The sequence below is a fragment of the Paenibacillus sp. 01L418 genome (assembly GCF_056400045.1).
Genome location: NZ_JBFTSN010000021.1, coordinates 1 through 42,638, shown reverse-complemented (window position 1 = coordinate 42,638; position 42,638 = coordinate 1). Strand labels below are relative to the sequence as shown.

General features: G+C 45.5%; 49 protein-coding genes and 1 riboswitch. Of the genes, 45 read left to right on the top strand and 4 right to left on the bottom strand.

From position 1 onward, the window contains the following. From AC1DSE_RS05155 to AC1DSE_RS05105, 11 genes are all read left to right on the top strand, one after another. Positions 1-166: hypothetical protein (locus tag AC1DSE_RS05155; RefSeq protein ID WP_477527460.1), on the top strand; the 166-nt coding region annotated here is incomplete at its 5' end. A gap of 77 nt (positions 167-243) precedes the next feature. Continuing rightward, on the top strand, positions 244-846 hold the full coding sequence (gene mobA / locus AC1DSE_RS05150; RefSeq protein ID WP_477512686.1) for a molybdenum cofactor guanylyltransferase: 603 nt from the start codon (positions 244-246) through the stop codon (positions 844-846). A gap of 152 nt (positions 847-998) precedes the next feature. Next, on the top strand, positions 999-1,505 hold the full coding sequence (locus AC1DSE_RS05145; protein ID WP_076266291.1) for a GNAT family N-acetyltransferase: 507 nt from the start codon (positions 999-1,001) through the stop codon (positions 1,503-1,505). Then, positions 1,502-2,215, top strand: a complete 714-nt coding sequence (locus tag AC1DSE_RS05140) for a metallophosphoesterase family protein (protein ID WP_477512685.1) — start codon at positions 1,502-1,504, stop codon at positions 2,213-2,215. Before AC1DSE_RS05145 ends, AC1DSE_RS05140 begins: the two co-directional genes overlap by 4 nt. A 3-nt stretch (positions 2,216-2,218) precedes the next feature. Then, positions 2,219-2,671 (top strand): VanZ family protein, encoded by a 453-nt coding sequence (locus AC1DSE_RS05135; RefSeq protein WP_430056814.1) that lies wholly within the window; start codon positions 2,219-2,221, stop codon positions 2,669-2,671. A 74-nt stretch (positions 2,672-2,745) separates the two neighbouring features. Beyond that, positions 2,746-3,807, top strand: coding sequence for a histidinol-phosphate transaminase (gene hisC, locus AC1DSE_RS05130; RefSeq protein WP_477512684.1), 1,062 nt, complete (start codon positions 2,746-2,748; stop codon positions 3,805-3,807). After that, positions 3,807-4,244: a hypothetical protein gene (locus AC1DSE_RS05125; RefSeq protein WP_430056819.1), complete on the top strand. Its 438-nt coding sequence runs from the start codon at positions 3,807-3,809 to the stop codon at positions 4,242-4,244. Before hisC ends, AC1DSE_RS05125 begins: the two co-directional genes overlap by 1 nt. 158 nt (positions 4,245-4,402) lie before the next feature. Further along, a complete protein-coding gene (locus tag AC1DSE_RS05120; protein ID WP_477512683.1) occupies positions 4,403-5,008 on the top strand; it encodes a TetR/AcrR family transcriptional regulator in 606 nt (201 codons plus the stop codon). Continuing rightward, positions 4,960-5,397 (top strand): DMT family transporter, encoded by a 438-nt coding sequence (locus tag AC1DSE_RS05115; RefSeq protein ID WP_477512682.1) that lies wholly within the window; start codon positions 4,960-4,962, stop codon positions 5,395-5,397. The genes AC1DSE_RS05120 and AC1DSE_RS05115 overlap by 49 nt, the downstream gene beginning before the upstream one ends. A gap of 1 nt (position 5,398) precedes the next feature. Continuing rightward, positions 5,399-5,722 carry a DMT family transporter gene (locus AC1DSE_RS05110; protein ID WP_076266284.1) on the top strand — a complete coding sequence of 108 codons (324 nt, stop codon included), beginning with the start codon at positions 5,399-5,401 and terminating at the stop codon, positions 5,720-5,722. 129 nt (positions 5,723-5,851) lie between these two features. Then, positions 5,852-6,529 (top strand): serine/threonine protein kinase, encoded by a 678-nt coding sequence (locus AC1DSE_RS05105; RefSeq protein ID WP_477512681.1) that lies wholly within the window; start codon positions 5,852-5,854, stop codon positions 6,527-6,529. Between the two features lie 66 nt (positions 6,530-6,595). On the opposite strand, the gene AC1DSE_RS05100 is transcribed toward AC1DSE_RS05105, so the two are convergent. Then, entirely contained in the window at positions 6,596-6,805 is a 210-nt protein-coding gene (locus AC1DSE_RS05100; RefSeq protein ID WP_441874673.1) for a hypothetical protein, read from the bottom strand. 303 nt (positions 6,806-7,108) lie between these two features. Between AC1DSE_RS05100 and AC1DSE_RS05095 the strand changes: the two genes are divergently transcribed. The 7 genes from AC1DSE_RS05095 to AC1DSE_RS05065 all read left to right on the top strand — a co-directional run bounded on the left by AC1DSE_RS05095 (position 7,109) and on the right by AC1DSE_RS05065 (position 13,539). Next, on the top strand, positions 7,109-7,528 hold the full coding sequence (locus AC1DSE_RS05095) for an RrF2 family transcriptional regulator (protein ID WP_076266281.1): 420 nt from the start codon (positions 7,109-7,111) through the stop codon (positions 7,526-7,528). 73 nt (positions 7,529-7,601) lie between these two features. Continuing rightward, complete coding sequence (trxA, locus tag AC1DSE_RS05090; protein ID WP_054025488.1) at positions 7,602-7,913, top strand: thioredoxin; 312 nt, start codon at positions 7,602-7,604, stop codon at positions 7,911-7,913. Between the two features lie 284 nt (positions 7,914-8,197). Further along, complete coding sequence (locus tag AC1DSE_RS05085; RefSeq protein ID WP_477512680.1) at positions 8,198-8,980, top strand: glycosyltransferase family 2 protein; 783 nt, start codon at positions 8,198-8,200, stop codon at positions 8,978-8,980. Positions 8,981-9,031: 51 nt separating this feature from the next. Next, positions 9,032-9,376: a DUF2304 domain-containing protein gene (locus AC1DSE_RS05080; RefSeq protein ID WP_054025487.1), complete on the top strand. Its 345-nt coding sequence runs from the start codon at positions 9,032-9,034 to the stop codon at positions 9,374-9,376. Further along, positions 9,376-9,720 (top strand): EamA family transporter, encoded by a 345-nt coding sequence (locus AC1DSE_RS05075; protein WP_339205425.1) that lies wholly within the window; start codon positions 9,376-9,378, stop codon positions 9,718-9,720. Before AC1DSE_RS05080 ends, AC1DSE_RS05075 begins: the two co-directional genes overlap by 1 nt. Before the next feature lie 32 nt (positions 9,721-9,752). After that, the gene (locus tag AC1DSE_RS05070; RefSeq protein ID WP_477512679.1) at positions 9,753-11,015 is read left to right on the top strand and encodes a phospholipid carrier-dependent glycosyltransferase; all 1,263 of its coding nucleotides are present in this window, start codon (positions 9,753-9,755) and stop codon (positions 11,013-11,015) included. Between the two features lie 139 nt (positions 11,016-11,154). After that, a complete protein-coding gene (locus AC1DSE_RS05065; RefSeq protein ID WP_477512678.1) occupies positions 11,155-13,539 on the top strand; it encodes an S-layer homology domain-containing protein in 2,385 nt (794 codons plus the stop codon). 93 nt (positions 13,540-13,632) lie between these two features. On the opposite strand, the gene AC1DSE_RS05060 is transcribed toward AC1DSE_RS05065, so the two are convergent. Next, positions 13,633-13,776 carry a hypothetical protein gene (locus AC1DSE_RS05060; RefSeq protein WP_179089742.1) on the bottom strand — a complete coding sequence of 48 codons (144 nt, stop codon included), beginning with the start codon at positions 13,774-13,776 and terminating at the stop codon, positions 13,633-13,635. A gap of 350 nt (positions 13,777-14,126) precedes the next feature. On the opposite strand from AC1DSE_RS05060, the gene ychF reads away from it, so the two are divergent. From ychF to prmC, 3 genes are all read left to right on the top strand, one after another. Then, positions 14,127-15,227: a redox-regulated ATPase YchF gene (ychF, locus tag AC1DSE_RS05055; protein WP_076266277.1), complete on the top strand. Its 1,101-nt coding sequence runs from the start codon at positions 14,127-14,129 to the stop codon at positions 15,225-15,227. A gap of 239 nt (positions 15,228-15,466) precedes the next feature. Next, positions 15,467-16,537 carry a peptide chain release factor 1 gene (gene prfA / locus AC1DSE_RS05050; protein WP_076266276.1) on the top strand — a complete coding sequence of 357 codons (1,071 nt, stop codon included), beginning with the start codon at positions 15,467-15,469 and terminating at the stop codon, positions 16,535-16,537. Between the two features lie 239 nt (positions 16,538-16,776). Then, positions 16,777-17,727 carry a peptide chain release factor N(5)-glutamine methyltransferase gene (gene prmC / locus AC1DSE_RS05045; RefSeq protein ID WP_477527459.1) on the top strand — a complete coding sequence of 317 codons (951 nt, stop codon included), beginning with the start codon at positions 16,777-16,779 and terminating at the stop codon, positions 17,725-17,727. A gap of 188 nt (positions 17,728-17,915) precedes the next feature. On the opposite strand, the gene AC1DSE_RS05040 is transcribed toward prmC, so the two are convergent. Both AC1DSE_RS05040 and AC1DSE_RS05035 read right to left on the bottom strand, forming a co-directional pair. Further along, positions 17,916-18,353, bottom strand: a complete 438-nt coding sequence (locus AC1DSE_RS05040) for a carboxymuconolactone decarboxylase family protein (RefSeq protein WP_339205421.1) — start codon at positions 18,351-18,353, stop codon at positions 17,916-17,918. A gap of 168 nt (positions 18,354-18,521) precedes the next feature. Further along, positions 18,522-19,394 carry an RNA polymerase sigma-70 factor gene (locus AC1DSE_RS05035; protein ID WP_477512676.1) on the bottom strand — a complete coding sequence of 291 codons (873 nt, stop codon included), beginning with the start codon at positions 19,392-19,394 and terminating at the stop codon, positions 18,522-18,524. A 184-nt stretch (positions 19,395-19,578) separates the two neighbouring features. Here AC1DSE_RS05035 and spoIIR point away from each other — a divergent pair, with 184 nt between their 5' ends. The 24 genes from spoIIR to atpD all read left to right on the top strand — a co-directional run. After that, positions 19,579-20,343, top strand: coding sequence for a stage II sporulation protein R (gene spoIIR, locus AC1DSE_RS05030; protein ID WP_477512675.1), 765 nt, complete (start codon positions 19,579-19,581; stop codon positions 20,341-20,343). A 124-nt stretch (positions 20,344-20,467) separates the two neighbouring features. Then, on the top strand, positions 20,468-21,529 hold the full coding sequence (locus AC1DSE_RS05025; RefSeq protein ID WP_477512674.1) for an L-threonylcarbamoyladenylate synthase: 1,062 nt from the start codon (positions 20,468-20,470) through the stop codon (positions 21,527-21,529). A gap of 123 nt (positions 21,530-21,652) precedes the next feature. Beyond that, complete coding sequence (locus AC1DSE_RS05020; RefSeq protein WP_076266270.1) at positions 21,653-22,213, top strand: manganese efflux pump MntP; 561 nt, start codon at positions 21,653-21,655, stop codon at positions 22,211-22,213. Between the two features lie 142 nt (positions 22,214-22,355). Beyond that, positions 22,356-22,934 carry a low molecular weight protein arginine phosphatase gene (locus AC1DSE_RS05015; RefSeq protein WP_076266269.1) on the top strand — a complete coding sequence of 193 codons (579 nt, stop codon included), beginning with the start codon at positions 22,356-22,358 and terminating at the stop codon, positions 22,932-22,934. An 83-nt stretch (positions 22,935-23,017) separates the two neighbouring features. After that, positions 23,018-23,098, top strand: a riboswitch (ZMP/ZTP riboswitch). Between the two features lie 98 nt (positions 23,099-23,196). Next, positions 23,197-23,655, top strand: coding sequence for a ribose 5-phosphate isomerase B (gene rpiB / locus AC1DSE_RS05010; RefSeq protein ID WP_076266268.1), 459 nt, complete (start codon positions 23,197-23,199; stop codon positions 23,653-23,655). Positions 23,656-23,671: 16 nt separating this feature from the next. Further along, entirely contained in the window at positions 23,672-24,277 is a 606-nt protein-coding gene (locus AC1DSE_RS05005; protein ID WP_477527458.1) for a TIGR01440 family protein, read from the top strand. A 98-nt stretch (positions 24,278-24,375) separates the two neighbouring features. Beyond that, on the top strand, positions 24,376-25,623 hold the full coding sequence (locus AC1DSE_RS05000) for a serine hydroxymethyltransferase (RefSeq protein ID WP_339205415.1): 1,248 nt from the start codon (positions 24,376-24,378) through the stop codon (positions 25,621-25,623). 721 nt (positions 25,624-26,344) lie between these two features. After that, the gene (locus AC1DSE_RS04995) at positions 26,345-28,027 is read left to right on the top strand and encodes a peptide ABC transporter substrate-binding protein (RefSeq protein WP_477527457.1); all 1,683 of its coding nucleotides are present in this window, start codon (positions 26,345-26,347) and stop codon (positions 28,025-28,027) included. Positions 28,028-28,161: 134 nt separating this feature from the next. Beyond that, complete coding sequence (locus AC1DSE_RS04990) at positions 28,162-29,097, top strand: ABC transporter permease (RefSeq protein ID WP_054025472.1); 936 nt, start codon at positions 28,162-28,164, stop codon at positions 29,095-29,097. Continuing rightward, positions 29,094-30,017, top strand: a complete 924-nt coding sequence (locus tag AC1DSE_RS04985; RefSeq protein ID WP_441910167.1) for an ABC transporter permease — start codon at positions 29,094-29,096, stop codon at positions 30,015-30,017. The genes AC1DSE_RS04990 and AC1DSE_RS04985 overlap by 4 nt, the downstream gene beginning before the upstream one ends. A gap of 13 nt (positions 30,018-30,030) precedes the next feature. Next, positions 30,031-31,029 (top strand): ABC transporter ATP-binding protein, encoded by a 999-nt coding sequence (locus AC1DSE_RS04980; protein ID WP_339209780.1) that lies wholly within the window; start codon positions 30,031-30,033, stop codon positions 31,027-31,029. Then, complete coding sequence (locus AC1DSE_RS04975) at positions 31,026-31,988, top strand: ABC transporter ATP-binding protein (protein ID WP_076266262.1); 963 nt, start codon at positions 31,026-31,028, stop codon at positions 31,986-31,988. Before AC1DSE_RS04980 ends, AC1DSE_RS04975 begins: the two co-directional genes overlap by 4 nt. Before the next feature lie 579 nt (positions 31,989-32,567). Beyond that, positions 32,568-33,665, top strand: coding sequence for a glycine-rich domain-containing protein (locus AC1DSE_RS04970; RefSeq protein WP_477527456.1), 1,098 nt, complete (start codon positions 32,568-32,570; stop codon positions 33,663-33,665). Between the two features lie 168 nt (positions 33,666-33,833). Continuing rightward, on the top strand, positions 33,834-34,463 hold the full coding sequence (gene upp / locus AC1DSE_RS04965; RefSeq protein ID WP_076266260.1) for a uracil phosphoribosyltransferase: 630 nt from the start codon (positions 33,834-33,836) through the stop codon (positions 34,461-34,463). Between the two features lie 38 nt (positions 34,464-34,501). Beyond that, positions 34,502-35,650, top strand: a complete 1,149-nt coding sequence (gene wecB / locus AC1DSE_RS04960) for a non-hydrolyzing UDP-N-acetylglucosamine 2-epimerase (RefSeq protein WP_054025466.1) — start codon at positions 34,502-34,504, stop codon at positions 35,648-35,650. A gap of 190 nt (positions 35,651-35,840) precedes the next feature. Then, positions 35,841-36,074, top strand: a complete 234-nt coding sequence (locus AC1DSE_RS04955) for an AtpZ/AtpI family protein (RefSeq protein ID WP_076266259.1) — start codon at positions 35,841-35,843, stop codon at positions 36,072-36,074. Next, complete coding sequence (locus tag AC1DSE_RS04950) at positions 36,067-36,435, top strand: ATP synthase subunit I (protein ID WP_076266258.1); 369 nt, start codon at positions 36,067-36,069, stop codon at positions 36,433-36,435. The genes AC1DSE_RS04955 and AC1DSE_RS04950 overlap by 8 nt, the downstream gene beginning before the upstream one ends. 22 nt (positions 36,436-36,457) lie before the next feature. Beyond that, on the top strand, positions 36,458-37,222 hold the full coding sequence (gene atpB / locus AC1DSE_RS04945; RefSeq protein ID WP_477511470.1) for a F0F1 ATP synthase subunit A: 765 nt from the start codon (positions 36,458-36,460) through the stop codon (positions 37,220-37,222). 76 nt (positions 37,223-37,298) lie between these two features. Further along, on the top strand, positions 37,299-37,514 hold the full coding sequence (atpE, locus tag AC1DSE_RS04940) for a F0F1 ATP synthase subunit C (protein ID WP_053373757.1): 216 nt from the start codon (positions 37,299-37,301) through the stop codon (positions 37,512-37,514). Positions 37,515-37,599: 85 nt separating this feature from the next. After that, a complete protein-coding gene (gene atpF, locus AC1DSE_RS04935) occupies positions 37,600-38,082 on the top strand; it encodes a F0F1 ATP synthase subunit B (protein ID WP_477511471.1) in 483 nt (160 codons plus the stop codon). Next, entirely contained in the window at positions 38,079-38,618 is a 540-nt protein-coding gene (locus AC1DSE_RS04930) for a F0F1 ATP synthase subunit delta (RefSeq protein WP_477511472.1), read from the top strand. The genes atpF and AC1DSE_RS04930 overlap by 4 nt, the downstream gene beginning before the upstream one ends. 25 nt (positions 38,619-38,643) lie before the next feature. Then, positions 38,644-40,158, top strand: coding sequence for a F0F1 ATP synthase subunit alpha (gene atpA / locus AC1DSE_RS04925; protein ID WP_076266254.1), 1,515 nt, complete (start codon positions 38,644-38,646; stop codon positions 40,156-40,158). A gap of 143 nt (positions 40,159-40,301) precedes the next feature. Next, positions 40,302-41,162 carry an ATP synthase F1 subunit gamma gene (atpG, locus tag AC1DSE_RS04920; protein WP_054025458.1) on the top strand — a complete coding sequence of 287 codons (861 nt, stop codon included), beginning with the start codon at positions 40,302-40,304 and terminating at the stop codon, positions 41,160-41,162. A gap of 78 nt (positions 41,163-41,240) precedes the next feature. Beyond that, the coding region (gene atpD / locus AC1DSE_RS04915; RefSeq protein ID WP_477527455.1) for a F0F1 ATP synthase subunit beta at positions 41,241-42,638 on the top strand (1,398 nt) is incomplete at its 3' end.

Sequence of the window (42,638 nt, the reverse complement as noted above, 5' to 3'; positions counted from 1 at the left end):
GACAGGCTTTGTTGAGCCTAATATGAAAGATGCTGTCGGCGGCGATAAATTCCAATTTTTCCGTCACGGCTACTTTAATGTAGATCCGAAGGATACAACAAGTGAGAAGCTTGCCTTCAACCGAATCGTTTCATTAAAGAGCTCGTTCGATCCGTCCAAGGCGTAAACCCGTCAAAAATAATACAAGCCTGCCTTGCCTGAGTGCTCGGCAGRCTTTCTTTCTGTTTAGAGGGGGATGAGAAGATGGCGAAGCATGATATTTATGGCTTAATACTAGCTGGAGGCTTAAGCACGAGAATGGGAGCCGACAAAGCGCTGCTGCTTATTGAAGGCAAACCGCTCCTATATCGTCTTGTACAACAGCTAACAGAGCTTGTGCAGCATGTGGTTGTCTCAGTAGGAACGCCTCAGCGTGAAGAGCTTTATCGTAAAAGCCTTGAAGAATTAGGAGAGACGGTAAGCTTCGTGACGGACCATTATTCAAAATGCGGCCCGTTATCGGGAATGCACGCGGGCTTGTCCATGATTGCAGAGGGTTATGTATTTGTTATGGCGTGTGATATGCCGCAGTTGTCCGAAGGATTGCTTGCTGATCTAATGACTCATGTGGAAAAAGGGGTAGACGTAATCCATGCGTCTGACCAGCCTTTTCATGCTCTCTATCATGCTAGCATTGCCATTCAAATAGAAGAAGCGCTAAAGGATCAAGACTATCGTCTCATGGGTCTATTGCGCCGGCTTCAAACCATCGAGGTTTCTCTGCTAGAGCAGCATGGTGTATCTGTTTTTACGAATCTCAACACGCCTGAAGATTATAACAAGTATAGGCAGGGACAAGGGGTCTGAAGAAGCTCGCCCTCTATAGGCGGAATTAGACGGAATCTACCATGCAGCATAGATGCTTAAACATTCAGCGATGTGATATAATTTGTCAAAGTTGTAATAGGCCTATTTAAAGCAGCATCCATCTAGAAGTAGAAGGGTAAGAGGTGGCAGGTATGACCAAAGAACTCAAATATGAAATTATCGATGCGCAGCTAAGTGATCTGGGGCGTATTGTTGATATTTATAATTCAACAATTGCAAGCAGAATGGTGACGGCTGATCTTGAGCCAGCTACTGTAGCTAGCAAAAAAGCGTGGTTTGATGACCATTCCCCTGATTTCAGGCCGCTATGGGTATTAACGATTGAAGGGGAAATCGCAGCTTGGTTTAGTTTCCAATCGTTTTATGGCAGGCCGGCTTACAATGCGACTGCCGAGATAAGCATTTATATAGCGGAAGAATACCGCAAGCTTGGTCTTGGAACGGTACTGATTCAGAAAGCGATTGAGGCAAGTCCGGGCTTGGGGATAAATACGCTGCTTGGTTTTGTATTTGGACATAATGAGCCGAGCCTCGCTCTGCTTCGCAAGTTTGGATTTGAGGTTTGGGGTCATTTGCCTAAGGTAGCGGTACTGGACGGTGTAGAAAGAGATCTGGTGATCTCGGGGAGGCGTATATGAAGCGAACGCTTGTGATTAGTGATATTCATGGATGTTATACACCTTTTAATGATTTGCTTGAACGTATGAATTATTGTCCCGGCGAGGATCAGCTTATGCTGCTGGGTGATTTCGTTGATCGGGGTCCGCAAAGCAGAGAAGTGGTGGAGCAGGTCATCGGCTTAGTCCAAAAGGATGGAGCAATTGCCATTCAAGGCAATCACGACGAGAGGCTCGTTGATGTTATGCTGGAGCGAAGCGAGCAGGCGCTGCTTAAGTTTACCGGCCATGGCGGCAGGCAAACCGCAGAGAGCTATGCTGGCATTAAGCAAGGTCCGATTGAGTATGTTATCGATCAAGCCAAAATAGCTGTTCAGGAGCGTTACGCGCATCATATGACTTTTCTGGACAACCTGCCCTATTATCATGAGGATGAACACTTTATATATGTACATGCGGGTCTTAATCCGAATTACTTGAATTGGAAACAGCAGCCTGCCAGAGATTTTCTTTACATAAAACAACCATTCCTTGAGAGGCCGACCAATGTAAACAAAACGGTTATTTTCGGCCATACAAAAACCATCGATATTCATGGAAAACCAGATGTTTGGTTTGGCGCAGGGAAGATTGGCGTTGACGGAGGATGTGCAACAGGACATCAGCTTAACGGACTAGCGATTACAGGAGCGGCAGAGTTTAACGTGTATTCTGTCCCTTGGAGATTGTAGGGAATGCGCGGGTATTCGAAAGCCATATTCAAAAGCTCTCTGCTGAATATGTTGATTACCGTAATTGCTTTGTTCTACACCTTGATCATGTGCTGGCTTTTATTTCATCGTGGCCGTTATTTTGGCGAGGGGTATAACTATAATCTGGTACCGCTTTATACGATAAAAAAATATATCATCCATTATGATCATTTCAATCCTGACATTTGGTTCAAAAACTTATTCGGAAACATTGTCTTATTCATACCGATTGGCATATTCCTGCCCTTATTAAATAAGAAGTACTTGAAAGTATTTAGACTGACAATGGTCACGATTATGTTGATTACAGCCGTTGAGCTTACTCAAATGTTGACGCGGGTGGGCAGCTTCGACATTGACGATATTATTCTTAATACGTTTGGYGCKCTGCTTGGACTGCTGATGACTAGGCTTGTCGTTCGTCGGACTCTGTAAGTAACAAATCCTTTAATGTTAAAATAATTGAAAAGAAGCGATAGAAATATCGATTACGAAAGGAAGAAACGTCATTGAGTAAATTTTGGAGTCCGCTCACTGCTTCACTGGTGCCGTATGTTCCAGGCGAGCAGCCTAAGGATAAGACGTATATTAAACTGAATACGAATGAGAATCCGTACCCGCCATCTCCGAAGGTAATTGATGCGATCAAAGGAGCAGCTAATGCTGATCTGCGGCTATATCCTGATCCTACTTGCGAGGGGCTCGTGAAAGCAGCTGCCTCCTATTACGGATTGCGAGCAGAGCAAGTGTTTGCGGGCAACGGTTCTGATGAAATTTTAGCTTTTGCTTTCGCAGCTTTTTTTGATCCGGCTAAGACGGTACTGTTCCCTGATATTACTTACAGCTTCTATAAGGTGTATGCGAAGTTATATGGCTTGCAAACAGAGCTTATCGCATTGGACGAGCAATTTAACGTTCAAGTCGAAGCTTTCCATTCGGACAATGGTGGTATCATCATACCAAACCCAAATGCACCAACGGCTCAATTGCTTCCGCTCGATGATATTCGTACATTGCTTGCAAGCAATCCCGATCAGGTTGTTATCATCGACGAGGCTTACATTGACTTCGGCGGACAATCAGCAGTGGAGCTTATTCACGACTATCCGAATTTGCTTGTTGTTCAAACACTCTCGAAATCCCGTTCGCTCGCTGGCCTTCGCGTTGGGATTGCTTTTGGCAGCGAGGAGTTGATTGATGGATTGAATCGAATCAAAAATTCATTTAATTCCTATACGATGGATCGGCTTGCTTTGGCAGGCGCCATTGCTGCTCTTGAGGATGACGCTTATTTCCGAGATACGACGGAGAAGGTCATTGCTACACGAGAACGTGTAACGGAGCAGGTGAAGGAGCTCGGCTTTGCTGCAACAGACTCGAAGGCAAACTTCATCTTCATTTCGCATAAAACGATAGCAGCTAAGGACATCTTTGTGCAGCTGCGCGATAAGGGCGTGCTGGTCCGGTATTTCGATCAACCTCGGATTAATGAATATTTGCGGGTGAGCATCGGAACGGATGAAGAAATGGATGCCTTTATTCGGGCACTCCAAGAAATCGTAGGCGAGTAATGGAAGAGGTTACGAAGGAGCAATTGTTGTTTCGGCGGTCGATGCGGTTGGTACTAGTTTTAAGTGCCATCTATGCTGCAGTGAGTAATGTGTTTCTATATACAGCTTATTATTATAGCGGGATTGTGGAGCAGAGCTACATCATTTGCATGATTATGATTATTGCGTTCGCTTTGCCGATCGTAAAGTTTTTTCGAAATCAGCATTGGTACTTTCCGATCTTCATATTTTTGTTCTGGATTCCGTTTAGCGTGCTTCTCGCATTTATACTAAGCCAAGTGCTTCCTCTTTCGGACAATACGGTCGATTTTGGACTGCTGCTTGTTTACTGCCTTATTTTGAACGTTATCGTTACGCTGCTTGGCATTACACTCGGCATGATCTTTAATGGAGGGTCTACCCTTTGGAAGAAATATAGCCAAGCCTCAAAGCAATAACAATAAAGCCATGTATGATCTCCAATGAAGGGGGAGCATGCATGGCTTTATTTGATGATAGTTATTTTCATCTTGACTAAATGATTATTTCATTTTAAAATTTGTGAAAAACTAACGTTCGTTAGGCAGGGGAACGAAAGCGGATCGGAGGGAATGACATGAGTGCTGAAATAACAACGTCGGAACGAATAAAGCTGGCGGCGCTGACGATGTTTGCAGAATCAGGCTATGAGGGGGCATCCTTGTCAGAAATTGCTAAGGCAGTGGGCATTAAGACGCCGTCCATATATGCACATTATAAATCGAAAGAACAACTGTTCTTGCAGCTCATTCAGGAAATGATTGTTGAAGAGCATAATCAGTTTATAGAGCTTCTTCAAGATATGGATCAGGCGCCGATTAAGGAGCAAGTACATCGACTGTTTACTTTTTTTACCGATCTCACTCATTTAACGACAGGTCAAGCTTTCTTGAAGAAAACGATGCTTGTACCGCCGCGCCATTTGCGCGATCAGCTCAATCAAGATTTATTGCGCTATGAGTATGAACTGAACAAGGGAATTATTAGCGTGCTGGAAAAGGGAGCGTCACAAGGGTTGTTTAACCTGGAAGAGACGGAACGGTTAATTGCTACCTTTTATGTATGTGTAGATGGCATCCTTGTTGAGAATCAAATATATGGAAAAGAGCTGCTTGAGAAAAGGAAGCAAATGGTGTGGCAATCATTATGGCAGATTTGGACGATGACAGCGAGAGAGGATTGAAAAAAATGCAATGGGTCTTTTTATTATTAGCGGGGTTTCTTGAGGTAGGCTGGACGTTTGGCCTCAAATATTCGGAGGGCTTTACAGTGCTTGTTCCAAGCATAATAACAGTGGTGCTGCTTGTCCTAAGCTTTATGCTGTTTGCCCGCGCAATGCGTACGATTGAGATTGGCGTTGCCTATGCTATGTTTACGGGAATTGGAACAGTAGGCACTGTTCTCGCAGGCATTATTATACTGAATGAGCCGGCTGATTTTTGGCGTTTGTTCTTTATCGCATTGCTTGTAGGGGGCATAGTTGGACTTAAGCTTGTGTCAAATGACAAGCCAGCTCCTGACAAAGCACCAAAGGCTGTAACCAACATAGAACAAGATAAGGTGGGTTCATAAAATGGCATGGGTATTTTTAATCATATCAGGCTTCGGTGAGGTCGCCGGCGTTACTTTCATGAAGCTCTCTGATGGCTTTAAACGCTGGAAGGGAACGGTAGGGGCGATTGGCGCTGGTTTCGTGAGCTTTTTCTTCTTATCTAAAGCGTTACAGACGATTCCAATTAGTACGGCATATGGGATATGGACCGGAATCGGCTCGATAGGCAGCGTAGTGCTGGGTATGGTCATTTTTGGAGAGTCGAGAAATTGGCGCAAGATGTTGTTTCTCTCTATGATTATCTCAGGCGTTATCGGACTGAAAGTAGTAAGTGGAGGCCATTAGGATCAAGTTTGAAGCGAGACCGTGCAAAAGGGCTGTAAAGCTTTTTGGTGCGGTCTTTATTTTTGCAGCTGCTGGTCTTACAATGAAAGGAAAGCATGTATGTAGATAGGGAGAAGAGGAGTACTTACTATGGAGGAGAAGCAGCTGAATACGTTTATTGCTCTTATGGAGCAGTCATTGCTCTCGGAGCTTGTGCTTGATAGCGTTGACCCCACAAATCCAATCCGGGTAGCGGAGACGCCGCGAGGTTGGAGACTGCTTGGGGCGGGCAATTACGCAGGCGTATTTACACATCAGGATTATTCGGATATAGCTGTGAAGGTTTATGCGCCAGGCCGCGACGGCTGGGAGAGTGAATGCGAGGTTTACCGGCGAATTGGCACGCATCCTGCCTTTTCAACTTGTTATCATGCCGGAGAACATAAAGGCCATTATTATTTGATTTTAAAGCGATTAAAGGGAAAGACCTTATATCAGTGCATCATTGATGGAGCAGCAATACCAAAAAAGGCGATAGAAGATATTGATCTAGCGCTGGAGTATGCAAGATCCCGTGGTTTGTTCCCGCATGATGTGCATGGAAAAAATGTAATGATTAAGGATGGAAGAGGCATCGTGCTTGATATTTCAGATTTTTTGAAGGAAGAGCCGTGCACGATGTGGGATGATTTGAAGAAAGCCTACAATCGTATTTACATGCCTTTTCTATCCAAAAAACCGATTCCGGTTCCCGAATGGGTGCTGAACGGCGTCCGTAAGGGCTATCGTTTTATGAGGAATTCATCCGTAGTGGGACGCTCGTCCTAGGGAAGCAGCACAAGCAGCGGCTGCCCTGCAAGGGTGCCGCTGCTTGGCAAAGCTTTGCCGCACATCTTAATGCTCCTCGTCAAACGCGTCCAGCAGCGTCTTGGCGAGATCGGCATCCTTTTTAAGCACATGAATCCGTTTCAAGGAATTGCCCTCAATGGTGATTTTGGTTTTCAAACCATTTGTTTTGAAATGAGCTTCCAATCGGTCTATGAGCTCCGATCTAGAACCCCCTTCCGTACGAATGACTATCCATCGATTCCAAAATAACGCCATTATGCGTCACCTCCTTAAAGTTTTACAATGTAAAACTAGTGTAGGAAGCCATGTGCCCATTGGATTTGAATGTCTTCTTATACGTTCAAATCAATTAAGGATGCACCTTTCATATTTATTCAGCAGAAGCCTTCAAACATGACAGAAAACCCAAAAAAACATTTGCCGTTAATCCAAAATCTGTTGGGGAATAACGTGATTGCTCCTGCCGTATCCTAAGAAAGCGAGATGGCGACCTGACCTATTGACAAACTTAACTGTAACGGATAAAATTACAGTATAAAGCAGGGAGGCCCTTAAACAGTGAACAGCGAATTTACGATTGCCGTACACAGTCTCGTTTACTTGGCTTATTTACCGGAAAGAATGGCTAGCAGTGATATGATCGCCGAGAATGTCGGCACACATTCTGCTCGTGTTCGCAAGGTAATGGGTGGTTTGCGCCGCAGTGGATATGTAGATACCCGTGAAGGCTCAGGAGGCGGCTATAGGCTGACGATTGACCCTAATGTGGTAACACTTGCCGATATCTATCGCGTGATGGCACAAGGCTCGCTAATTCCGAGCTGGTGCTCGGGCAACCCAGAGATGGATTGTGTTGTTGGGTCGAATATGAATCAAGTGATGTTCGGCATATTTTGTACAGCGGAGAAGCAGTTGGAAAGTCATTTTAGCGCGATTACGATTCAGGATGTGTTGAAGCAAATTCACGCATGCGGTTAGCAAATGATGTTTCATTTAACGGTGAGACGGGTATTCCCTTTATCATACACATTGTTTGGAGAGGATGATTGAAATGGCAGTAGCATTGACGAAAGAAAACTTTAACGAGTCCATTCAAAACGGCGTTTCTCTTGTAGATTTTTGGGCACCTTGGTGTGGACCTTGCAAAATGCAGCTACCAATCGTTGAGGAGCTTTCCGCTGAGCTGGAAGGCCAAGCAGTAATTGCTAAAATTAACGTTGATGAGCAGCCAGAACTTGCTTCACAATTCGGCGTTATGAGTATCCCAACATTGATTTTGTTCAAAGACGGTCAACCCGTTGACAAAATGGTTGGCGTACAATCCAAAGATGCTTTGAAAGCAAAAATTTCCGGCCAAATGTAAGCAACATTTTGTAATAAATAACCGTCTTAATATCGTCTGGTATCAGTGAGCAACTGGTGTCAGGCGATATTTTTTTTCTGGAAACTCTTATTTTCAGTAAGATAATATTGGTATAAAAGGTACTAAGTGTGAATGTAAAATTCGACCTAATTAAGCAAATGTTAAGGAAATAATAAGCGTTTATACCAACCTTATCTGTTGCTTTATACTAATTTAGTTAGTAGAATTAAAAATAATTGTACGCAGCAGCGTGCCCTAACTTTGATTTATGGAGTGGTGATGTAGTGAACGCAGTCAGTACGAAAAAGGACAAAACGGTTACCGGAGAGTCCCTGCGGCAAGGTATGACATCTTCAAAAATTTTGATCATTATTCCGGCTTATAATGAAGAGCACAGCATAAGCCATGTGATACATGATGTGAAGACACATTGCCCATCTGCTCATATTCTGGTCATTAATGATGGCTCCAAAGACCGTACACGTGAAGTAGCTGAAGCGAATGGTGCTTCTGTTATTACACTTCCGACCAATTTGGGCATCGGCGGAGCTATGCAGACGGGATATCGTTATGCCCACCGCTATGACTATGATGTTGCCGTTCAAGTGGATGGCGACGGTCAGCATAAGGCGGAGCAGCTTCATTTGATTTTGGACCCCGTGCTTAGCGGGAAAGCGGATTTGGCGATTGGTTCACGTTTTATTGAACAAACCGGCTTCTTGTCCTCTGCAACGCGCAGAGTCGGTATCAAGATTTTATCTACTATTGTTACTGCAATGACACGCAAGCGTGTGCTGGACGTTACCTCAGGGTTCCGCGCTGCAAATAAACGTGCGATTGCTGTATTCCAAAGCGATTATGCGACAGACTATCCAGAAGTGGATTCCATCGTGCTCATTCATCGCAGCGGATTGCGTACAAGCGAGGTAGCTGTCGTGATGGAAGCACGTACAGGCGGTACGTCATCAATAAATGCGATGCGTTCGGTTTATTATATGGTTAAGGTAACATTGTCGCTATTCATTCGCAGCTTGAAAGCAACGAAGCCAGTCAAGGTTCAATCTTAGAAAAATGTTTACGATGAGAGTTTGCTCTGCAAACTTTAAGGAGGATACACCATGCAAGCCTTGTGGATTATCACAAGTGTGGTTTTTTTGTTCGTGCTGATTATGTTGATTAACCGGAGATTGCTCCGTGAGCAGTATTCAATGCTCTGGCTGTTGTTTGGTGTAGTGATGCTGATATTGTCTGTACGCGTCCAGATTATTGATACGCTGGCCCACGCGATTGGTATCGCTTATGCGCCGGCATTGCTTTTTCTAGTCGGAATTTTATTTTGTATTATGCTTATTTTGCATCTTACAGTCATTGTATCCAAATTGTCGGAGAAGGTTATTCGTCTTACACAAGAGCTTGGAATTTTACATCACGAGCTGCATGAGCGCAAAAGGTCGGATTCATAATGGCATATATCATATTGTTTCTTAATATTTTGCTGCTTGTTTCTGGCCAGTTATTGTGGAAAACAGGAATGAACAAAATGGATACGGCGAAAGGCGACACATGGGTATCGTTATTGTGGTCGCCTCATATATGGTCAGGACTTGTTTTGTACGGAATTGCTACCGTTCTTTGGTTGTACGTACTCAAGAAGCTGCCGCTTAGCCTTGCCTATCCGCTGCAAAGCTTGGCTTATGTAATAGCGCTGGTTGCAGCTGTATTTATATTTAACGAATCGGTACCGCTGCAGCGCTGGATAGGCGCAGCTATTATTTTGGCGGGTGTAATTGTACTCGCTTGGAAATAAGCCGCTTTCAACATTGGGGAGGATCAATTTACGTGGTGGAATGGGTTAGGAAAAACAAAGCATGGACGATAGCGATCGTTCTTATTTTTATGCTTGCCTTGTGGCTGAGGGTTGATTTTCTTACATCGGTCAAACATAACATTTCACATGATTCGAAGTATTACGATGAGATGGTGCACCGGTTGCTTGATGAAGGCATTTACGCCTACAAGGAAGAGGTTCCAAATGCAAGGGTAACACCGGGTTATCCACTGTTCATGACGGGTATGTATCTGGTGGCTGATCAAATCGGCGTAGAGCCGTTCCCTCTTATTCGCTGGGTACAGGTGTTAATTAGCATGGCTACACTCATTATCATTTATATGATTGCGATGCAGGCAACAAGAAACAAATGGGTGGCAATTGTAGCGTTTTTTATTAGTGCAATTTATCATCCCTTCATTTGGGCAAATGGAGCAGTTCTCACAGAAACGCTCGCATTATTTCTCTTAATGGCCTATCTGTCTATGCAGTTATATGCCTTTCGTACCGAACGAAAGCGCGATGCTGCGTTAGCGGGTATCTTGTTAGGCCTGACAGTACTTGTTAGGGCTGAATTTTTACCGATTTTTGTTCCTTTGTACGGAGTGTTTTTGCTGCAGAAATGGTTCAAGAAAAAACCGGGTGTGCAGACCGAGGTTATATCCAAATGGGCTATTTTCAAAAAAGTTCTATTAATGGGTGTTATTACTGGACTATGCTTATCGGCTACGATGCTTCCTTGGTGGATAAGAAATGTCGTTTCATTAAATGAATTTGTATTGACTGCTTCTCAGTCCAATCCGTTCAAAGCGGGTACTTATCCGAATAAAGATTATACTGACAAGATCGTTGATCCAACGGGATTGACGCAGGATGAGGTTGCATGGGCGCGCATCAAGGCCGGCTTCACGCAGCAAACCTGGAAATATGTAAAATGGTATACGGTAGGAAAGCTTAAATATACTTATACGCATATGTTCTTCGGCTCAGGTCATTCTCCTATGTACCATGCCTATCCGAAGGTAGCATACTTACATGTACTGATTATATACAGCACGATTATTCCTCTGCTTGCGCTTATATGGAGATGGAGACATCCTGCAGCCATGCTGGCGGTGGTCATCTTCGTCATGACGATGATTAGACTAGTGTTCGTACCGGAATATCGATATAACTTTACCGTTATGCCCCTGTTTATTATATTGTTCTCTTGGCTCGGTATTTATATTTTGCAAAAAATATGGGCATATATTGAACGTAGAAAAACGGCGTAGCAGCTTTAACTGTATATTGTAAAAGACTGCCTAAAGGACAAGCGCCTTGGGCAGTCTTTTTTCGCTTATTGTGCAACTTCCGCAATGTATGGCGCGTCTAATTTATGAATAAATTGGAAAAGCATTGGAGGGTGAAGCAGTGAGGATCAATCATCGAAAGAGGCTTGCGGTAGTGCTATCAACAGCGATGCTTATGAGTATGTTGCCAGCAACGGCATTTGCTGAAAGCTCAAACAAGCCAGCAGTGACGAATGCAGCAGCAAATGCCGTGCCATCGTCGGAAGGAGACATCATGAAAGAAGGATTTGCAGCTCCAGTTGATGTAGCAATAACGAAAGAGAAAGCGGAAGCACTAGCGAGGCAGTATGTAAGCATTCCGAAGGAGTATGTCCTCCAAGGGGCTAGTCTTAATATGGAAGTGATGGCTAGCGGCAAACGCAATGCTTGGGGACTGGATTTCGTGAAAAAGGTGAACGGCAAGCACTTGGGAAGCATCTACGTTCGTATTCATGCGGATAAAGGTCAGCTTCTGGAGTTCAACTCTTATACCGATAACCCATCTGCCAAACCAACGTATCCGCTTAAGGTTGAACGTGATGCCGCTCAGCAGATTGCGCTCCAATTCATAGATAAAATCGCAGCTGATTATAAAGGACAAATTCAGTACAATCCTGATTATGGTGTTCAACTGCGTCCACCGCTAACGGGTGAGGTTGTGCATTCCATTCGTTATGATCGGTTGGTGAATGACATACCCTATGTAGATAACTACATAGAGCTTGAAGTGGATAGTGAGGGGCATGTCCGAAGATTTTCCTTGCAGTGGGATGATACAATTATTTTCCCGAAAGTAGATGCAAAGCTGTCTGCAGCAGAGGCAAATGAAAAGCTGCGAGCAGCAGCAGCTCCACTGTTAGCTTATATCGTGCCTTACAATATGCAGGGGAAAAGGAAACCTTTGCTTAGTTATGAGCTTCAGCCTATATCGATCGATGCGGTGACTGGCCAGCTAAAGGATCAGTCGAGAGACAGTTATTTTAGAGCGGGAACGATATCGGAAACACCTATATCCGAGAAACCTTTAGGCGAAAAGCCGAAGGCAGGGGCAGTTACCGAGAAGCAAGCGATAGATGCGGTAAAAGCTGCTTTTGCGCTGCCGGCAGGGGTGGAGCTGAATGGTTCCAACTACAGTGAAAATAGCGATGAGAGCACAGGTGAAACCGAAGCTTATTGGCAGCTGAATTGGACAGTGAAAAAGGATGGCAAGGAAGTGGGCTCAGCTTCAGCTTCCGTTAACGGTCGCACTGGAGAGGTTCGCCATTTCAATACGTATATGTATAACGAACAAAGTCAATCAGGCGGGACAAAGGTGACGCTAGAGCAAGCGACTACAGCAGCGGTAGAGGCAATTAAGAAACGTTTGCCATGGCTAACGGATGAGCTATATCTGGTCAAACCTGATCCGAAGCAATATGAGGGAATTGTCGCAGGGCAACCTAGTCAATACTATTTCAATTTTGTACACAAAATCTATGGCGCAGTGGTTGAATATGACAACATTAACTTGTCGATACATTCAAGCACTAGGGAAGTTGTAAATTACGATGCTAATTTGTCGAACTTTGAATATCCAGCTGAGGCTCCTGCCTTGATTAAGAAGGAGCAGGCAGTTGACAGCTGGCTGAATTATTACCGAACACAGCTTACGTATCGGCTTGTGCAAAGCTTCACATGGAACGGGCAGCCTATTCCAATTGAGAAATATAAACTGATGATTGCTTCAGGTGAAATAAGAGGCGACGAAGTGGATAGAAAGACAGAAGCAGAACTAGTTTACCAATTAGTGCCTAAGCTTATGGATGAGTCGGTGTTCCTCGATGCAGTGACGGGCGGCTGGCGAAATCGGGAAACAGGTGATGTCACACAGCTCGAGAAGCCAAAGGCTAAGGATATTGATGGACACTTTGCACAGCGTCAGCTTGAACTAATGGTTGCATACAAAGCGCTTGATGTGAAAGATGGTCTTGTGCGTCCTAATGAGGCGGTTACACGCGGAGAGCTGATTAAAATGCTGGTGCTAGCGCGCAGCAGCGGAGTATCGCCGCTCTCGATGTCCTTCAGTAATCAGCTTGGTGGTAAAGCCTCATTTAATGATGTAGCTGCTGATTCCAGTTATTTCGTTTATGTTGAAAGTGCATTGGAACAAAATTTGATAGATGTTGGGGATGGCTCCTTTAACCCTAGCGGTAAAGTATCCCGTGATGAGATGGCGGAGCTGATCGTGCGAGCACTTGGTTATAATGCGCTTGCGAATTACGATCATATTTTTAAAGTCTCGTTTAAAGACTCGGATCTGATCCAGAATAAGGGGCAGGCAGCCATTGTTGTAGGTCTCAAAATTATGAGCTTATCGGATGGCAAGTTTTTGCCTAAGAAACAAGTGACGCGAGGCGAAGCATCGGTAGCGTTTTTCCGTTATCTTCAATCGCGCGCAGAGCTGCAAGAAGCGCCGCTTCGGATGTAATGTATTCTTAATACAAGAAACCTGGATTCTACAAGTGGATGATACGCTTGCAGAACCCAGGTTTTTTATAGATAAGGGCTCGGAAGTTATCCTTTAATCCGTTTTCTTCTTTTTCGAGGTAAAATTTGTTACTGATTTCGTATCCTCAATGGTATCATTTACGAATGCCATATCTTGATTTTTGGCTTTCATATTCGTCGTTCCTTTGTAATTGCCCTTATGAGTCTGATTTTCCATAAGCTTGCCTCCTCAAATTTTAGATGCTTGTGTGCACAGCTTAAGCCAGCGCCAACATAGTATTTCCGCAGCGCGGCTTATCATTCTCAGAAGTGACTATCTTGCGGCGAGGCACAAATACAATATCGTTTAGGGGTATAAAACGGGTTAAAAACAAACGTCTGTTCAAATACAGGTTTTATAGGTTTTCACAACTTACAATGCTTTTATTGTTCAGAAAACCGTCTTCATTTGCCAAGGAAGCCATCAAATGCCGTTTAGGCTTGACGGATGGCACTTTCAAAGTAGGTGACGCTGGGGTATAATAGCTGGAGTTGTTTACTTTCGGGAAAATAGGGGTGTCTTATAGCATGGCATTGAAAGCAGGAATAGTAGGTTTGCCCAACGTCGGCAAATCAACATTGTTTAACGCAATAACGCAAGCAGGAGCAGAATCTGCCAATTATCCTTTTTGTACAATAGATCCTAACGTTGGTGTTGTTGAAGTACCGGATGAGCGTTTGGACAAGCTGGTTGAGCTCGTTGTTCCTAAGAGCATCGTGCCTACAGCGTTTGAGTTTGTCGATATTGCCGGCTTGGTTGCTGGTGCAAGCAAAGGCGAAGGATTGGGCAATAAATTTTTGGCGCATATCCGTGAGGTAGACGCCATTGTTCATGTGGTTCGCTGCTTCCAAGATGATAACATTACTCATGTATCTGGCAAGGTTGATCCAATTAGCGATATTCAAACGATTAATTTGGAGCTTATTTTGGCGGATATTGATTCGGTTGATAAAAAGATTGAACGCTCCCGTAAAAACCTTAAGGGCGGAGACAAAAAAGTTGCTCAAGAAATCGAAGTGCTTGAACGCATCAAGGAAGCGTTGTACAACGATAAGCCTGCTCGCAGCCTTGAGCTGAGCGATGATGAGAAGCTGCTTGTTCGTGATTTGCATTTGCTGACAATGAAGACGGTATTGTATGCCGCTAACGTGAGCGAAGACGAGGTTTCAAATTCAGACGGCAATGAGTACGTACAAAAAGTACGCGAATTCGCAGCTGCTGAAGGTGCTGAAGTTGTGCCAATCAGCGCGAAGGTTGAAGCTGAGATTGCTGAGCTTGAAGGCGAAGACAAAGAAATGTTCCTTGAGGAGCTTGGCATGTCGGAGTCGGGCTTGAACCGTTTGATCAGTGCAGCTTACAAGCTTCTTGGCCTATACACTTACTTTACAGCCGGTGTACAAGAGGTTCGCGCATGGACGATTCGCAGTGGAACAAAAGCGCCGCAGGCGGCTGGCGTTATTCATACCGATTTCGAACGTGGATTCATTCGTGCTGAGGTTGTTTCCTTTACAGATCTTGCAGCTGCGGGTTCGATGGTAGCGGCTCGTGAGAAGGGGCAAGTTCGTCTTGAGGGCAAAGAATATGTCGTTCGTGATGGCGATGTTATCCATTTCCGTTTTAACGTGTAAATATTAGGGGAATAATAGAGCCCTGTAAGTGCAGCTTTGCGCTTACAGGGTTTTGTTGCAATCAGGATTCATGCTGGATGCTCAGTAACCAATGGCGGTTGCCTGGCATATGAAGATTGAAGCGGTTCGTAAAAATGGGCATGATTAGCTGGCTGTAAATCGAAACCAGCAGTCGATAGAAACTCGATGATATGGTATAATGAACATTATCCTAATGGAATAAACAGAGGTGAATGATCGTGTTTGACCGTTTACAAGCACTCGCAGACCGGTATGAGAAGCTGAGTGAGCTATTGTGTGATCCAGATGTATCCAGTGATCCCAAGCGGCTTAGAGAGCTTTCCAAGGAGCAGTCGGATTTACAAGAGGCATATGATGCCTTTACGGAATATAAACAAGTTACCGAGCAGCTGGACGACGCTAAGCTGATGCAAGCTGAGAAACTCGATGACGAAATGCGTGAAATGGTTAAAATGGAAATCGACGAATTGAGCAAACGCCAAGCTGAGCTTGATGAGCAAATTCGTATCGTTCTATTGCCGAAGGACCCTAATGATGACAAGAACGTTATTGTCGAAATTCGTGGTGCGGCTGGCGGAGACGAAGCAGCATTGTTCGCATATGAGTTATATCGTATGTATACAAAGTTTGCTGATGCACAAGGCTGGCGTGTAGAGCTAATGGATTTCAGTGAGAACGACGTTGGCGGATTTAAAGAGGTAATCTTTATGATTACGGGCAAAGGCGCGTACAGCAAGATGAAATTCGAAAGCGGCGCTCATCGCGTACAACGGATTCCAGTAACGGAATCAGGCGGCCGTATTCATACATCAACATCTACGGTAGCTGTTATGCCTGAGGTTGAGGATGTGGAGATTGAAATTTTCGACAAGGATATTCGCGTGGATACGTTCTGTTCCAGTGGAGCGGGCGGTCAATCCGTTAATACGACGAAATCCGCGGTACGTGTATTGCACGTTCCAACCGGCATTATGGCGACTTGCCAAGATGGCAAATCACAGAATGAGAACAAAGCGAAGGCACTTGCCGTGCTTCGTGCACGTATCTCTGATGTTCGCCGTCAAGAGGAAGAAGCAAAGTATGCGGGCGAGCGTAAGAGCAAGGTTGGAACGGGAGATCGCAGCGAACGTATTCGCACATACAATTTCCCGCAAAGCCGTGTAACGGATCACCGTATCGGATTAACGCTTCATAAGCTGGATTCAGTGATGAACGGCGATTTGACAGAGGTTATTTCCTCCCTGACGATCGCAGAGCAAGCTGATCTTATGGAACGTGAAATGGCTTAACAAATTTGCGCTGGGTCGCTGGTTGCTTACAATAAGCAATCAGTGGTCTGGCGTTTTGTTCCGTTTGGGGAAGCGAAGGCAAGGCAAGTGGTCGTGTGGAGCACATAAATAGATCGGGCATGGCAGTGAATTATAGTCGAATGTGCTGTTAGCTGTGAGGCAGTAATAGCAAAAGAGTGGCTATAGTTGCTGCATGAAGGAGAAGGAAGTTACTTTAAAGTGGGAAGGGCGATGCAGGGATGAGCAAGCATTCGGAGGAGCAATGGTTTGTTGCGCCATTAACATTGCGGCAAGCTTGCATGCAAGCGACAGCGATTTTGCAATCGGAAGCGGTGGAAGAGCCGCGCAACAATGCAGAGCTTCTGCTCATGCATTTGCTGAATATGGATCGAGCGGCATTGCTGCGTGATGGCAGTGATTTATTTCCTGCAGAGCGGTTAGCAGAATGGGAAGGCCTCATACGTCGTAAGGCTGCTGGGGAGCCTGTTCAATATATTATAGGTGAGCAATGGTTTTATGGGCGGCCATTTACAGTCTCGCCTGCTGTGCTCATTCCGCGTCCGGAAACAGAGCTGCTCGTCGAGGCTGTGCTTGAAGCAGCTGATCTTATTTGGCCCCCTGCGCTGATTGCAGGGGATATGCAGCCGCCGACGATTGTCGACGTCGGCACAGGCAGCGGCGCCATCGCCGTGACGCTAGCTTCGCAGCGTCACGCATGGCGCGTATGCGCGTCCGATCTATCGCCGGACGCGCTGGCAGTCGCCCGCACGAACGCGATCCGCCATGAGGCGGCGGATCGGTTGACATTCGTGCAGGGCGACCTGCTCATGCCATTTGTACATGGGCATGAGCAGGGTGAACTGCAGCACGGCGAGCTTCGCATCGACGTGCTTGTATCCAATCCGCCGTATATACCGGCGGCGGATATGTTAGAGCTGCAGCGCGAAGTTCGCGACTATGAGCCGCATCTCGCGCTGGAAGGCGGGCCGGACGGGTTGATCCCGTACCGGCGCATGCTGGAGCAGCTTCCGCTGCTCGCGCAGATGCCTCGCATCGTCGCATTCGAGCTCGGCATGGGCCAGCCTCGCATCGTTGCCGACATGATGCGCGAAATGTCCCAATGGGACGACATTCGAATCATCAGTGACTACGCTGGAATCGAGCGCCATGTCATTGCAACGAGGAGTTAACTTCGCTTGCAGCAAAAGAGGCTTCCCCAAAAGTAGATTAATCTACTTCGGGAAAGCCTCTATTTCATTTAAAGCAGCCATTTTCAAGCAGCAGCCTGACTGGGCTCAGTAAAATAAATCTATTTTCTAGATTTTTTTCGCTGTAACCCATCACTTAGCGCTTTTTCTCCGATTTTATCCGCTCACACTTATTCCGGCATCATACCGGTGCTTATCGCAAGACGGTTCCACCCGTTGATCGTAATAATAGCCATAATAATCTCGCCGACTTGTTTGCTCTCGAAATATCGGGCAACTTCTTCATATACCGCATCGGGTACATGCTCCTTCGTAATGACTGTGACAGCCTCCGTCAAAGCGAGTACCGCTCGCTCCTCTTTCGTAAAGTAAGGCGTATCGCGCCAAGCGCTCAATGCATAAATACGCTGCTCAGTCTCGCCCAAGCTTCTAGCGTCTTTTGTGTGCATATTAATGCAGAAAGCACAGCCATTTATTTGCGATGCGCGAATTTTAATCAATTCTAGCAGCTGCTTGTCGATGCTCGTAGTGCCTAGGTATTTTTCCAATCCGCTCATTGCCTGATATGCAGCAGGTATTTCTTTTGCTATTTGGACTCTTTCTGTCATGTTCCTCATTCTCCTCTATGTTCTAATTATTTGCTTTCATCCTCTAAGACAAAACACAGTTATCGGTTGTGACAGAAGGCTGAAAATTTTTTTTATTTAGTCGTCTTTGTTTAGTCATGCTTTAGTCATCCTGTGTTAGCGATTGGCGGTTCGTAAATTTTCAAATGGTCATTCGATCCGAACATGCTTCAGCTTATCAGGGTTCAAGATGACATAAATCCGCTCAACCTTCTGCCCTTCCTCATCGAGCCGAAAGCTGATCACACTTCTTGGCATACCGGCTTGGTTAACGACGACACCAGCTTGTCCGTTCACGTCAGCGAATTGATGGCCATCTCCCAAGAAGGTCTTCGGAATAACACCCTTCAAAAAGGCGATGACTCTTTCTCTGCTAATAATAGCGAAAATAGCTGCACGTACCTTGCCTCCTCCATCGGAGACAAGAATCGCTTCTTCGGACAAAAGAGAAATCAATTTCTCGAAATTTCCAGAGGAAGCTGCTTCCATGAAGGCAACAGTGAGGGTCTCGGCTTTATCCGTGTTCATGGGTAGCATCGACCTATCTTCCTGAAGTTTCTCTTTGGCTCGGCTGTATATTTTACGACAGTTTGCTGTCGTTTTATGTAAGCATGAAGCAATATCCTCATAATCGTACTGAAGCGATTCTCTTAAAATAAACACAGCCCGCTCAACGGCTGTGAGCTGCTCAAGCATGACAAGCAGCGCGTAGGAAATCTCTTCATGCTCCGCATAAATTTCAGCAGGGTCTTGTTTTACGGTGCTGACGTCTGGTTCGGGCAGCCACTGTCCAACATATACTTCTTTTCTTTTGCGAGCGGATTGGCTGAGATTGATCGAGCGGTTAGTGAGCATTCGAACGAGATAGGCCTTCTCATTTTTAATTTCACTAGGGTCCAAAAGGCTGTAGTCTGCAAACACATCCTGGACCAAATCCTCGGCCTCGCTGAATGTGCCAAGCATCCGATAAGCAATGGAATGGAGCAGCGGTCGATACGCTGCATAAGTATTTTGGAAATCCATTCTTCATCCATCCTTCTCATTTATTGAAAATAGTATAACTTGCTAGAAGAGCGTCTGCGATAAGATAAATAATAGATAGATTGATAGGTTTATATATTAAGCATAACGGACATAATGACGGATAGATACGTTCCGGAACGCAAGCAGACGCACTGACGGGTGCGACGAGAGGAGCTTGTGTTATATGTCCAGCCATTATTCTATTCATTCCTATTCCAATATTTCTAAATCCGCTCATTCTAATTCGGGTAAGTCTAATAAATTTGTTTATCGCAAATCATATGGTTTTATTATTTTTGCACTTATCATTTTAATTATGAGCTGGGAAGCTCAGCAAATGGATGCTGCGGTTGCAGGCGGAGAAATTCCGCAGGAAGCCATTCGCCTTCGTATTTTAGCCAATTCCGATAATCCTGCTGATCAAGTCGTGAAACGTCTTGTCCGGGATGAAATCGTTAAAGCGATGAATAGCTGGGTGACGGGACCTCAGACGATTGAGGAAGCACGTCAGACGATTCTCGCCAATATGCCTGAAATTGAACGCATTACAGCAGAAGTGCTAAAGAGCCGCGGCTTTGAATATGGCTCATCCGCAGAGCTTGGAATGGTACCGTTCCCGACAAAAATGTACGGCAATCAAGTTTACCCTGCTGGCGACTATGAAGCCCTTCGTATTACACTTGGTGAAGGCGGCGGACAAAATTGGTGGTGTGTATTGTTCCCGCCGTTATGTTTTATCGATGCTGTAAGCGGTGAAGCATCAGCAGCAGCTGGAACAGAGACAGAGCAAGCATCAGTTGTGAAATCGAATAGTGCAGCGGCTAAGACAGCTTCCTTAGCAGCAGCTCCAGCAGATACTCCTTCCCAAGGCGAAGCGCCGGAAGCAAAATTTTTTATTTGGGAAATGATCGAATCTTTTATCAATTGGATTAAATCATTGTTTTCATAAGAAACGACAGCTGCACCTTTGAATGTAAAGGTGCAGTTGTCGTTTCTGCTTGTTTGCGGGTGCTTATGCTATAATAACGAATGAATGAACAATTTCAATTAAGAGCAAGGATTGAAGGATAGAGATGACTAAAACAAATGTATGGCGCGTAAAGCAGGCTCATGATTCTCAGCTGCGCGAACAATTATCGGAAGCTGCCAGCCAATTAAGAGAAGGCGGTATTATTGCTTTCCCTACGGAGACGGTTTATGGGCTTGGCGCGGATGCTCGCAGCTCGGCGGCGGTTGAGCGGATATTCACCGCAAAGGGACGTCCATCGGACAACCCTCTCATTGTGCATATTGCGGGTCGCAAGCAGTTAGATGAGCTGGTGCTGCCGTATTCGGAGCTGGCTTCATCGTTGATGGAACAGTTTTGGCCAGGGCCACTTACCATTGTACTGCCCGTTCGTGAGGATGCGTTATCGCCGCTCGTAACGGCTGGACTGTCTACCGTTGGTATTCGAATACCGGATCATAGAACAGCGCTTGCGCTGCTTGAGATCGCAGATTGTCCAATTGCTGCACCAAGCGCCAATCGTTCTGGAAGGCCAAGCCCAACACTTGCTGAGCATGTGCTGGAGGATCTGGATGGGCGGATCGATGGTCTTGTTGATGACGGTGCAACAGGCGTCGGCCTGGAATCTACTGTAATTGAGCTTGCTGGCGAGCATGGCATTCGTATTTTGCGGCCAGGCGGCATTACGCGCGAAGCGCTTCAAGAAGCGGCACCCCATGCGTTGATTGATAGTGCCTCGATAGAAGAACCGGAGTCGGCTCCGCGATCACCAGGCATGAAATATACTCATTATGCGCCACAAGGGGAGCTTGAGCTTGTGCAAGGACATTTTGAAGCTGTCGCAGCTTACATTCAAGATCAAGTAGAAGCTGCAAAGATGCGCGGCGAGGTAACTGGCGTACTTGCTTTCGAAGAGAGATTGAATCGCTACGATGCAGATCATGTTTTCTCATTAGGCAGCGAGGCGGAGCTTGGCACAGCAGCGCATCAGCTTTATGCCGCATTGCGTGATTTTGACGGGGCAGGCGCTCAGCGTATTTGGGCAGAGGGCTGCACGGAGCATGGGATCGGCGCAGCGCTTATGAATCGGTTGGCCAAAGCGGCTGGAAACCGAATTATTCGTGTATAGAAAGTGTTCTAAGGGGAACGATCATTTTTGAAACTGAATTAGCTTGAAACCGCACTAGTATGTTTGTCCTCATGTCCGCATATGTTTGGTAAAGACTACAAGCGGACATGGGGGAGATAGGCTGTGATTGAAGCACAATTACAAGCTGGACAGTTTTTGACGCTGCTTATTATTGCGGTGGCACTCAGTCTAGACGCATTTTCTCTTGGGCTCGGCATAGGGCTCAAAGGCATAAGGCTGCGAGATATTTTGAAGCTGGGCATTGTAACTGCGTTGTTTCATATGATCATGCCGCTGGCAGGTATTTTTACAGGTCAATACGTGGGCTCCTTGCTTGGAGATGTAGCCACGACTGCGGCAGGCATTTTGCTAGTGCTGCTCGGCGGACATATGATTTATAGCTCGCTGCGCGGCGAGGCGGTTCAATCTTTTGACCATAAATCTTTTTGGGGCTTGCTCGTGCTTTCGCTTAGCGTCAGTATCGACTCGTTCTCAGTAGGCATTACGCTTGGGATGTTCGCTGCAAACATGTTGATGACGGTTTTACTTATCGGTCTGCTCGGCGGGCTGATGTCGATATGTGGTTTAATGCTGGGGCGTAAAGTCAGCGGTCAGCTTGGCGAATATGGCGAGGCCATAGGCGGAGGAATTTTGTTCGTGTTCGGCATCTTGTTTATCTTTTAGAATATAAGTAAGAAAGCAGAACAATATTGCAGTCTTATTTTAAATTTCAAGTCAAAGCTGCTTTAGCATCTAAGGAACGCTGCAGGTGTTTTCGCTTAATCGTTGAACAGCTTGGAATAACGTGCAAAAAGGAGTTGGCAGTGTGAAACGTATTTTATTTGTATGTACAGGCAATACATGCCGCTCACCGATGGCAGAGGCTATGCTTCGCCGAATGGCTGCTCTGAGAGGGATCACCGTAGCCGTTCGCTCCGCAGGCATATCTACTATTGATGGACTGCCTGTGTCAGCTCATGCTGTGGAGACTCTTAGGCAGCGGGACATCGAGCATAAGAGCACGTCGCTGGCGCTGACGAGCGAGGCGGTTGGTTGGGCTGATATTATTTTGACAATGACGGTCAATCATAAGCGCGGTTTGCTGCAATGGCATCCCGAAGCGGTCGACAAAATCTATACGTTAAAGGAATATGCAAATCAAGACGCTCAAGTGCTCGCGGATATTGAGGAGCTGGAGCAGCTCTATACAGAGCTTCATATGAAGCAGGCGCTTGGCCAACAGCTGACGACTGGCGAGAGAAGACGATTGCTTGAGCTGGAGCGTCGCATACCGAGCTTTGACATCGTTGATCCTTTTGGAGGCTCGCTTGCTATATACAGCAGCAGTGCTAACGAAATAGAGGACGCGCTCGTCAAACTGCTGGACAAGCTTGCCAAAAGATAAGTATTCAGGGTTGCAGAAGTCATTTTTGCTCCCGTTCGATTGATTTTTGCAGCTGTATAAGATATAATAAAATGACAATATACGGTTTCCGATGTAACTGGCGACGGAAGTGGGTAACCACGGTGGAGCATCGGAATATACGGCCGGTCGCCTGGGCAAAGAGCAGCATGCTAATAAGCATGTCTTGCTCTTTTTTCGTCTTTTTGGGCAAAAATAGGTATACTAGCACTGTGATGTTTCATTTCTAAGGAGGTCTTTTGCGTTGAAAATTGCTATTGGTGCTGACCATGCAGGTTATCGTTTGAAGGATGAAGTTGTACCGTTTCTTCAATCGCTTGGTCATGAAATTGAAGATCTTGGTTGCAACTGTGACCAATCCGTCGATTATCCGGACTATGCATTGCCCGTATGCGACCTTGTTACGAGCGGCAAAGCAGAGCGCGGTATACTCATTTGTGGAACAGGTATCGGCATGTCGATTGCGGCTAATAAAGTACGCGGCATCCGCTGTGCGCTTGTGAATGATATGTTCTCAGCCAAAGCCACTCGGGAGCATAATGATACTAATGTTTTGGCGCTTGGGGAACGAGTGATCGGTCCTGGAGTGGCACTCGAAATTATTCGCATATGGCTTGAAACGCCGTTCTCAAATGGAGAACGTCATGTCGGTCGTGTTAGTAAAGTGAAACAAATTGAAGAACAGTACAGCAGCCAGTCCTAATTAGGGGGCATTCGCAATGAACGTAGACGAAAACGTACAGCTAGGAAGCATTGCAGAACAGGTTGAGCAAATTGTTCGGGAACTGGCAGCGGCAGGCAAGCTTGGTATGAGTCAGCTGCTAGTAATCGGTGTAAGTACTAGTGAGGTGCTTGGTCATCGCATCGGGACTTCGGGCACCATTGAAACGGCTGCACAAATTTACGCAGGCGTTGAAGCGGTTCGCAGCGAAGTTGGCTTTATTCCCGTTTATCAATGCTGCGAGCATCTGAATCGCGCGCTTGTCATTGATCATGCTTCCGCAGAACGATTGGGGCTTGATATTGTAGGTGCAGTGCCAGTGCCTAAAGCGGGCGGTTCCATGRCAGCCTATGCCTATCGTCAGCTGAAGGAACCTTGTTTGGTGGAAACGGTGCAGGCGCATGCGGGCATCGATATTGGTGATACGTTTATCGGTATGCATTTGAAGCGGGTGGCTGTTCCCGTTCGTCCGACGATTCGTGAAATTGGCGGAGCGCATGTCACGATGGCTATCACAAGGCCAAAGTTAATAGGCGGCTCCCGAGCAGTATACGAGCTTAGCGAGAATCTAACGGTAGAGCAATCTGCTGGAACTTGCGAATAGTTGATTTATAGCCATAATTTTTTGATTTTCAGCGTCTAAAGGACACCGAAGACGTTTTTGCTTGATAAAGGGTATCTAATTTGAGGAGGAATTTAATCATGGAAAATTTGCGCAAACAAGACCCAGAAGTATTGAAAGCTCTAGGACTAGAACTTACTCGTCAACGTGACAATATCGAGCTTATCGCATCCGAGAACATCGTTAGCGAAGCGGTATTGGAAGCTATGGGAAGCGTTTTGACGAACAAATATGCAGAAGGTTACCCAAGCAAACGTTTCTATGGCGGTTGTGAGCATGTTGACATCGTTGAGGATATTGCCCGCAACCGTGCGAAAGAGCTTTTTGGCGCTGAGCATGCGAACGTGCAACCACACTCCGGCGCACAAGCGAACATGGCTGTTTACCTTGCAGCTTTGCAGCCTGGCGACACTGTGCTTGGTATGAATCTAGCACATGGTGGACATTTGACACACGGCAGCCCTGTTAATGCATCTGGATTGCTTTATAACTTTGTTGCATATGGTGTACAAGAAGATTCCTTCACTATTGATTATGAAGAAGTTCGCAAGCTTGCTTTCAAGCACCGTCCTCGTTTGATCGTTGCAGGCGCTAGTGCGTATCCGCGCACAATCGATTTCGAGAAGCTTGGCAAAATTGCTAATGATGTAGGCGCATTGTTTATGGTTGATATGGCTCACATCGCTGGTTTGGTTGCTGCAGGCCTTCACCCGAGCCCAGTGCCTCATGCGCATTTTGTAACAACTACAACGCACAAAACCCTTCGCGGACCTCGCGGCGGTATGATCCTTTGTCGCCAACCTTGGGCTGCTGCGATTGATAAAGCAGTTTTCCCAGGCTCGCAAGGCGGTCCTTTGATGCATATTATCGCTGCTAAAGCAGTAGCTTTCGGCGAGGCGCTTCAACCTGAATTCAAGCAATACGCAACCCAAGTTGTTAAGAACGCTAAAGTTCTTTCGGAAGAGCTTGTTGCAAAAGGCTTTAATATCGTATCTGGCGGAACAGACAATCACTTGATGCTGCTCGACACACGCAATCTGAACATTACAGGAAAAGTAGCAGAACATGTGCTTGATGAAGTAGGCATTACGGTTAACAAAAATGCCATTCCGTTTGATCCAACAAGCCCGTTTGTAACATCCGGTATTCGTATTGGTACACCTGCAGCGACAGCTCGCGGCATGGAAGAGAACGCAATGAAGGTTATTGCTGAGGTTATTGCACTTGTGCTTAACAGCCCTCAAGATCAAGAGGTGCTCTCCAAAGCGCGCGGCATGGTTCGTGATCTTACGGCACAATACCCACTTTACCCTGGCATGACTTACTAATCATAAATATATTATTAATAAAAAAAGACCTATTTGTGCATATGCATGAATAGGTCTTTTTTTGATTATATGCCGTGCATAAATAATATATCTAAAAAAAATAATACAGTTTGAAGCTGCTTAGAATAAATAAGCAAACGTCAATGTTGAAATGAAAAAACGTTCATTTTGCACGACCGAAAAATAATAATTAAATATAATGGTCGTTATTATTTATGTTATAGTATAAATACCGAAAAAACACGTTATATATTCGTGGAATATATATGTAATTTAAATTAAAATGGAAATATAAAGGATTTTCAATTTAATCTGTATTTTTAAGTATTAGTGCTATTTTTGTAAATAAATGACTGTAAAAAAATTAAAGTGAAATATTATTAAAATAATTAACTGAATAAACGCTGTACAGCATTAACGCAACAGAATAATTAATTGAATAAACGCGTTAGTGTGTTAAAGAACAGTGTATAAAAGTAATTATAAACAAAAATTTACAGCTTACATATTCTTGATAAATAATTAACATGGTTGTATAGTGAAATTTATTATTATATTTAAACTCATTGTTTAAATGGGGAAAATGTTTAGCATTGCTCAAGAGGATACGTATATTTGCATTGGACAAGCTAGAAGAAGATGCAAACGTTTGTGTACAAAGCGAGTAAGTTGGACGATTTTGCCTTGTTGAACTGAGCAGAAAAAAAACGGGAGGATTACAATGAGAACAAGAAAGTCTGCTTTATCATTTATTGCTGCTTTACTCATTCTTGCTATTGTCGCTGTTGGTTGTACGCCTAAAGAAGAAACAGGCAACAACGGTGCTACGAACGGCGCAACAAACGGCGCTACAAATGGAGGAGCATCCGAAGCGAAAGTTTTCAGAATGAACATTCACTCTGAGCCTTCGACACTTGACCCGGCACTTATGGAAGACAACGTATCAGGTACACTTGCAACTGGTATCTACGAGGGACTTACTCGTAAAAACGAGAATGGTGAATCCATTCCTGCAACAGCTGAAAGCTGGGTAAAATCAGAAGACGGCAAAACCTACACATTTAAAATCCGCAAAGACGCAAAATGGAGTAACGGCGACCCTGTTACTGCAAATGACTACGAATTCTCTTGGAAGCGCGCGCTTGATCCAGCTGTAGGTTCAACTTACGCGTACCAATTCTACTACATCGTTGGCRCACAAGATTATAACGAAGGCAAAACGACAAACACAGACGCTGTGGGTATCAAAGCTCTTGATGCTCAAACGCTTGAAGTTAAACTCGTTTCACCTACACCATACTTCTTGAGCCTTACATCATTCTATGTTTACAACCCTGTTCATCCTTCTGTGAAGGACAACGAGGCTTGGGCTGCTGATGCTAAAACAATCATCGGTAACGGTCCTTTCAAAATGAGCGAATGGCAGCACAATACTTCCATTAAGCTTGTTCCTAACGAAAACTACTACGATAAAGCACAAGTGAAATTTGCAGGCGTTGACTTCACAATGATCGCTGAATCTGCAACTGAACTTGCTAACTACGAGACAGGCAAACTTGATTACACTGGTAAACCAACTGGTGAAATCCCAGCTGAGCAAATTCCGGTTCTAAAAGAATCTAAAAAAGACGAGATCGTTACTAAAGGTATCGCAAGCTCGTACTACTACCAATTCAACACAGAAGAAGTTCCTTTCAACAACGTAAAAGTACGTAAAGCACTTGCAATGGCGATTGATCGTCAAGCAATCGTTGAGAGCGTAACAATGGCCGGCGAAGTTCCTTCGTTTGGTTTTGTACCACCAGGCATCATCGGTTTGAAAGAAGATTACCGTAACGAAGTGAAGGATGATTTCTTTACTGAAAATGTTGACGAAGCAAAAACATTGCTTGCTGAAGGTCTAGCTGAGCTTAAGCTTGCTAAGTTCCCTAAAGTAACATTGACGTTCAACACAAGCGACGGCCACAAGAAAATTGCTGAAGCAATCGTTGAAATGTGGCGTCAAAACCTTGGTATCGAAGTTGGTATCGAGAACCAAGAGTTTGCTGTTCTATTGAAAAACCGTACTGCAATGAACTATCAAATCGCTCGCGCAGGTTGGGGAGCTGACTACAACGATCCAATGACTTACTTGGATATGTTCGTAACTGGCGGCGGTCAAAATAATACAGGTTTTGCTTCACCTGAATACGACGCTTTGATCAAAAAAGCGAATGCAAGTGGAGATCAAGCTGAACGTATTGCGGCTATGACTGAGGCAGAAAAAATTCTTATGGAATACATGCCGATCATGCCAATTTACTACTACAGCAACGTTTACATGCTTAAACCTGGATTCAAGAACATCTTCTTGGACTACAAAGGGGACATCGACTACACAAGAGGTTTCTACGAAGCGAAATAGTCGTCCTTCCAGCACCTGAAGCTAGGGATATATGCGGGGTGTCCGCATATATCCCTTTCTTGTTGACAGATTCAGGCTTTATCACTTTTTAGCATTACTTCTTGTTTATATTCTGTAAGGAGGTGTCCATTGCGTTGATAAAATATGTATCCAAGAAGTTTCTGTCCATGTTTGTCTCGTTGTTTGTTCTTGCGTCCGCTACGTTCTTTCTTATGAAAATTATCCCGGGCGATCCCTTCATTAGGGAGAAGGCTATTCCCGAGAAAATAAGGGAGCACCTCTTGCAAATGTACGGCCTTGATCAGCCGGTATGGAAACAATACTTGATGTATTTGAACAATTTGCTTCATGGCGACTTAGGGATGTCAATGAAGCAGCAATATATGTCCGTTACTCGTATTATTAAAGAAAGCTTTATTTACTCTGCGCAAATCGGCCTTTTTGCCGTTATTGTGTCGCTAGCATTAGGTTTGATTCTGGGCATCATTGCGGCTCTTAATCATCGTAAATTTTTGGATAGCTTTACGATTGTTATTGCAGTGCTTGGGGTATCGATCCCCAACTTTTTGGCAGCATCGATTTTACAGTTCGTCCTAGGCAGCAAGCTGCGTTGGCTCAATGTATCGGGACTTAACGATCCTACAGATTTTATTATGCCTGTTCTTGCGCTTTCGTTTCTTCCGGCTGCATTTATCGCGCGTCTGACGCGCTCAACAATGCTAGAAGTACTATCCGCTGATTATATTAAGACCGCTCGTGCTAAAGGTCTCAGCGGCCGCATTATCTTGGTTCGTCATGCTCTACGCAATGCTATTTTGCCAGTAGTAACTTATATCGGACCGATGACCGCTAACATTATTACCGGTTCTGTCGTTGTCGAACAAATTTTTGGTATAGGTGGAATTGGGAAATATTTTGTACAAAGTATTACTAACCGCGACTATACGCTCATAATGGGGCTTACTTTATTTTATGGAATTATCCTGATGGTTGCGCGGTTCTTGACTGACGTTGCTTATGGCTTTGTCGATCCGCGTATCAAGCTAACAAGAGGAGGCGGAAAAGGATGAAGGATAAGACCTTTACGCCGGATCAATTCGCAAAGCTGAACAAAGATGAGAAGCACACGGAAGTAGTTGTTCGTGAGAGTATCTCAGCATGGAAAGATGCTTGGCTGCGTTTGCGTTCCAACAAAATAGCCATGTTCAGCTTAATAGTTTTGCTTATCGTCTCCCTTACGGCGATTTTTGGCCCGATGATATCGGAGCAGGATTTTCAAACGAATCACTTGAAAGAAAAAAATCTGGGCCCTAACGCTACCTACTGGTTTGGTACAGATGATCTCGGACGGGATCTATTCACCCGTACTTGGATGGGTGCTGGAATATCTCTGCAGGTTGGTATATATGCTGCATTAGCTGACTTGGTACTCGGAGTTATTATCGGCGGGATTATGGGCTATTTCGGCGGACGTGTCGATGAGATACTGAACCGTTTTTGTGAAATTCTATACTCCATTCCAAGCATGCTTATTATCATTCTTTTGATTGTCATATTAGAGCCAAGTATGTTCACGATCGTGCTTGCGCTTAGTATAACCGGTTGGATCAGTATGGCTTGGATTGTGCGCGGCCAGATCATGCAGCTCAAAAATCAAGAATACGTTATGGCAGCTCAAGCGCTCGGCGCAAGCACTCCACGTATTCTATTCAGACATCTTATTCCAAACGCAATGGGTCCGATTATCGTAACGTTGACGCTTACTGTTCCAAGTGCGATCTTCGCAGAGGCATTCCTCAGCTTCTTGGGACTAGGTGTTCAATCCCCGGCTGCGTCTTTGGGTACGATGATAAATGATGCAATTAAAGCATGGACACTGTATCCGTGGAGAATGATTTTCCCAGCAGCAGTTATAAGCATTACGATGCTTTGCTTTAATATTTTTGGCGATGGTCTGAGAGATGCGCTTGATCCGAAAATGAAGAAGTAGGAGGTGGTCAATGATGGAGAAATTACTTGAAGTAAAAGACCTTCGTGTTAATTTCAAAGTTCGAGGCGGTATCGTTAAAGCGGTTCGCGGTGTGAATTTTCACGTCAATAAAGGCGAGGCAGTAGCCATCGTTGGGGAGTCCGGTTGCGGCAAAAGTGTAACTGCACAATCGCTCATGCGTTTGATTCCATCGCCTCCGGCCGATACTAAAGGATCGATTATGTTTAAAGGCCAAGAAATTTTGAAAATGTCCAATAATCAAATGGAGGACATTCGTGGTAAAGAGATGGGGATGATCTTTCAGGATCCAATGACCTCTCTTAACCCTACGCTAACGATTGGCCGTCAAATTACAGAGGGACTAATCAAGCATCAAGGAATAAGCGGTGCAAAAGCGACTGCACGCGCGATTGAGATGCTTGATCTTGTAGGTATTCCGAACCCTGCTTCACGAGTTAATCAATATCCGCATCAGTTCTCTGGGGGTATGCGTCAACGGGCGATGATTGCTATCGCGCTTGCATGCAATCCATCGCTTCTTATTGCGGATGAGCCAACAACGGCGCTAGACGTTACAATTCAAGCGCAAATTATGCGAGTCATGAAGGACTTGCAGCAAAAGCTTGGCACTTCTATTATTCTTATTACGCATGATTTAGGCGTTGTAGCAGATATGTGTGATCGCGTTATCGTTATGTATGCAGGCAAGGTTGTGGAAACCGGTACGAAATGGGAGATTTTCAAAAACCCTAAGCATCCTTATACAAGAGGCTTGCTGCGCTCCCTTCCTCGTCTTGACCAGAAGAAGGAAGAGCCGTTGGTACCGATTTACGGTATGCCGCCGGATTTGATTAAGCCGCCGACTGGCTGCAGCTTCTGTGCTCGCTGTGATGAAGCCATGCGGGTTTGCGTGGACAATGATCCTGAATTGCTCCCAGTGGACGGCAATGAGAATCATGAGTCGGCATGCTGGCTAGCACATCCTTATGCAAATCGGGAGGTGTCAGTATGAGTGCGCCATTAATTGAAATTAATAATTTGCGTAAATCGTTTAATTTAGGCGGAGGAGCGACGCTCCACGCTGTTAATGATATATCTTTCTCCATCAAAAAAGGAGAAACGGTCGGCGTAGTTGGTGAGTCCGGCTGCGGAAAATCAACAGCTGGTCGTACTATTATGCGGCTGTATGAACCAACTAGCGGCGGTGTTAACTTCGACGGGCAAGATATCTATAAGCTGAAGGGTCCTAAGCTAAAAGAGCTTCGCCGTGATATGCAAATGATATTCCAAGATCCTTACGCATCATTAAACCCGCGTATGACGGTTATGGACATCATCGGAGAAGCGCTTGATATTCACAAGCTTGTTGCAAGCAAGAAAGAACGCAAGCACAGAGTAGAGAACCTGCTTGATGTCGTAGGTCTTAATCCAGACCACGCTACAAGGTATCCGCATGAATTCTCTGGCGGTCAAAGACAGCGTATTGGTATTGCGCGCGCGCTTGCCGTTGATCCGCGCTTCATCATTGCAGATGAGCCGATCTCAGCGCTCGACGTATCTATCCAAGCGCAAGTTGTTAACTTGATGATGGATCTACAGCGCAAGATGGGTTTAACTTACTTGTTTATCGCGCATGATTTGTCCATGGTTAAGCATATAAGCGATCGTGTAGCCGTTATGTATCTTGGTAAAATCGTTGAGCTTGCAGAGAGCAGCGAGTTGTATGCGAGCCCTGCTCACCCTTATACAAGGGCTCTGCTTTCGGCTATTCCAATTCCAGACCCGGAGATTGAAGCGACTCGTGAGCGTATTGTATTGACTGGCGATTTGCCTAGCCCAATCAATCCGCCTACAGGCTGCCAGTTCCATACGCGTTGTCCGATTGCGACAAACAAATGCAAGGTGGATGAGCCAGCTCTGCTTGAAGTGAGAAAAGGGCATTTTGCTGCTTGTCACTATGCGTCAGTTTAATCATTATCAATTATCTTGCATAAAGCTAGTTGTGAATAAGTTTTTGAAAAAAGATGGAGCAAGGATGATTCCTGCTTCATCTTTTTTTGTTTTTAGTAGATTGTGCACAAAAATGTTGATAACATGTGGACAATTGTGGATAACTCATGCCAAAAATGTGGATAGTTTATCGTTTAAACGTTTTTTCAATAATTAATTTATTATTTTTATACTGATTGTGGATAGAAGTTTACATGATGACTTCAAGGCTCACTATATAAGCTTGAGGAGAGCGGCTTCGCCGTGTGTAAGTGCAAGGAGCAGGATCGTAGAGCGGTTGTACTGGACATTGCGGGGTTAACAGAGGGAAACTCTCCCGTATCATAAAGCAGGCATACAGGGCAGTACAGCGCTGTTTAAAGGCTTCTATTCAGAAGAGAGCCTCGATTTTATGTGTGACCTTCATTATTCTCTTGTTTACCATGCAAATGTTCATAACCGCTTGGCGGTTTTTTTTATTCTGTAGGGAAACAGCGATGACCCGTGCGATTAGGAGATGTGTTAATATATGGGTAAGACGAACCGACGTGGGAGGAAGAGATGGGGAGTTTAGTGATTATTCCAATTATATTTGTGATAGTACTGATTATCATCGTCGTATTTGCAATTTCGAGAACCTCAAAATTTATCGAACAATCAGGCGGCAGAGGCCGAGAATATGCTGGCCGTACCAATGCGTTTACACCTTGGCCAAATGCCGAGCTGCCGACTGCACTTGGCGTGCCGTACGGGCACCCTGCGAGAACCGCGGCGGAACGCTTGGAGTCCGCGCTAGGTATCGATTTTGAGAGCCGAGTGAAGGACAGGGTATTAAAGGAATTCCCAAAAATATCAGATAAAGAATGGAATTGGACCTGGTTTGAGCTGAAGCGATATTTTCTTATGTGCGGCATCATGCGCAGTGTTCCTATGTATAGCAAGCAGGTTGATGCGGTATGGCATGAAATGCTTATGTTCACGAGGGAGTATGAACAGTTTTGCATGAAATTCTCCGGCGCAATGATTCATCATGCACCTCATGCGCCAGGTGCGCAGCCGCTCCCGGGAGAAAGAGCGATGTTCGACTGGGCTTATGGCGAGCTGTTTGGGCAGGCTCCGGTTAGCGGCAGAATATGGGGAGCCTTTTACCGAACGCAAATGTCGGAGCAACGGCTGGAGGAGCTTGCTGGCTGGAGTACAGAAGAGCTGCGCAAGCAATGGTTTAACGTGAGTACGACAGAGAGACACTCTGATTTGAAAGCGACAGCTAACTATATGATAGATAGGGCCAAATCTCAGCTTTTGGCTGCTGGAAAGGGCAAAGCGCCTTACGGGAAAGAGCCTAGCTCCGCGAGCAGCTATGGGTATGATCCTGTTTTAGGAGCAACCGGCCTATTATCAGGTCTTCTCATTTACAATTCTATATCGCACCCGAATGATTTTGCCCAGCAGATGGATCAAGCTCAAAATGAAGAGGAACGTAAAGCGAATGGAAGCGGTGATACCACTTATGCTTGCAGCGGCTCATCCGACGATGGAAGAGATGACCATTCGTGTGGAAGTGACGGCGGTGATAGCGGATCAGGCGGGGATTCCTCCTGCGGAAGCGGTGGAGACGGCGGCGGATCATCCTGCGGCGGCGGAGGCTGCAGCAGTTAAAAGGAATATACTTACAGCGGCCTGTGACTCCTAATTTTGGAATCACTGGCCTTTATTTGCGAAAACATAAAACTCAAGATGCAAGGGCTTGTTTACAATGCTATAATATACGGGATTGTGTGAAGACTACTATACAATAACAACAACAAACGGGAGGAATACGGCTCCATGAGCAAAGTAATTATTTGCGACCATCCGTTAATTCAGCATAAGCTGACTTTTATTCGGAATAAAGAAACGAATACAAAAGATTTTCGGGAATTGGTTGATGAAGTTGCAACATTGATGTCTTACGAAATTACGAGAGAAATACCGCTTGATACGATTAAGGTGCAGACGCCTGTAGCCGAGACGGATTCGAAGGTTGTATCCGGAAGAATGCTTGGGCTTGTGCCTATTTTGCGCGCTGGTCTTGGGATGGTTGACGGTATATTGAAGCTGATTCCATCGGCAAAGGTAGGGCATATCGGTCTAGCGAGAGATCATGAAACGCTCCAGCCTAAAGAGTATTACATTAATTTGCCTACAGATGCACCGAATCGTCTGCTTATTGTTATCGATCCGATGCTTGCTACGGGCGGCTCTGCTATCGCAGCGATCAATTCACTGAAAAATCATAATTGCGATCAAATTAAATTAATGTGTCTTATTGCTGCTCCGGAGGGTGTGAAGGCTGTTCAAGAAGCGCATCCTGATGTCGATATTTATATCGCCGCACTCGATGAGCGTCTGGATGAAAGAGGCTACATCATCCCTGGTCTAGGCGATGCTGGAGACCGCATGTTCGGAACAAATTAGCACAGTGTCGTATGAAATGATAATAGGAGTGGAATCTTTTGTCTAAACTGAAGGTAATGACTATTTTTGGAACACGTCCGGAGGCAGTCAAGATGGCGCCGCTCGTACTCGAGCTCCAGAAGCGAGAGGATGAAATCGAATCGATCGTTTGTGTAACTGCGCAGCATCGCCAGATGCTTGATCAGGTACTCGATTTTTTTGAAATTCATCCAAATTACGATTTGAATGTGATGAAGGATCGTCAAACGTTAACGGAGACGACTGTTCGCGTGCTAGAAGGGCTTGATCCTGTTCTAACGCAAGCGAAGCCTGATATCGTGCTAGTACATGGCGATACACAGACAACGTTTCTAGCAAGTTATGCAGCGTTTCTTAAGCAAATAAAAGTTGGCCACGTTGAGGCGGGGCTTCGTACTTGGAATAAGCTTTCTCCGTATCCGGAAGAAATGAATCGGCAGCTTGCCGGCGTGCTCTCAGATGTGCATTTTGCTCCGACAGAATGGTCGGCGAACAATTTACGCAAAGAGAACAAGTCGGATGCTGCCATTTATGTGACTGGGAACACCGCGACTGATGTATTCCAATATACGGTAGATGAGTCTTTCTCGCATCCGGTCATCGACTGGGCTAAAGGGAAACGGATGATTCTCATGACAGCACATCGTCGTGAAGCGTTAGGAGAACCGCATCGCAATATTTTCAGAGCGGTGAAACGAATCGCCGACGAGCACGAAGATGTGGTAGTCGTGTATGCAGTCCACCCGAATCCTGCGGTCAGAGAGCCTGCGAATGAAATTTTGGGCGATCATCCACGTATTCGCTTGATTGATCCGCTGGATGTGTTCGAGTTCCATAACTTCTATCCACATGCTTTTATGATTATGACGGATTCCGGCGGTTTGCAAGAAGAGGCTCCATCGTTTGGCGTGCCGACTCTTGTGCTTCGCGATACGACAGAGCGTCCAGAGGGCATCGAAGCAGGAACGCTAGAGTTGGTAGGTACAAATGAGGAGCTGGTGTACAGCAGAGCTCATGCACTGCTAACCGATTCTCAGCTGTATTCTCGCATGAGTCAAGCTGCTAACCCTTATGGGGATGGCACCGCTTCCGAGCGTATTGTAGATGCGATCTTGCATCATTTTGGCAGACTAAAGGATCGTCCTGTTTCGTTCACAGAACGTTCATAGATTACACAGGAGTGATGAGCTGAGAGGCGAATGTACAGCATACAGTAGTACTGTACGGTTTCCGGGACGCACAACACCTTATGTATCAAGGGTTTTGGTCGATCAATTCACCAAAAGTTTGCAGTGATTTCAATTGACAAACGTGTTGTGGCTTGGATAAAATAAATGAGGATTGACAGGGGTATGAACCATGAATAAAAAGGACAGAAGGGACAATCCACTGCTCGCAGCCGGACTAGTCGGCGCACTCGGATTGCAAGTCGCTGTATGTATCTTTTTAGGCTATTGGATCGGCTCTTCTCTCGGGAACCGTTTTGGGGACGCGAAGGGATGGACGCTCGGTGGCATACTGGTCGGTCTGGCTGTCGGACTACTCTCAGCCATTCTGCTTGTTAAGAAGGTTATGGAGGACGCCGATGGATAAAATAATGAAGACAGCATTACGTACGCTTATTTATGCAATGGCGGTATGCCTAATTGTATGGGCTTTCTTGCCGGACTGGCGTACGGTGTCTCTCGGTCTTCTTGTGGGATTGGCAGCAAGTTCCATGAATGCGTTTTTACTAAGACGCAGAGTAGAAATGGTCACCCTAGGAGCAGCGGGGGTTGGACCACGCAAGAGAGGTCTTGGTCTAGGAAACCGCATCGCAACAGTGTTGTTGGTTGCCATGATCGCCTATCGTTTTCCGGAGGATCTCAGCATGCCGGCCGCGTTAGCTGGCTGTATGGTCATGCCGTTTATTCTTTTGGTAGCAGCATATATTCACAATAAACGACAATCTTAGCGGAAAGGGGTGAAAATTTTAGATGCATGAATTTCCGGTGATGCCACTGGGGCCGTTTAATATTGACATTTCGACCTTGGTAGCACTTGTGGTTTCAGTCATTGTGACGTTCTTGATCGCTAAGCTGGCTGTTCGCAACCTTTCGGTGGACAACCCTTCGAAGATGCAGAACTTTTTGGAATGGGTCGTTGATTTCGTTCAAAACTTTATTTCAAGCACAATGCCTGCAAAACGAGTCAGACCGTTCATTTCTTTAGGAATGACGCTGATTATGTTCATTTTCATCTCCAACCTGCTCGGTTTGCCTTTCGGTATCGTAACCGAAACTAGTACTGTTAATGAAAGTATCGGTGTTACGCAGGAATTATTGGATGAGAAGCATGGTCATATTGAACTTGCTTGGTGGAAATCGCCAACTGCTGATATTTCAGTAACGGCAGGGTTAGCGCTTATCGTATTCGTAATCGTCCATTTCCTTGGTCTGAAACAGAATAGAAAGCACTACTTGAAACATTATTTCCATCCTTACCCAGTATTTTTCCCAGTTAACCTTATTGAGACAATCGCTAAGCCAGTAACACTTGCGCTTCGGTTGTTCGCTAACATCTTCGCGGGTGAAGTACTAATTGCAACAATTCTGATGATGGGCTGGATTGGTACGCCGTTCCTGGTTGCATGGCAGGGCTTCAGTCTTTTTGTAGGCGGTATACAGGCTTTCTTGTTCACGATTCTCACGATGGTATATATTTCACAAGCTGCCATTCACGATGAAGAGGAAGCACATTAATTTTCGCTTTATGCCTTAATTCAACATTGAGGTTGGTTATACAAAAAAACAACAATTTTCGAGGAGGATTTTAAAAATGGAATTATTAGCAGCAGCTTTGGCAGTAGGTTTGGGTGCAGTTGGCGCGGGTGTAGGTAACGGTATGATCGTTAGTAAAACAGTTGAAGGTATCGCTCGTCAGCCTGAACTTCAAGGTAAATTGCAAACAACAATGTTCATCGGTGTAGGTATCGTCGAAGTTGTGCCTATCATCGGCGTAGTTATCGGCTTCTTGGCTTTCTTCCAAGCTTAATAACTGAAATTGGCGGGGAAGGCCTTAGCCCTCTTCGCCTTCGTTATGATTAAGACAATATTGTGGTGAGAAAGGAGCGGCATCTATGTCATGGCATTGGGAATCAACAGTAATCGCAATGGTTGCATTTGGTGTTTTGTACTGGTTACTCAGTAAGTACGCATTTGGACCATTATTCGAAGTAATGGAGAAGCGCAGAGAGCTTGTGCTTGAACAAATGAATACAGCTGAGAACAGTCGTAAAGCAGCTGAGCAGCAAATGGAAGAGCAGAAGGCTGCACTCCAACAAGCTCGCAAAGAAGCTTACGAAATTATTGAACAATCCAGAACAACGAGCTCGAAGCAAGCAGACGAGATCGTTCAAACAGCAAAAACAGAAGCATCCCGTCTGAAAGACGATGCTCTCAAAGATATCGAAAGCGAGAAAAACAAAGCAATTGCAGCGCTTCGTACTGAAGTTGGCGGCATTTCCGTAAAAATCGCATCGAAAATTATTGAGAAGCAAGTGGATGAGAAATCACAAGAACAGCTTGTTGGTCAATATTTGAAAGAAGTTGGAAATAAATGAGCCGCGATGCAGTCGTAGCGAAGCGCTACGCTAAAGCACTGTTCGAGGTTGCACAGCAGCAAAAGGTTGTTTCAGAGGTTCAGGAGCAGCTTAAGCAGATCGTGCAAGCTCTTGAGCAGGACGCTGACATTGAAAAGTTCCTGTCTGTTCCAAGTATTGCTCCAGAACAAAAGATTGCCGTTCTAAAAGCAGCATTCGGCGATCGTGTATCTGCACTGGTATTCAACACCGTACAGATTCTTATTACTCGCAGACGCCAAGATATTATTGCTGAGGTTTATGCAGCATATACGAAGGTTGCGGGAGATTCGCTCGGTCAAGCACACGCTACGGTTTATTCCGCACAAGCTTTGTCTGATGCTGAGCTTGCTAACGTAGCGGCGCAGTTCGGACAATTGACTGGCAAAGCTATTATTGCTGAGCAAATAGTAGAACCTTCATTGCTAGGTGGCGTACAAGTACGCATCGGCGACCGTCTTTATGATGGAAGCTTGTCCGGCAAGTTGGAACGTTTACAAAAATCGTTTAAAATCTAATGCACTGTAGATAGGGGTGAACGAATTGAGTATCAGACCTGATGAAATCAGCACGCTGATTAAACAACAGATCGAAAATTTTAAATCCGAAATTCAAGTCGTAGACGTCGGCACCGTAATCAATGTCGGTGACGGTATCGCCCGCGTACACGGTTTGGAAAATGCGATGCAGGGTGAATTGCTCGAATTCTCAAACGGTGTAGTCGGTATGGCTTTGAACCTCGAAGAAAGCAACGTCGGTGTCGTTATCCTTGGACCATACACGGATATTCGCGAAGGCGATCAAGTTAAACGTACAGGCCGTATCATGGAAGTACCTGTCGGCGAAGAGCTTCTTGGCCGCGTAGTAAATCCACTTGGACAGCCACTAGATGGTAAAGGTCCAATCAACACGACTCAATTCCGTGCGATTGAATCTCCAGCACCAGGCGTAATTGACCGTAAATCGGTTCATGAGCCTATGCAAACAGGTATGAAAGCTATCGACGCAATGGTACCAGTAGGCCGCGGACAACGTGAGCTTATCATCGGTGACCGTCAAACGGGTAAAACATCCATTGCAATCGATGCAATCATCAACCAAAAAGGCAACGGCGTAAAATGTATTTATGTAGCTGTTGGTCAAAAGCAATCCACTGTTGCAAACGTAGTGGAAACACTTCGTCGCCACGGTGCTCTTGAATACACGATCGTAGTAACTGCTGGTGCATCTGAGCCGGCTCCATTGCTCTTCCTAGCTCCTTATGCTGGTTGTACAATGGGTGAGTACTTCATGTATAAAGGCGAGCACGTTCTTGTTATCTACGATGATCTATCGAAACAAGCTGCTGCTTACCGTGAGCTTTCCCTATTGCTTCGTCGTCCACCGGGTCGTGAAGCATACCCAGGTGATGTATTCTACCTTCACTCCCGTTTGCTAGAGCGTGCGGCTAAACTAAGCGACGCTAGAGGCGGCGGCTCAATGACGGCATTGCCATTCATTGAGACACAAGCATCAGACGTATCGGCATACATTCCTACGAATGTTATCTCGATTACAGACGGTCAAATCTTCCTAGAAGCAGATCTGTTCTACTCCGGTCAGCGTCCAGCGGTTAACGTTGGTATCTCTGTATCCCGTGTAGGTGGTTCCGCTCAAATCAAAGCAATGAAAAAGGTTGCTGGTACGCTTCGTCTGGATCTTGCGGCTTACCGTGAGCTTCAAGCGTTCTCGCAGTTCGGTTCCGACCTTGACAAATCGACGCTAGCTCGCCTTAACCGCGGTGCGCGCACGATGGAAATTCTTAAACAAGACGTTAACAAGCCGATGCCTGTTGAGAAGCAAGTTATCTCAATCTTCTCTGCTGTTAAAGGTCATTTGGATGAGATTCCAGTTGGCGATATCCTTCGCTTTGAGGAAGAGTTCCACGCGTACCTCGATTCGAACAGCCCTGAAATTGGCCAATCGATCCGCGATACTAAGGATCTTGTTGCTGACAACGAGAAAGCTCTCGTTGAAGCTATCAATAAATTTAAGAAAAGCTTCTCTGTATCGGCATAATTAAGCATATACGGGTGAAACTTATACCTTCTTATAATCCAATATAAATCGAAGCCCGTTCTTTATGTTCGGGCCTAGATAACTTTCTCCACCAACACCAGGCTTTGGAGCAGGTCCAAAGCAACAAAGGCGGGTGAAACCAAATGGCAAAAGGTATGCGCGATATTAAACGCGAAATCAAGAGTAAACAAAATACGAAGCAGATTACGAAAGCAATGGAGATGGTTGCCGCTTCCCGCCTAAGAAAGGCACAAGAAGCAGCGCAAGCATCACGCCCATATGCTGAGAAGCTGAAGGAAGTTGTAGCAAGCATCGCAGCTGGCACTAAAGATGTGAAGCATCCGATGCTAGAGAAGCGTCCAGTGAAAAAAACGGGTTATCTCGTTATTACATCGGACCGTGGACTAGCGGGCGGCTACAATGCGAATATTCTTCGTAAAGTAACACAAACGATTCGAGAGAATCATAAGTCGACGGATGAATATGTATTGTTCGTTATCGGACGGAAAGGTCGCGACTATTTCCGCCGCCGCAATATGACAATCGTTGAGGAAGTTATCGGCTTGCCGGATGCTCCTACATTCGCAGACATTAAATCGGTTGCTTATTCAGCCGTTAATATGTTCTCAGAAGGCGCTTATGATGAGTTGTACTTGTACTATAACGAATTCGTTAATGCGATTACTCAAGTGCCGACAGACGTACGTTTGCTGCCTCTTGCAGAAGTAGGCGGGAACACGGCTGTCACATCGTATGAATACGAGCCATCACCGGAGGGCGTGCTTGAAGTGCTGCTGCCTAAATATGCGGAAACGCTCATTTACAGCGCAGTTCTAGACGGAAAAGCAAGTGAGTTCGGGGCACGTATGACTGCCATGGGAAGCGCCACGAAAAACGCGACGAAAATCATCAACCAATTGACGCTCACTTACAATAGGGCGCGTCAAGCAGCGATTACACAAGAAATTTCTGAGATCGTTGCTGGGGCAAATGCTCAATCTTAATATATACACTGCAAGGGCCAGGCGCTTGCGATAAGCTGACCGGCGTGCAGTTACAAGAAGGAACCAGGAGGGAAAACCATGAAAAAAGGACATGTTGTATCCGTCATGGGTCCGGTCGTAGACTTAGAGTTCGAACGCGGCAATTTGCCGGAAATTTTGAACGCTGTCAAAATCGAGCAAAAGGGCGAAGCAGGCGGCATTGATATTAACTTGACGCTTGAAGTAGCCGTTCACCTCGGTGACAATAAGGTACGTGCCGTAGCTATGAGTACGACAGACGGTCTTGTACGCGGTATGATTGCCGTAGATACAGGCGCACCTATTACTATTCCGGTTGGTGCTTCTACGCTTGGTCGCGTATTTAACGTGCTAGGCCAACCGATTGACGAAGCTGGCGATGCTTCATCGGTAGTTAACCTTCCGATTCACCGCGCAGCACCTGCTTTCGACGAATTGTCCACGCAAGCGGAAATTCTTGAAACAGGAATTAAAGTAATCGATCTTCTCGCTCCATACGCAAAAGGCGGTAAAATCGGCCTCTTCGGCGGCGCGGGCGTAGGTAAAACGGTTACGATTCAAGAGCTTATCAACAACATCGCACAAGAGCACGGCGGTATCTCCGTATTCGCGGGTGTTGGTGAGCGTACTCGTGAAGGTAATGACCTTTACCACGAGATGAAAGATTCCGGCGTACTAAGCAAAACAGCGATGGTATTCGGACAAATGAATGAGCCGCCAGGCGCACGTCAACGCGTTGCTTTGACTGGTCTGACAATGGCTGAGTATTTCCGTGACGAAGAAGGAAAAGACGTACTATTGTTCGTCGATAACATCTTCCGTTTCACACAAGCAGGCTCCGAGGTTTCGGCCCTTCTAGGCCGTATGCCTTCCGCGGTAGGTTACCAGCCAACATTGGCAACTGAAATGGGTCAATTGCAAGAGCGTATTACGTCTACGAAAAAAGGTTCGGTTACTTCGATCCAAGCGATCTATGTACCTGCTGATGACTATACGGATCCAGCTCCAGCAACGACATTTGCCCACTTGGATGCTACAACGAACTTGGAGCGTAAAATTTCCGAGATGGGTATCTTCCCAGCGGTTGATCCACTCGCGTCATCTTCACGTATCCTAAGCCCATCTGTTTTGGGTGCAGAACACTATAACGTAGCTCAAGGCGTTAAGAAAATTCTTCAGCGCTACAAAGAGCTTCAAGATATTATCGCAATCCTTGGTATGGATGAGCTAAGTGAAGAAGATAAATTGACCGTGTCTCGCGCACGTAAAATTCAACTATTCCTTTCTCAACCGTTCCACGTTGCTGAGCCGTTCACAGGAACTAAAGGTAAATATGTACCTGTAAAAGAATCGGTTCGCAGCTTTAAAGAAATTCTCGAGGGCAAACATGACGACCTTCCGGAAGAAGCTTTCCGATATGTTGGTGTGATTGAAGAAGCCGTGGAGAAAGCCAAAACG

Excerpts from the sequence above, each read along its gene's own strand:
- AC1DSE_RS05080 (WP_054025487.1), top strand. The coding sequence starts at position 9,032 with ATGCAAGCCTTGTGGATTATCACAAGTGTGGTTTTTTTGTTCGTGCTG.
- AC1DSE_RS04955 (WP_076266259.1), top strand. The coding sequence starts at position 35,841 with ATGAATAAAAAGGACAGAAGGGACAATCCACTGCTCGCAGCCGGACTA.
- AC1DSE_RS04975 (WP_076266262.1), top strand. The coding sequence starts at position 31,026 with ATGAGTGCGCCATTAATTGAAATTAATAATTTGCGTAAATCGTTTAAT.
- AC1DSE_RS05000 (WP_339205415.1), top strand. The coding sequence starts at position 24,376 with ATGGAAAATTTGCGCAAACAAGACCCAGAAGTATTGAAAGCTCTAGGA.
- atpG (WP_054025458.1), top strand. The coding sequence starts at position 40,302 with ATGGCAAAAGGTATGCGCGATATTAAACGCGAAATCAAGAGTAAACAA.
- AC1DSE_RS04970 (WP_477527456.1), top strand. The coding sequence starts at position 32,568 with ATGGGGAGTTTAGTGATTATTCCAATTATATTTGTGATAGTACTGATT.
- AC1DSE_RS05060 (WP_179089742.1), bottom strand. The coding sequence starts at position 13,776 with ATGGAAAATCAGACTCATAAGGGCAATTACAAAGGAACGACGAATATG.
- AC1DSE_RS05105 (WP_477512681.1), top strand. The coding sequence starts at position 5,852 with ATGGAGGAGAAGCAGCTGAATACGTTTATTGCTCTTATGGAGCAGTCA.
- AC1DSE_RS04985 (WP_441910167.1), top strand. The coding sequence starts at position 29,094 with ATGAAGGATAAGACCTTTACGCCGGATCAATTCGCAAAGCTGAACAAA.
- AC1DSE_RS05100 (WP_441874673.1), bottom strand. The coding sequence starts at position 6,805 with ATGGCGTTATTTTGGAATCGATGGATAGTCATTCGTACGGAAGGGGGT.
- atpB (WP_477511470.1), top strand. The coding sequence starts at position 36,458 with ATGCATGAATTTCCGGTGATGCCACTGGGGCCGTTTAATATTGACATT.
- atpF (WP_477511471.1), top strand. The coding sequence starts at position 37,600 with ATGTCATGGCATTGGGAATCAACAGTAATCGCAATGGTTGCATTTGGT.
- AC1DSE_RS05125 (WP_430056819.1), top strand. The coding sequence starts at position 3,807 with ATGGAAGAGGTTACGAAGGAGCAATTGTTGTTTCGGCGGTCGATGCGG.
- AC1DSE_RS04950 (WP_076266258.1), top strand. The coding sequence starts at position 36,067 with ATGGATAAAATAATGAAGACAGCATTACGTACGCTTATTTATGCAATG.
- AC1DSE_RS05025 (WP_477512674.1), top strand. The coding sequence starts at position 20,468 with ATGACTAAAACAAATGTATGGCGCGTAAAGCAGGCTCATGATTCTCAG.
- mobA (WP_477512686.1), top strand. The coding sequence starts at position 244 with ATGGCGAAGCATGATATTTATGGCTTAATACTAGCTGGAGGCTTAAGC.
- trxA (WP_054025488.1), top strand. The coding sequence starts at position 7,602 with ATGGCAGTAGCATTGACGAAAGAAAACTTTAACGAGTCCATTCAAAAC.
- AC1DSE_RS05145 (WP_076266291.1), top strand. The coding sequence starts at position 999 with ATGACCAAAGAACTCAAATATGAAATTATCGATGCGCAGCTAAGTGAT.
- upp (WP_076266260.1), top strand. The coding sequence starts at position 33,834 with ATGAGCAAAGTAATTATTTGCGACCATCCGTTAATTCAGCATAAGCTG.
- AC1DSE_RS04930 (WP_477511472.1), top strand. The coding sequence starts at position 38,079 with ATGAGCCGCGATGCAGTCGTAGCGAAGCGCTACGCTAAAGCACTGTTC.
- AC1DSE_RS05075 (WP_339205425.1), top strand. The coding sequence starts at position 9,376 with ATGGCATATATCATATTGTTTCTTAATATTTTGCTGCTTGTTTCTGGC.
- spoIIR (WP_477512675.1), top strand. The coding sequence starts at position 19,579 with ATGTCCAGCCATTATTCTATTCATTCCTATTCCAATATTTCTAAATCC.
- prmC (WP_477527459.1), top strand. The coding sequence starts at position 16,777 with ATGAGCAAGCATTCGGAGGAGCAATGGTTTGTTGCGCCATTAACATTG.
- AC1DSE_RS05110 (WP_076266284.1), top strand. The coding sequence starts at position 5,399 with ATGGCATGGGTATTTTTAATCATATCAGGCTTCGGTGAGGTCGCCGGC.
- ychF (WP_076266277.1), top strand. The coding sequence starts at position 14,127 with ATGGCATTGAAAGCAGGAATAGTAGGTTTGCCCAACGTCGGCAAATCA.
- AC1DSE_RS05120 (WP_477512683.1), top strand. The coding sequence starts at position 4,403 with ATGAGTGCTGAAATAACAACGTCGGAACGAATAAAGCTGGCGGCGCTG.
- AC1DSE_RS05040 (WP_339205421.1), bottom strand. The coding sequence starts at position 18,353 with ATGACAGAAAGAGTCCAAATAGCAAAAGAAATACCTGCTGCATATCAG.
- atpE (WP_053373757.1), top strand. The coding sequence starts at position 37,299 with ATGGAATTATTAGCAGCAGCTTTGGCAGTAGGTTTGGGTGCAGTTGGC.
- AC1DSE_RS05140 (WP_477512685.1), top strand. The coding sequence starts at position 1,502 with ATGAAGCGAACGCTTGTGATTAGTGATATTCATGGATGTTATACACCT.
- AC1DSE_RS04980 (WP_339209780.1), top strand. The coding sequence starts at position 30,031 with ATGGAGAAATTACTTGAAGTAAAAGACCTTCGTGTTAATTTCAAAGTT.
- AC1DSE_RS05035 (WP_477512676.1), bottom strand. The coding sequence starts at position 19,394 with ATGGATTTCCAAAATACTTATGCAGCGTATCGACCGCTGCTCCATTCC.